This window comes from Bacteroides sp. 214, from assembly GCF_010501015.1.
Lineage (GTDB): Bacteria > Bacteroidota > Bacteroidia > Bacteroidales > Bacteroidaceae > Bacteroides.
Genome location: NZ_QVML01000006.1, coordinates 1 through 57,671, shown reverse-complemented (window position 1 = coordinate 57,671; position 57,671 = coordinate 1). Strand labels below are relative to the sequence as shown.

Here is a 57,671-nt window from a genome sequence, read left to right as displayed (position 1 = left end):
GACTATACAGGGTGTTTTAAATGATTTAAAGAGTATATATGTTGATGATGAAAAGTTCAAGCATTATTTTTCATTAAAACAATTTAACACTAACAATTCCACTGATAAAAAATCACTCCGATATACTCTATATAATCTGGAATCTCAAGAGAATGGAGGATGTCTATATGATTTTGATACAGACAAAGGCACCATTGAGCATATATTACCAGAAAGCTATCCTGCTATTTGGCAAACAAAATTTACTGAAGATGAATTTAGCAAAAATGTATATAAATTGGGCAACTTAACGATTTTAGAAAGTTCTAAAAATAACAAAGAGGCTGCCGACAAAGATTTTGAAACGAAAAAAATCATTTACAAGACAAGTAAATATGCCATTACAAAAGTTATTGATGATACAGAATGGAAACTACAAAATATCAATATTCGTCAAAACAAATTTTCCAAACTGGCTTGTGGAATATGGAAAATTCAATTTTAATTTTTATACTTTTGACCTTACCAACCCCCACCAACGCAAGACGTTGCAACCCGGTGCATTAAAATCGTGACTTATTCGTAACCCTATGGGTTTTCTGAATTTGCAAAATAAAGATATTCAGTCGGTTAATTAGCAGCTTCTGCTGCCTTCAGTCCGCACAAAAAGACCTTCGGAAGTTCCGAGGGTCTTTTTGTTTGTGTGCAAACGGGGTTTTAAACCCTAAGTACTTCTTCCATACACAAAAACAGAATAAAATAATTTACCTTTATGTACTGATATATAACATAGTTTACTACTTTTGTTGAAAATCAACACACTAATATTATGCCCTACTACTCGCCATTAAAAAAAATCAGGGATAAAGAGGAACGATTACGTGCAATAAATAAAATATTATTGCTGCGTTCCCAATTGGATAAGGAAATCCCATCAAAGACAGCTACCGACACATTGTTACTTGCAACCTGGAACATCCGGGAGTTTGGAGACAACCGGAGATTAGAAAGCTTATACTACATTGCTGAGATTGCCAGTCGTTTCGATTTAATTGCTATTCAAGAAGTTGCTGCCAACCTAAAAGGTCTGGAACACCTTGTTAGCCTGATGGGTTCGAATTGGGATTACATCGTAACAGATAGCACGGATGGAACAGCTGGAGGAGGAGAAAGAACAGCTTACCTCTATGATAAGAATAAAGTCTTTTTCCGCAAAATGGCAGGAGAAATTGTCTTGCCCGGCAACAAGCTTATCCTAGACGAACACCAGTTCGCTCGTTCGCCTTTCTGTGTTGCATTTCAGGCTGGTTGGTTCAAATTCCACCTGGTAACTGTGCATATTTACTATGGAAAATCAAGTGGGGTAGACCCACGTCGGGTAGCGGAAATAGAAAGCATTGCAAAGTTTCTTACCAATCGTTCTAAGAAGGAAGAAACAAGCTACGTCCTTCTAGGAGACTTTAATATCCCAAAATGCGGAGATGAAATGATGCAAGCTTTGGAGAAAAATGGTTTTTCTATACCGGATTGTATCAAGGAACATCCTTCCGATTTAGGCGCAACAAAACATTACGACCAAATCGCATTCAATCTGAAACTGGACCAAACAATGACAATTTTTTCCGAAAAAGATCAAAAAGCCGGTGCTTTCAATTTCACAAAGTCTGTCTATACCCCTGAAGATTTGAATACGTATAGATCGTATTTCGACAGAAAAAACACAGATGGAAAGACTGAAAAACAAATTGAGAGTTACTATCTCTCTAAGTGGCGCACTTTCCAGATGTCGGACCATTTACCTCTCTGGGTGGAGCTCAAGATTGATTTCAGCAATCAATACCTTGAGAGGATGCAAAACAATATTACTCTTTAATATTATGTCTGCCAACTCTAATCTTAAAATAGCTCTGACATTCTCCGGAGGAGGATATAGAGCAGCAACTTTCCATCTGGGTGTATTGTCTTATCTTTACTCTTTTAAGTTGGATGAAGGAAGTTTACTTGACCGCATTCATGCCATGTCTACTATTTCGGGAGGAACAATAACTGGTCTTCGGTATATGCTGGGCGTAAGTCGCAACGAACTGCCCGAAGAGATATTCAAAAAACTTTATCACTTTTTGACGGAGGTAGATCTGCCGACAACCGCCATGAATCATCTACATGAAAAAGATAAAGGTCAAACAGTATCTCTGATACGAACGATGGCCAACATCTACAACGATAAGCTGTTCGATGGTGCACGTTTCGGTGAAGTAATGGATGGGTTGAGTAAGAACCACATTCAACAATTCTCTGCTAATGCGACTGATTTTGTTAATGCTCTTCCTTTCCGCTTTCAGGCAACGGCAGGCAGACAGGAATCGAATACCGGATATGGTATAATCGGGAATTATTCCACCCCCATCTCTCGCACCATAGCAAAACACATTCGTCTTTCTGAAATACTGGCATGCTCTTCTTGTTTCCCGAGTGGATTTGAGCCTCTAATGTTTCCGACCGACTTCGATTTGGGAGATTCGCAGGAAGTAAAAGAATACATAGCAAAGAGAGAAGCTATCGGAATTATGGATGGTGGAATTGTAGACAATCAGGGAATAGAGCCAATCATATTGGCAGACGACAGAATGGTAAAAGCAGCATCTGGAGAAAAAGAAGCAGGTTTCGACCTGGTTATTATTTCTGATGTGGCCAGTCCGTATATGGACGCCTATAAAACTACCGATGTAGAACTACCGGCAAAACTGAATAAACTCACGTTAAAGAAACTATCCTCGTTTCTCTGGGCAGGCGGATTTGCAATGACTTTACTGACGGGGCTCTCGTTTTATTTTGCCCCCGGTTCTTTTATTTCTGGAGTTCTTTTCGCTGTCTGGGCTATTGTAGCAGCGTTGCTTGTATATTATTCCATCCTAAAAAACAAAGTTCTTGATTTAATAAAAGGGTCGATTATAAAAAACAGCTTTCAAGCAATCAGCAATCTTAAAGTGGGAGATATTGCCACATTGGTAGTTAATCGCGTTAATTCAGTATTAATGTTGACAACAACTGTATTCATGAAACACCTGCGCAGAATGAATTATCGCACAGCATACAATAAAGAATCGTGGAATAACCGAGTCATAATGAATGGCGTTTATGAACTTCGTCCGGGAGAATCATGGGTTTCCAAATTAAAAAAGAAAGAAATACCTGAATACTTGAAACCGAGCGAAGCTATCCAGCAAACATCAGAGAAGGCAGCATCTATGGGAACTACACTTTGGTTTAGTGAAGAAGATAAGAAAAACGGTGTGCACGACGCACTTGTAGCTACCGGACAATACACAATTTGTTTTAATCTTCTGGAGTATATTTATCTCATTAAGAAAAACCCCGTAAATCTGAATGAACAGCATCACTTTCTAATTTCTCTTGAAGAACGATTAAAAGCAGACTGGGAGGAGTTTCAAAAAAACCCGATGTGTAAAAAAACAACCAGTATATGAAAATGATAGAAACAGAACGTTTGATTCTCCGTCCAATAGTAGCAAACGACGCAGAAGCTATTTTTGAATATTCTCAAAGCAAGAACGTTGGAATCAATGCTGGGTGGAAGCCACATGAAAGTATTGAGGAAACACGCGAGATTATGAAGTGTGCTTTTCTTGACCAAGAGTATGTTTTTGGTATAGAGTTAAAGGAAACAGGTAAACTATTTGGTACGGTTGGCATCATTCCAGACCCTAAAAGGCAAAACAATAAAACAAGAATGATTGGATATGCTATCGGAGAAGAATATTGGGGAAACGGTTTTACCACTGAGGCTGTGCGCGCTCTGCTTCGTTTCGGCTTCGAGGAGTTAAAACTTGACCTTATCTCCGCCTACTGTTATCCCTACAACGAAGGGTCAAAGAGCGTATTAATAAAATGTGGATTTACTTATGAGGGCACGCTCCGCCTAGCAGAGGAGCGTTATGACGGAGTTGTTTTCGATAATGACTGTTACTTCATTATGCGCCAATAGAATGTTTACGGAGTTTGTTGTTATTCAAAGATCTTCAATACTCTTTGCTCATCTTCATCATTTTTTGCTCGGAGATAGCTGCGATAGCTATTGAAACCTGCTCTATGTATCAAATCCAACGGAGCATCGGCAGCAGAAGATGTTGTACGCAATCGTTCGAGCTCTCTTAACCTAAGTCCATTAATGTAGCTACAGAAGTTCATGCCATATTCTTTATTTATATAGGCAGAAAGATAGCTGCGGTTGGTAAGAAGGTCGGAACAAAGGTCCGTTACCTTTAAGTTGGGGTTTAGATATGGCTTTTTCTCTATAATATACGCCTGAAACTGCTTATGATTAATCTTTGCATGCCTGCTTGCCAAACTGTACCTCCACTCTTTATTATCTATGAGTACATAGTTTTTAGACAACAGGTTGTATAAAATTATACAATGTTGCAGTAGCGCCATCAAAGCACCTATTGTTGTAAGTGGCACCGTCAAAATCATATTCCGATTTACAACTGTAGCACCAAGCGGAAGCGGTATATTGATTAACGTTAACACAACAAAGAGGTACATCCATGATGCTGAATTCTTTTCGTTGTCGGCAGAATAGTTGATAACCTCCCTCCTGTAGTTGCGCACCCTAAGCAAATCTAATGTAGAATAGGTAATATTGTAGATACAGAAAATCAATGTGGAGGAAGAGAATAAAAATGAGCGGACAGGATATCCGGATAGGATAAAACCTCCGCTTCGTACAAGTTCGCACCTCTCTTCAAATGGAATCAGACTAGAGCAAACACCCGTAATCAACACGATAATGGAAGGAATGATAAAGTGTATTTTGCGAAATTTCTGCCGGTTATCTACTTGCGTTAATGTAAACACAAAATAGTACAATAATACCTGATTATACATTAACACCCCGAAGAAAAGATAATTAAACCAAACAAACAGATTTGCGTTAATCAGGTAAACAATAGCACCTGCCCAGCACAAAGAACCTACAAAAAATGAGACACTTATAATTGCAGAAGGCTTCTTTTGAGTAGAATCTTCCGTTTCTCTGTTATATATAAAACATAAAACAGAGCATATCAATGCCGAGAACATAGTCGAAGATAATGTCACGACCTTTACTATAAATTCCGTATCCATCATAATTCCTCGTTTCCTTTCGCTTTCAATGCACGCATATAGTGCTTTGTGTCCTTAAACCCAGCCTTGGTAACCAACAAAAAATGTGCTTTCCCTGCATTTATAGGCAATGCGGCAATCCTGTCAAATTCGCGTAACCTCAACTGATTAATATATCTATTGAAGTTCATTCCGTATGTTTGGTTTATAAATTTGGACACATACGTGCGATTCGTATTAAACTCACTTACCACACTCTCCATCTTAAATTGCGGATTAATATATGGTTTCTCTTGCTTTATGTAGAGTTCAAACTCTTTTTGATTCAAATTACGAGCTGGTCGCTGTTTTTGTTGTTCTATAGCTGATTGCTGTGAAGGAATTTTAACTTCAATCTCTGGCTTTAATACCTTTATCTCCTTCAATGGAATTAGTATGTGCGATAGGAATTGCTTGGTTACTATATAGTAGGTTAAAACGATCTGCTGTAGCACAATAAGTGCACACGCAATCATTGTTAATGGCGATTTATATACCTCCTCATAAGGATAGAGAGTGCCCAACAACGAACAAAAGATTGAAGAGACAGTAAGAAGTAGCAACAAATGAACACTGAGAATCGTTTTTTTACATAAACCCGGATGTTCATATACATAGGTAGTATACCTGCGTAACCGCACAATTGTAATCGCAATATATACCAGTCCAAAAAGCAAGCTTACTTCTGTTCTGGAAAAGAAGAATTGTGTATACAGTTCATAACCTTCGGGTACATAGTACTTACGCCCTTCTATAATCATAAGTTGGGTTTCGAAGGGTACAAAGAAAGACCAAACCAATAACGTAACACTTATCAATACTGGTAATAAATAATGCCAACGATTAAATTCCTTATCCGATTGAGTCTGAGTAAGAATATAGAAAAAATGATAAAACAACACCTCTGCCATCAAATAAGAAAAATAGCACAAAACGTTCATGTAAACAAATCCTTCGGGAAGATAGAAAAACATAAATGTAGAGAGCCAAGAGATAGTTGTTAGAAAGAAACACCAGAAGAATATCTGTTTAACTTTACATTCAGTACGCGAAGTTGTATGACGCAACGACAACAGCAATAATATAGACACAGTAGCCGCCGAATAGGCAGGAACCATCATATATATTAAACTAAAATATTGTCCAATAGTCATCATTGTGTTCAAAATTAACTATTATTTTCGAACACAGTATATTTTTTTACCTTTTTCCCTTCCTACTTTTACGATTTTTCAAAGTGTGTCTCTCATTTTTTTGCTACACCATACGCCCTATTGATAATAAATAAAGAAAAATAGCACAGGAAGTTATTCTAACGCCTATCAGATTTGAAGAAAAACGGACTTCACTTTGAGTATGAATGAACGTTGCTTCTATAAAGAGTGAACTTCAAAATTAACGAAAACAGACTCCATTACCAGACAATACAAAAATAAACGAGGAGAGGAAGATCGTTACATTCTTCCTCTCCTCGTTAAATTCTTTATTCCTTTACAAGCAAATTACTCTCCGCCGGCTCCTGCACTACCTCCGCCCTCTTTCACGTCGTCGTTACTGATAGAGCGTGCAGCTTTTTTCACTTGTGCCTTCAGTTCGCCAAGACGGTAACTAATATTGATTCCAAAGCGGCGTTGTACTTGCTTACTACTGCTCCATTGAGAATAATTCGTTCCGATTGTTTGGTGTTTGTACTTGTTGTACTTATCCAAGAAGTTTTGCGCAAAAAGACTGACGGTAAGGCGTTCTCCTTTGAGGAAAGACCTGTTTAAACTCAATGCATAAAAGGAGTAACTATAGCCCGAGCCTTGTAGCATAATTTGCTTAGTGCTTCCACCGGCATTAAGGCTTGCTCTAATTTTCAACGGGAATGTGTGCTGAACACTTCCATAGGAGTAGAACTGCCATCCGCTGTTCTTTATATCACTCCCGCCTACAGTTGCTCCGGGTGCTCTCATGTCGCTGTATCCACCACTTCCGTTAATAGAAAGACGTGTTTTAGGCGTAGCATTCCAGTTCAGATAAAAATTCATGTTGGTATTCCGACTTTTACCTATATTTTCGTAGGTGCTGTAGAGAACATTATTATCAATCAAGCTAGCTACTTGCTCAATACTATTGTTATTGAACGAGTGTCGTAATGAAAGATTAGCACTGAACTTGGCAGTAAAACTGCTAAAGGTTAGGTTAAACGCATGGCTTTTTTCTGTGTCCAAATCGGGATTACCTTGAAAGATACTCGTGGGATTACTTGTATCTCTATATGGATTCAAGAAGAAAATAGAAGGGCGCCAAATGCGCATATTATAACCAAAGCTTAGGTTCTGGGTCTGTCCAAGTTTATATGCCACTGTTGCCGAAGGTACCAAATTATTATAATCTACACCATAATTTTCGCCTGGGGTGTCAATGTATTTCACATTCTGGTTGGTATATTCATAACGCACTCCTGTTTTGAGAGAAAACTTCTGATAGCGCAATGTATAGCCAAGATAAGCAGCCAAGATATCGCTGAGATGTTTGTAATGACTACTACGATTATAATCCCATGTGTTGCTACCATCAAGATATACTTTGGTATCGCTAATGTTATTGCGGATAATGTATTTGGTTCCTGTCTCAATAGTATGAAGTTTTCCTATCGGCGTCACATAATCAGCTTGGAAGGTATGTTCAGTAGTACTCATATCTTGGTCGGACCGGCGGTCTTGCAAATCAAGTATTTCTTCCCAGTCATGGGTTTCATCTTTGTCTTCAAAGTTCAAATAGTTCGTATACGAATCATTTGTTCGTGGCTGTGTGTTAATTCGATACGAAAAAGTGAGCATACGCCCTTTCAGTTTAAACAATCTCTGATAGTCTATATTTCCACGGATGGAATACCAAGAGTTGTCTCCTCTGCTCTTTGCATTATATGAGTAAGTATTCTGAAAGTCTGTTCCGCTATAATTTTTCGAGTTACTATCTCCACCATAAAGTCCAAACGAAAGTGATATTAATCGCAGTGTATCCAATTCATAACTTGCTTCCAGATTACCGTGCTGAAAAGTCATATCGTTTTTGCCGGAGCCATTATTAAATAACCTGTCAGACTCACCGGCTGTTTCGCGTGTTGAATAAGAGTAGCTTTTAGGATTGTCGCTATAACTGATTCCGTAGTTTCCCGAAACCGTCAATTTGCCACTTTTCACAGTACCAAAGAGTCCACCACCGGCACCGGCATTCGTAGCACGAGCGCTCATCGTTAGAGTGTATCCTTCAATACCCGCCCCGCTAACAGTTATAATATTCAAGATACCCCCCACTCCTTCGGCATCGTATTTAGCACCGGGATTGGTAATAACTTCAATAGACTTAATGGAATTTGCCGGCATACTTTGGAATATTTCCTTCGGGTTATTACTCATCATGGTATTCTCCTTACCATTTACCTGTACCTTGAAGCTACTGCTACCATTTACTTGGATATTATCCTCACCATCAACCGTAACGAGTGGTACTTTGCGTAACATTTCAATGACGGAGTTGGTTTTAGAGTCGGGATCGTCTTCGATGTTGTATTCTATTTTATCAATATCGACCTTTACAAGGGGTTTTTGTGCAACAACCTCTACGCCAGCCAGTTCTTTGGCATCATCGTTAATATACATTGTGCCCAAATCTACGGTCTTTGTTTCAGGAGTTAGCTTAAATTCTTTAGCAATAGCAACCCTACCTACCGAAGTAATGGTCATAACAAAGTCGCCCGACTGATTAATTGTTTCTTCAAACTTCCCGTTCATATCTGTTACAGCCATTTTAACTGCTTTGCCGGGTGCTGTTTTTAGAGCAAACCTAATGGTGGCATAAGGTTCTCCTTCATTGGTTAGCGAATCAAGTAAAACCCCTTTTACAGTATAAGCTACAGGGGATGAAGTTTGCGCAAAAGTTAGGGTTGATACTATAAGAGTAAGTATCAACGCAATAGTTCTGATCATAATAGTAGTTCGTTGTCCACTCAAAGGTAGGTGTGATTAATAAATAAACGACAAAGCTATAACGAATTTAAACAGTTACTACCAAATCGTAGTTAAGAAATCGAAAGAAATTACATCTTTTTCCTTTCGTTATGTTTTAACTTGTTAAAGAGTTTTATCTAAATAAACCCGTTGGCGGAATTAATTCCTCTATAGGATGACCGGTCACGAGCCATAAGCTGACGAAGCATCTGCCATAGGCTGACGATGCACGAGCCATAGGCTGACAGGGCATGAGACTATGGCTGACGGGGCATGAGCCATAGGCTGACAGGGCGTGAGACTATGGCTCACAGGTGCATTTAACTAAGAGCTTTAAGCAATCTTCTTTTCTGACTGATTTTTACTTCATTTCTGACTGATTTTTATCTCATTTCTGACTGTGTTTTGCTTCACTTTTGACTGTGTTTTTACCACAAAATCAGTCAGAAAATTAGGCGTGAAAACCCTGTGAAGGATAAAAGAGGGGGTCTTCACACGCAACTTGCTTACTATCATTCGCTTACAGCGATATGTGAATGTGAAGACCTATTTGCTAAAACTACATTTGGAGTGTATATTAAGCTGTTGGGTTGGTAAAATATGCACTAATTAATTCCGCCAACGGGTCTAAATAAGTAGAAAAGAAGGATTAAAAGGATGTTCATAACAATAACTACCCCAAATCCACCAAATGCCCACTTGCGCAATTCGGCTCGCTTCCCCGAGAAAAAGAAAGCATAGCAAAGATTTACAAATATACTGCTTACAATGGCTTGCATGCTGCTTGCTGCAACTACCATAACAGGAATAGCAGCATCACCATGCAGCAAATTTAATATAAATGGAGTGATATCGCTCAGACCAGAAACGAAAGAAAGTGCGGTCAATCCACCAGTACCAGCATACTTAAAGGTGTAATGTGTTACAAGCGTGAAGACTACAAACAAACAAGCAAATATCAATGCTATCTTAAATTCAAGCGGGTTGCTACTATCATCTTCATCTACATCGCTTTTCTTCTTCTTGGAGCGTTTGGAGTATATAAACAGAGATACACCCGCCGCTACTACCGACATAAAGAGTAAGTATGGATAAACAATAGAGAAAACCTCTTTGCTGAATATCGATATAAGAATCATAAAACGCAAAAACATCATGCTTACCGCAATAAGCATAGCTGCTACGTATTCGGGGATTTCTTCCTTTACAACCGTTTTGCACTTGCGTGCCAATACAGAAATGGTAGCTGTGCTACTATACAGCCCACCTAAGATGCCCGAAACCAATACTCCCGATTGCTGAAACACATACCTCTTCAATAAATAGGATAAGTATGAGATGCCCGAAACAACTACCGTTGCCAGCCAAATGGAATAAGGAGTCAGTGATATTTCGGGAACTATATTCTCATTGGGAAGCATTGGGAGAATGATACCACTAATGGCTAAAAACTTAGCCAAAGTTACCATTTCATCGCTCTTCATGCGTTGAGCTATCTCAGTAAAGGTGTGTTTAAGTTCGGTAAGTAGTAAGATTGTTACTACAATCATCAAATAAAACCAAGAGGGTTGGGTTATGACGATAGGCGCTAAACAATAGGTAATAAGCGCAATAACAATCGTGGTGATACCGAACACATGAAACTGTGTAGACTTAACATAGTAGTTCAATGCCAAAAGACCACCCAAAACAAATCCGCCCGCCATAAAGAGATACATTGTATCCTTGTCTAGAATATAAAGGATATACCCTAATATACCTATAAACGTAAAGGTGCGGTCGGTACCAAAGAGTGTTTTCTCTCCTTCGCGCGCCAAACTGATGCGTCGTTGCGACAATCCGATAAGCAAGGAAAAGAGCGTCACTAAAATAAACGTAACTAACTCTTCAGGCAGGTGTTCATATAAACGTTCCACAGCAAGGGGTTATTTATTATTCCACGAAAGATAGGGGTTTGTCAACAAGCGCGAGTTATAATAGCGTATATCGCCTGTAACTTCTTGCCCTATAAAGGATGGTTTGACAAACTCTTCCGCTTCGGATGATAATTCAACTTCTGCCACCACAAGACCTTGGTTACTACCATAGAACTCATCTACTTCAAAGAGGTGTTCTCCGCTGCGTACCAAGTAGCGGGTTTTATGAATAAACCCGCCGACACATAATTTTAGTAATTCTTTGGCTTCCGCCAAGGGTATCTCTTTCTCCCACTCGTAGCGACTCATGCCCGAAGCACTGGTAGGACCTTTAATGGTAAGAAAAGCAGTGTCGTTCTCTATGCGTACACGCACTGTTCGCCCTCCATCGCTACAAATATATCCTTGCATCAGTTCTTTTTGCGCAAAGGCATATGGTTTGAATTCTCCTGTTACTAAAAATTTACGTTCAATTTCTTGTGCCATAGCTAGTTGAAAGAACAGCAACTCTATTTCATCAGGGAGAAGCCAATCATCATGAGTAATCCTAATATAATTAAGGATACTGCAATAATTTTCACTACTTTACCTGCTTGTTGCTCTTCTTTCTTTGAGTTTTTAATCTTCTTCTTATTGCTCATAGTGTTATCGTATTAAATGATTGGTTTTTACTAAAAAGAACGTTCATACGTTCGTTTTGTTCAAATTTACTAATTAATACAATACACACAAATTTTAAGAAGGATTTTTGTTAGCTACTACCTATTCCACATTCTCCGATCCTGCAAACTCCATCAGGTATGCTTTGATGAATCCATCCAGTTTACCATCCATAACACCATTTACATCAGATGTTTGAAAGTTTGTTCGGTGGTCTTTCACTCGTCTGTCATCAAATACATAGCTACGTATTTGTGAGCCCCACTCTATTTTTTTCTTTCCGGCTTCGATTTTGCGTTGTTCCGCTAATCGTTTTTGCAGTTCTATATCATAGAGTTGCGAACGGAGTAAACGAAGCGCATTTTCGCGATTATCAAGTTGCGAACGAGTCTCAGTATTTTCTATCAGGATTTCTTTTTCTTCACCACTGTCGGGATCTTTGTATTTATAGCGTAGGCGTACACCGGTTTCCACCTTGTTTACGTTCTGTCCACCTGCTCCACCCGAACGGAATAAGTCCCATGTAATGGCTGCTTGGTTTATTTGCACTTCGATTGTATCATCTACCAGCGGTGTTACAAACACAGAAGCAAAGGAAGTCATACGTTTTCCTTGTGCATTGAAAGGCGACACACGCACCAAGCGATGTACGCCATTTTCTCCTTTTAGATATCCGTAAGCAAAATCACCCTCTACTTGAATAGTACAGGTTTTAATTCCCGCTTCATCACCTTCTTGTAGGTTAGAGATGGTAGCTTTATATCCATGGTCTTCTATCCAGCGCAGATACATACGCATCAGCATAGATGACCAGTCTTGACTTTCCGTTCCGCCCGCACCCGAATTTATTTTAAGCACACAACCCAGTTGGTCTGCCTCCTCGCGAAGCATGTTGCGCAGTTCCAAATCCTCTACGGCTTCTGAGGCTTTACGGTAGAGTTCGTCGACCTCTTGTTCTGTAATAAGTTCGTCTTTGCAAAAGTCAAAAGCCAGTTCCAATTCATCCGAAAGGACCTTTACTTCATTGTAACCTTCAATCCATTTTTGCAGCCCTTTCACAAGCTTCATTTGCGCTTCGGCTCGCTTCTGGTCATCCCAGAACCCCGGCGCTTGCGTTCTTAATTGTTCTTCTTCGACTTGAATTTTCTTTCCGTCGATGTCAAAGATACCTCCCCAGCGCTGCTACGCGCTCTTTCACGTCTTTTAGTTGTTCAATAGTTATCATACAGTTTCTTCTTTATACATTTCGTCAATAATATCTTTGTAGTTCTCGGCAATTACAGGACGCTTAATTTTAAGTGTATTTGTCATCTCTCCGCGTTCCATGCTGAATGGTTCCGGCAACAGGCTAAAGCGTTTAATTTGCTCGTAGTTCGTAAATTGCTGCTGCAGGGTATCAATTCGTTGTCGGAAAAGTTCATGTATCTCCGGTTTCTTCAACAAATCTTTCATGTCGGTATAAGCAATATGTTTCTCTTTTGCATATTCTTCGACCAAGTTATACGAAGGAATAATCAGTGCCGATACAAATTTGCGTTGGTCGGCTATGATTACGAGCTGATCGATGTAGCGGTCTACCACGAGTCTTGTCTCCAACGCCTGCGGAGCAATATATTTTCCATTTGATGTTTTGAATAAATCCTTAATACGTTCGGTAAGAAAGAGTTCTCCATTCTTAAAGTATCCTGCGTCGCCGGTATGGAACCAACCATCCGCATCTATAGCTTTAGCTGTTTCTTCGGCTTTTTTATAATAGCCTTTGGTTATTGTCTTTCCACGAAGCAATACTTCATTATCTTCACCAATTTTCACTTCTACATCGGGCATTACCTTTCCTACAGAACCTATCTCTGTTTGTTCGCCCCACGAACAGGAAACAGTAGCAGAAGACTCTGTCAGTCCGTAACCCGTAATCATACCAATGCCAACGGAGCGTACAAATTCATAAATAGCATCGGGAACAGCAGCTCCCGCTGTAGGGAAGAAATTTCCGTTCTCCAAACCAATGGTTTTCTTCAGCAGTTGATAAATTGTCTTCTCGTAGAATTTATATTTAAGATGCAAAGCCATAGGCGGGGTTTTGCCCAAACGAAGATAATCTATGTTGTGTGCTTTACCTACCTTTATAGCATCAATCATTAACATTTTAGTAATACCTTTAGAGTCGTTTATCTTCTCTTGTACTCCGGCATATACTTTTTCCCAGAAACGGGGAACACTACACATCAATGTAGGGCGTATTTCTTTGATGCTTGTTTGTATATCAGTAGGACGAAGGTTAACACAAATCACCACACCTTTATGAATACATAAATGACACCAAGCCTTTTCGAATACATGAGTCATCGGAAGAAAATTCATGGAGACGTCTTGGTCTGTCATTGTTGTCAGACGAATGTCGTGTATGCGAAAAACCTCGAGATAGCAGCTATGGTGCAGCATCACGCCTTTGGGTTCTCCGGTAGTACCTGATGTATAAAGGATATTGGCTAGGTCGTCTGCTGTGGCACGCTTAACACGATCTGTTACTACATCGTTGTGCGGGAGTTCACTACCCATTACCAATAACTCGTCAAAGTAGATGGAGGTTGCGTCATTCGACTTCTTCTTTACATTCTTGTCAAAAATGATAAGCTTTTCCAACGTCTGACAGTTATGCAATAACGGGAAAGCAGCATCGTACTGATATTGCTCACCTACAAACAAGAAGCGTATGCCTGCATCGTTAATAATATATTGCGCTTGTAACTGCGAACAGGTAGGATACATAGGAACAGCTACTGCCCGGTTGGCAAATGCAGCGTATTCTACGTACAAACATTCGGGTTTGTTCTGCGAGAAAATAGCAACATTCTCTTCTTCCTGCAACCCCAACGACACCAAAGCGTTGGCTACAATTCGGTTTGTTTTAGCAAACTCATTCCAGGATATTGATTTCCATGATGCGGTTTCATAGTCTCTATACTTCAACGCAGTTCTGTCTCCGTATTTTTCAGCTTGTTTATCAACAACAACTGCTAAATGATGGTAACTCATTCTCTATGTATTAGGTGAATAATGTGGCAAAGATACGTTAAAATCCGCAAATCTTCATTTAAGCGGTTATTATTTGCTTTATTTAGACAGAAAGCGTAAGTTTGTCTGTAAAAATAACATTCTGTAAGGATAACCTCTAAGTTTGCAACACATGACCAACGAAGCCATACTCCTACTCAAAGAGCTGATAAGCATACCCTCTCATAGCCGCGAAGAAACAAAAGCCGCCGATGTGCTCCAACAATATATAGAGATACAAGGCATGGAAACAGGACGAAAAGGAAACAATGTGTGGTGTTTTTCACCAGGCTTTTCGTTGGAGAAACCTACTATCTTACTAAACTCACATATTGATACCGTTCGCCCCGTCGCCGGTTGGACAAAAGACCCCTATACTCCACAAGAAATAAATGGTAAGCTCTACGGATTGGGCAGTAACGACGCAGGTGCAAGTGTTGTTTCTTTGCTTCATGTGTTCTTACAGTTGTGCCGCACCAGCCAGAGCTACAATCTTATTTTCCTAGCATCTTGTGAAGAAGAAGTATCGGGAGCAGGTGGAATAGAATGTGTAATTCCCAATCTGCCACCCATTGCGTTTGCTATTGTTGGCGAGCCCACACAAATGCAACCTGCCATTGCCGAAAAGGGATTGATGGTAGTGGATGTTACCGCCAAAGGCTTAGCCGGTCATGCTGCCCGTAACGAAGGAGATAATGCTATTTATAAAGCCCTCAAAGATATAGAATGGTTTCGTGATTATCGTTTTGAAAGAGTGTCAGAGCTACTTGGTCCGGTTAAAATGACCGTTACGCAGATAAATGCCGGTACGCAACACAACGTAATACCAGATACATGCAGTTTCGTGGTAGATATACGTAGCAACGAATTATATACCAACCAAGACGTTTTTGAGACAATAACCACCCACATATCTTCCGCAGTCAAAGCACGTTCCTACAGGCTGAACCCTTCACACATACCGGTAAACCACCCAATTGTACACAGAGCTATTGCTTTGGGAGGCACGCCATTTGGTTCTCCTACACTATCCGACCAAGCATTAATGCCCTTTCCATCGCTAAAAATAGGGCCGGGCGACTCTGCTCGGTCACATACGGCGGATGAGTTTATATTCATTAAAGAGGTAGAAGAAGCAATAGACATTTACTATCGTTTATTGGATGGTTTTTAGTAACACTTCGTCAGCCATAGTCTCATGCTCTGTCAACCATAGTCTCACGACCCGTCAGTCATAGTTATTTACTTAGCCACGGTTCGGGATTCAACATTTCCCGTTCCTTGCGCAACTGAAAGTGAAGAACCGTTCTGCCCCCATCTGTTTTGTCTGAGAAAATAGTACCGATACGCTGGTTGGTCTTTACCTTATCGCCCTGCTTAACAGTGGTTGATGAGAGGTTGCAATATACCGAAATATAATTTCCGTGACGAACCAAGACATTGAATAATCCATTGCCCTGAAATTGAAATACAGCACTTACTACCCCGTCGAAGATGACACGTGCCTCCGCACCCGGTCGGGTTTGGATGTCAATACCTTTATTGTCGAGTTTTACATTCTTCAACCCTTGCACGTTGTACTGCCCGAAGCGACTAACAATAGTATACGGCCCGGTAACCGGCATCGGTAGTTTACCTCGGTTATTTACAAAGCTACCCGACAGTTCCTTGTCGGCTTTGCTCAGTGTAAAAGTCCCCATACTTCCGGGTTTGGACGTCTTTTTTGCTTCCGAACCCTTTTCACCTTTGGCTTCGGCAGCTTTACGGGATTTTTCTATCTCGGCTGCAATCAGTTTATCAATGCGGGCATTGAGTTGATTAGCTTCTTTACGTTTTTTGTTTATCTCGTTTTGCAGCGTTTTTTGTTTACGCTGAAGACCCGAAACAATGCTACGAGCTTGTTTTTCCTGCTGTTCAAGACGCTGGCGTTCCTCTTCCAGTTCTTTGAGCAACTGCAAACGTGCCTTTTTGGTTTCACCGAGTTCTTCTTTCTTCGCGGTAACCTCTATCTGTTTAACGATGATTTCTTCGCCTAACTTCCGCTGAAAAGCAGCATATTCCTTTACGTAGCGTGCCCGGCGATAAGTTTGTTCCAGTGTTTTTGCCGAGAAGATAAAGAGAAGTCTCTCCTCAATGCTTCGGTTTTTTTGCAAGTGCTGCAGGGAGCGAGCATAGCTGTTTCGCTTTTCAGTAAGCTCGGTTTCGAACTTTGCAAGCTGTTTACTCAAAGCATTTATTTCACGATTTATAGTAGTAAGGTCATCATTTGCCTGTTGCAAATAGCGTTTTCGTTCGTTAATTTGCCCAGTCAGTGTCGCAAGCGCGTTCATCTGTCCGGTTACGTTTTTCTTGGTCGAAGTTAGTAGCGACTCTGATTCTTGAATCTGTTTCAGCAAATCGGAACGCCGTAGCTCCAACTCCTTAACACCGGGAGTAGGTTGTTGCGCATTTAGCATAACCGCCCATGCCAAACAAGCTATAAAAAACATCCATTTGCTTACTTGCTGCTTCATAGATTTTCAATCATACGCATTAAGTCCATCAACCCTATTTTCTCATATTTCGCAGGGATAGATGTCGCTTTTAACTCCATTCCATCGACCGAAAGACGGGATAATGTCAGGGTTGTCTTACTGCTTTCTCCGCCACCTTCCAAAAAGATTGTCATTTCCATAGGAAACACTGTATCACCCACCGGGCCAAAATTATTGTATTGCCAACGCAATCTATGGGCAGCCGAAGAAGATGCAATTACACTCTCCGTTAGTCGGTTGGTTTCATTGGAAGCTGTAAAAGCATAAGTACGTTTTCGCGTTTTCTTGGAGAGCAACACTGCGTTTTCATCTACGGGCAATGCAACAAACGAAGCATAATCTTTCTTTGTAAGATGGTATTTACCGGGAAGGAAAATATCGTTAGTAAAGAGTGATTGTAACATGGGGTAATCCACATCGGTACCCAATAATTGTTTTATATCCTCAACCGGCACATCTACATAACGCTTGTTCATACGGTCTATAGCCAAAATACGTTCGGGAGTTATTTCAATGCGGGCAGCTTCGGTGCGTATAACAGGAATAAGCAAAGAGATTTGTATCCGTTCATCACGTTTTATTTTGAGCGTTCCGTTTACGCTGAATTCGCCTTTCTTAGTAGGCAGTGTGAGCTTCAAACGCGAAGAAAGTGCGGTGAAATCGGGGGTATTGGCTATTACTGCTGCCAAATGTTCTTCGCCCGACAAGCGCATCACACTCCTCTCCTCACTTACCATTTTCTTTGAGGAGCGACACCCATAAGCAAATAGCATTACAAGTATCAGACAGCTTATTTTCCAATAATCATTTCTTTTCATCCGGGATGTATCTTCTACGCCGTATTTTATCTTTCAACACCTGCGAGGCATTACCTTTATCTTGTGAGAGTTGCCAATAATAGAGCGCATTGCTCAAATCATCATTCATATAATAGATATCGCCTGCATGCTCCAACACCGTATCGTCTTCCGCTGCGCCACTCTTCAGAGCATCGTCAATATAGATTTTCGCTTCGGAATATCGCTTCTTCATAAAGAGTATCCATGCATAAGTATCGAGGTAGGTACCGTTCTTGGGTTCTGCTTTAATGGTTTTGAAACTCATCTCCAAAGCCTTGTCCAAATCTTTGGAGCGTGTAGAAAGATGATAAGCATAATTGTTCAATGTAGAGATATTTTCGGGATTACATATCAAAGCAGAATCATAAGCAAGATACATCTCATCTACCTTACCTAAGCTATGATAAAGATCGCCCATGATGCTGTAAAAGTCAGATTTCAATTCCAATGGTGTATCAGCAGGGGCATGTTCTAAAGCACTTTTATAGGTATCCAGCGCTTTGACGTATTCTTCCTTTTGATAATAAGCCATGCCTAAGTAATAATAAAACTCCATCACATCGGGATGCAGCTCCACACCCGGTGCGGCTATTTTAATTACCTTATCTGCATTGTTCTCCTTAATCGCTGTGTTGAGCAGGGCAAAACGCGAAGCAGTATGTTCGGGCTCTAACTGAAGAATGTGTTCCAATACCGGTACAGCTTCCTTCTGCATATCTTTAGAGAGTAGATACTGCACATAGAGTAGTGCTATATTTGTGCTTTCCGCATCTTGTTCCATTACACTATTAAATCGCGCAATAAGATACGTACTGTCTTTCTTCTCCGCTTCAACACGATGAATGAGGTACTGCAACATATTGAATTTAATGTCTGTGGAGATTTCCTTGTTCGCCAACACACGGTCTATCTGCGCCTCATAGAGTTCTTTTTGCCCGGTTTTATCGTAATAATTGGCAAACGACAACGTTGCCATAGCATTGTTAGGATCTTCGCTAAGTACTTTTTCTAAGATAGTATATGCTTCATCTGTACGATCGTTCTGCAAATAAGTATCAGCCAAAATCACACGATAGCGCAGGTTAAGCGGATATTCTTTCACCAATTCTTCTAATTCAGCATACGCCTTCTCCATATCTCTCTTCGATAGGTAGATGCGGTACTTCTCCATGGTGATGTATTCGCTTTTGCCCAGTTGTATCTCTAAGCGATTGAGGGTATGTAGACTGTTGTCGTATGCATTTTTCCTACCATAAAGTTCATAAAGATTTGCCAGTGCGTCCGTGCGGTAATTAGGATAACGGTCGGCAATCTGTTCGTACACTCTTATCGCATCATCTGACTTACGCTGTCCCTGATAGAAAGTGGCTAATGCTTCTTGATACCAGTAGTTGTCAGGATCATTGGCTACGGCTTTCTCCATAGCATCTTGCGCCTGTTTGGTTTGTCCCAAATGGAGATATAGCTTGCCTATTCCATGAAGTGCTGAAGAGGCTTTGGGGTTGATGTCAAGACAGTGTTTGTACAAATCGAAAGCAGCAGCATATTGCTCTTTTGCCATCAGGTTAGTAGCTTCTAAGAAGAAGTACTCATACTTACGCTGCTCTTCGGGAGAAAGTGTGGGAACTTCACTCTGCGCTTGTCTTGCTATTCGTGCAGAACCACACGCCGTAAGCATGAAGAATACACATAACCATGCTACATTTTCCAGCCACTGTTTGCTTGCTTTCATGCTATTTGTTATTTCTTGCCCGTATGACCAAATCCACCGGCACCGCGCTCAGTTTCGTCCAATACGGACACCTCTTCCCATTCGGCTTGTTCATGACGCGCAATAACCATTTGCGCTATCCGCTCGCCATCTTCAATTACAAACAGATCGGCAGAAAGGTTTACCAAGATTATACAAATCTCTCCGCGATAATCAGCGTCAATCGTTCCCGGAGTATTTAGTACGGTAATTCCTTTCTTTATGGCAAGTCCGCTACGCGGTCTTATTTGTGCTTCGTAACCTTGCGGCAAAGCTATAAATAGTCCAGTGGGAACCATGCAGCGTTGCAATGGTGCCAACGTGATAGGTTGGTCAATATTGGCGCGAACATCTACACCAGCCGACAATTCGGTGGCGTATGCCGGTAGCGCGTGCTTCGACTTATTGATTACTTGAATCTTCATACGTTCTTTATTTATAGTATATTATGATGCGAAAATAGCTATTTCCTATCTATTATTTCTACATTTGTGTCAATTTTATAGGAATATAACAATGGAAATGGATTGGAGAAAACTTATTTCGCCCAAGCGCTTTGGCATGGAACAGTATCACAGCATGTACGAAGAAAACCGTTCGGAGTTTCAACGCGATTACGATCGCCTCATTTTCTCACCGGCTTTTAGAAGGTTACAGAACAAAACACAAGTATTCCCTTTACCAGGTAGTGTATTCGTACACAATCGGTTAACACATAGTTTGGAGGTTTCTTGCGTAGGCCGCTCCTTAGGCAATGACTGCGCAAAGGCTATTCTTGCCAAGCGTCCTGATTTGCAAGACTCTTATCTCACCGAAATCAGTGCCATTGTTGCTGCCGCCTGCTTAGCACACGATTTGGGAAACCCTCCTTTCGGACATGCCGGAGAAACGGCTATTTCTACTTATTTCTCGCAAGGAAACGGCAAAATATTAGAACAAGAGTTTACTCCCGAACAGTGGCAAGACATCATTCATTTCGAGGGAAATGCTAACGCTTTCCGTTTACTGAGTCATCAGTTTAATGGAAGACGTAAAGGAGGCTTTGCTATGACCTACTCCACCCTTGCCTCTATTGTAAAATACCCGTATGCTTCGACTGCGGCAAACGGAAAATCCAAGTTTGGTTTCTTTGGTTCCGAAGAGGAGAGTTATCGAAAAATAGCCGATGAATTGGGCATTATTAAGCTGCAGGAACAGCCGCTAAAGTATGTGCGCCACCCGCTGGTTTACCTCGTTGAGGCTGCCGATGACATTTGTTACCAGGTTATGGATGTTGAAGATGCATTTAAGCTAAAGATACTTACCTCCGATGAGACAAAGGAACTACTTTTTGCATTCTTAAGCGAAACACAACAAGCGAAAGCCAATCGGATATTTGAACATGTAGAAGACCACAACGAACAGATTGCTTACTTGCGATCCACCGTTATCGGTTTATTGATAAAGGAGTGTACAGAAGTTTTCGTCAGCAACGAAGATGCCATTCTTCAAGGCACATTTGAGGGAACACTGATTAAGAACATATCTCCACAGATAGCCAAGGCATACCGCGAATGCTCCGAGCTGGCGGTTAAGAAGATATATCGCTCACGTGATGTGTTGGACATTGAACTGGCTGGCTTCCGTATTATCAGCACCTTGCTTGATTTAATGATTGAAGCAGTTCAGGAACCCGACAAAGCCTACTCACGATTATTAATAAACCGTGTATCCGACCAGTATGATATCAAAGCACCCGAACTCTTCGACCGGGTTCAGGCGGTGTTGGACTATGTATCTGGCATGACAGATGTTTATGCGCTGGATTTATATCGTAAGATTAAAGGAAACAGCTTACCAGCGGTTTAGTCGTTTGGGAGTGTTTTATCTTATTTAACCAAACAGATAAGATACAGGATTTAAATATTTAGTTTATTTGTATTCAATACGAATAAACACATATACTGATTATGAAATATAAAACAACAACACTACTAATCCTCCTTACAATATTCCTCTTCATTTCATGTAATAAGCAAGAAATAGGCATTGTTGAAATTCCATTGAATTATCATGAAGGGAATGGCGAATTCTACCGTGAGGCAGTAACCATCAAATGGAATTCTGAAACACCTCAACAAGACGATCCATGGACTGGTACGCAAAAGACTATAAAAGGCATCCCGACCGATTGGACGGAAACAAAGCAAGGGAGCATCATACTGAACATGTATCAACATGTATATCAGAACTATCTATCAGGAGATATTACCCCAGAATGGTATGCGGAATTGCAGAAATCATGGAACTGGACACCCGACCTGACCCAACTTTCTGACAAACCACTGAATGTCACCGTTCAAGTTGCCCGAGGAATAGACGCTACAGGCAAAGAAATGGTGATAATAGATACCAATGCTAATGATGACTTTAGCGATGACACACCTTTTGCGCCCGAGAGATTGGCAAACAAATCATATGCAAATTATAAAGATTACATTGTTTACGCAACTTACGAGCGTCTAAAGAATGGAGATATAGTAAGAGAACAATGCCCACTACTTATCTTCAACATGAGACAATTGGTTTATTGTGTGCCACAACATGCTACGGCAACGGTAAATAAAGAAACAGTGCATGTGAACCTTGGCTTTAGAGATGTATATTTCAAAAAAGCAGCCTTGTATGTTCCCAAAAAGGGTGCAAAGAAGGAATTCGACAAGGTACTATATGAAGACCAAATACAAAAAAATGAATATGTGGAAGTAGGTCGTAAGTTATATAAATACCTTGGTATAGATAGAAACAGAGATTTGTTATTGCTTGAAAATGTAACTATTCCACGCGAAGATGTACAATCTACGCAGATAGGGTTTAAAGCTTATCCATTTGAGGGGAAACCCCTCATGAGAGAGAACGTCCTTTCACTGGAAAGCTTAAAAGGGAAATACGTGTATCTCTATTTCTGGTCGACTTCCTGTCGCTATTGTATGGAAGAGGTAAATCCGCTGACAGACCTTCACTTTGAATTGAGCGGAAAGAAAGTAGAGTTCATTGGCATTTGCTGTGATAGCACAGAAGAAGATTTGATGCAAGCTTATCTTCAATATGTGCTCGACTATCCACTCATTCTATCTACAGAGGAAAACAATATCGGGAAATTATACAATATAGCAGCTTACCCCACCACTTTTTTACTAGACCCCAACGGTACAATTATTGCCAAAGGTTTGCGAATAGACGCACTTAGAGCAAAACTTGTAGAGTTGGGGCTGTATGAGTTTAGATACTAATATTACTTAAGATTTATTCTGCGCCTTTGTAATATCAGCTACCAACATATTCAGGTATACCTCCAAGTTGGTATAGCCATCACTGTTTAATATGTTGCCATCTGCGCGATTGTTTGGATTAAGGTTCATTTTAACTTCATACACATCAGGAATACCATCACCATCAGTATCTCTTAGGCTTTCTGCGGTTACGCCTCCATCACTAAGTTCCGGCCATGGGCTATTTGCCCCTTTAGGCATTACATCGCGCGGTGTATCAATAAGCCCGGCACCCTTAGTAATGCTACCTCTGTATGTCGCTTTACCAGTCTTTGTTTCTTCTACTATACGGGTGTCAATAATATCGCGGCTTTTGGAACAACCTGCATATTTTAACACCAAATTATAGGCATCTTGTGCAGTATGGGTAGTAACGACACCATAGTCTATTGGTGCAGCAAGTTTCATATTCTTCTTTACTTCCTCGGTAAATGTTCCGTCGTTTCCTTTTACGTCAATCTGTTCGTACATTCCTTTTGTCCAGTTATCGGCAGTAACGTCTGGATGTCCTTCCATGATATTGCCATCTACATAGAACGTCCCCCAGATGTGTTCCATTGGCTTCCAGGCATTAGGTCGTCCATTTCTACCAGTTACATATTGTGTTGTACGGATGTTTATGGAAGCTATGCGGTAACCGACATTTGTATTCGTTGGGGTAGCAGGTCCCGGTTTATAGTAATTATTAACGATGTTCACATGCATTCCTTCGCCTCCATAGCAACCATTACCTGCCCAATTGTAAATTACATTATTGCGCATATCCGTATGTTCGTTGCGTTGTGTCTGCACACTTGGTCCCAATCGAGGAGTGCGACTATCATGGTGTGCCATCAGGTTATGATGAAATGAGGAGTGGTCTCCACCCACAATACCACCGTAACCATGTGCACCTTTGCCATGTCCGGCATCACGAAGACTTTCCGAGATAAGGCACCATTGCACAGTATTATTCCAGCCACCATACACTGAGCAGCACTCATCCACCGACCAACTCACGGAACAATGGTCTATAATTAGATCGCGGCATCTACTTGCCCCCAGTCCATCAGGTTCTCTACCTCCACCTTCATTACCCACACGAAAGCGTAAATAACGAACAATTACATTATTGGCAGAAATAGTAACGGCACGGTTTGCCAAACAAATACCCTGCCCGGGAGCCGTTTGCCCTGCAATGGTAAGGTCACCGTTAGTAATGCGAAGATCTTCCTGCAACATAATAGTACCTGCCACATCAAACACAATGGTACGGGGACCATGTTGGTTTATGGCATGCCGGAAGGTTCCTTCTTGCCTTCCATCTTCGAGTGTGGTAACATGATACACTTTTCCACTGCGCCCACCGCTGGCATAACGACCAAATCCTTCGGCACCAGGGAAGGCTATAACTCTCTCAACTGCTTCTTGTGCGGTTGTTTGACCAATGGTAAACAACGAAAGAAGCGATACTAAACAAAATAATTTCATGACATTGAAGTGTTTCAAATTGTAATTTATGGGATTACCACAAATTTGGCGAAAAGCAAATTAAACAAGGAGGATTTTTTGTCTAAAAAGGAGCACTAAAAAACAAAGAGGATACACCGCAATGGTATATCCTCTTCTGTTTATATATTAACTAAATGCTATTTCCAAGGAGCACCTGTTTTCCAACGTTGGTCACCAATATTCTTTGTATAAATCGGGTGATTCTTAACACGATCAGTGTTGTTATAGTAGAAACCATCAACATTGTGTCTGTTCAGGTCTTTCCAACCTTCAGCAGCTTTCGGTTTTGGATCTTGGAACAGTTCCTCTGCCGTCAACTGGTAACCTACAGCATCTGATTCGTTTTCATTCATGTTATCACCAAACTTAATTCGAGTTTCCTCATAACCAAGTTTATTGAACGCACCACTCAGATAACCTGCACCATCACTACTATTACTGAATGCGTAATGACTAAATAATCCATCAGTCAATGCAACACCCCATTCAGGAACAGTAGTAGCATAGTTATCTTGGAAATCATAGTTGACATTCTTCGTTGTCATTCTCATACCCTTCATGTAGAATTTACGGGCATCACTGTCGTCTTTACGAACCGAAACAAATAAGTTCTTTCTTACAGCAACGTTACTCTTACCAGGAGCATAACGAATCTCCAAGAAAAGTCCATGACCAGAGTTCGAAGAACGTGGACTAAAGTTAACAAATGTATTGTTCTCTACCACAATATTCCAAAGTGTACCACTTGGCCAAGCCAAATTTCCATTCTCTGAAACAAGCGCATGACGCGAACTGTTGATAATTGTATTGTTCGAGAATGTTAAGTTCGAATAGAAATTTGACATTCTTTGATTACCCGGACCTGCAAACCAAGCATATCCACGACCGTTTGTATCATAACCACCATTATCATGGAATACACATCCGTCAACAGTCAACTTCTGGATAGTCTGACGATTTGGTCCTTGGAAGCGGATAAATCCACGCACACAACCCGAGAATGTACAGTTAGTAATACTCAATTCGCTCATCCAGAACGCCAAACCTTGCGAGTTCATGTTCATGAAATAGTTTGCACTAATTCCAAGTTTATTATTTCCGTCTTGCACCGCATTAATATCCATAAAATTATTCCAGTACTGTGGTCCTATAACAAGTTCATTGAAGTAGATACCCTGAATGGTTAATATCATACCATTTTCAGCCGAACTTTGTGCATTACGCGAAAGATTAAAGTTATTATTACTTGCACCTGTCTTCGCTTCAGATGTGTATCCTACACCAAGATAAAGTCGAGCACGTCCTTTACCTGCTGCAATGTCTGCAGGGTTGGTTTCGAGCGTGAAACCTTTGGTCAACGTCACACTACTTGCTGTATAGTAAGTTTTACCTCCTTCAAGATAGAATACTTGACCTTCTGCAATTGTATTATCACCCATATACTTGGTAAGTACAGTATCAATACGGGCAGCTTCCAAACCTGGTACAAACCTTTGAGCCAAAATACTATCATTTGGATCGTAAATAGCCTCGATAAGTATTGGTTCTGCTGGATCACCTAGCATACGCAACATGATTTTGTTGTACTGACGGTCGAAATAACGTTCCAGATTGTTGTTCTGTCCTGTAATAATGTAAGCACCGTTAGAAACCAGTCCTTCAAAATCCACATATCCATTTTCAAAATCCTGAGCAGTCATCTTGTGAATAAGGCTTTCAAGATCTGGATTATCGGCAGTAGGAATAATCTGTATTTCATCGAATACCCAATTGCCATCAACTACTTCAGCTCCTGCTTCCATAAATTCCGGATAAGTTGTCTCATAACCACTTTCTGCAACAGTATTAAAGAAAACACGTAATGATTCTTTTGTTACATCTTCTACCCAAAATACACCCGGTACATTGTATCTGCTTCCGGTAGTAATCGTCATATAGTCTTTTTGATGCGAACCATCACCATATCCATACCATTTTGAGTTATATTCTTCTCCTTTAGGAGAGAGTGCCCGAATAGCATAAGCATAACCAGTAGCATATTGCAAATCTTCGTGCAAATACTCTAATTGATCAGCTGGAAGAGTTACATCAAGTACTCTATTATTATCCCAATCGGTTCCTTGTACTTTGGCTATGAGTTGATAACCGCTTGCGCCTTCAACACCATACCAATAGAGTATAACATCATTAACAAAATTACTACTATTAGGGTCGGTCGAGTTAGCTGCTACTTGACACGCATACTCATCTCCACTAATATTTGTATTTTCCTCTCTGCGAAACATTGGCATAAACAAACGCTCGCTGCTATATTCTTCGTTTTCAACCTTGTCATCTTCACAACTCGTAAACAGTGACAAGCTTGCAAACAAAGCCATCATAAATATATGTATTTTTCTCATCTTATTTCTGTTTATTAAAATTAATAACCATAGTAGTTTGTATATGCTCCCTTACTACGAGAAATAGCATCGCTCGGAATTGGTAAGATATAACGTACCGGAGGCAAAGCGCTAAGGTCGGTCGAAGCACTATAGTTAGGCATTGTCGATGGAATAATTTGTCCTTGATCGTCTGCATAGATATATCCACGCAAAGAACAGCGACACTCTGCTTTAGGATAACCATCAGATTGCCAATCCATCCATGTCGCAAACTTCCAAGCATTACTACCGGTAATAGGCGGTAGGCGACTTGGGTCTAGTTGCAAATACTCCACAGTAAAGTTTTTCCATTTACAATCCACACCATATTCTGGGTCTGTAAAGAATTCCAACACATCCATCACTTTGTTCGGATAAGAGCCATCACCCGGATTGCTAACTTCTCTGTAATAAATTTGTCTTGGATAGGTATCAAACAGTTCATCTACGTCAGACGAATAATCATCACTAGCAATTCCATAATAGTTCCAGAATGTTTTATAAATCACTTGGTTATAAAGATTCCAACGTACCAAGTCTTTCCAGCGAATATTTTCTCCACCAAACTCCCACTTACGTTCATCAAAAATAAGTTGGAAGAATTCGTCTTTTGTACCCACATTAACATAGGCATCAACCATATCAGCTTTGTTTGTCGCATTACGGAAAGCACGCTCACGTACCTCTTTTAGAGCATTTTTAGCATCATCTGTAGGACCATTCAATTCGTTTTCTGCTTCAGCAAACATCAACAACACATCTGCATAACGCATGTAAGGAAAATTAATCCCTGTGTTCTCACCACTTTGATAGCCCAATGTAGCATTCTCATCCCAGAATTTAGACCATTTGTTACAGAAGTTGTTGTAGGTGTTTTGAATAGAGGGTGTTCCATTGTAGCTATAACTCCAGAAACCAACTGTTTCACGACGAGCATCTTGCTCATCAAATGTAAAACGATAGAATGAATTCAAACGAGTTCCACCACCAGATTTACCCCATTTATTTACGCCTTCAGTTCCACCGGCACTTGAGTCAGACCCTGAAGGTCCATGAGCATAGCCAACATTACCTGATACATTTTGTGTAAAAGGAATTTCAAAGATTGGGTCATCACCACTAGCAACTTTATAGTTACATTCATCAATAAATACTTCAAAATAACCCTTGTTCAACGCATGAGTTCCCGATTTAATAACCTTTTCGCTATACTCGCGAGCAATTTTATAATAGTCGAGATAATCTGAAGCACGCTGCATAGTACCTACATCTGTTTTTGAAGCACCGGGATGCAGTGAATAACCACCACGGAAAAGTGCTATGCGAGCGATTAACGACCAACAAAATTCTCTAGAACAACGTTCCACACCTTCGGTTAAATTAGCTGAGAACTGCATCATTGGAGCTGTTGCAATTAAATCGTCAATAAGCGTAGTAAGAATCACATCACGCTTAGCCATTGGCATCACCATGTCTTCAGCATCATAAGAGCGAATAAGCGAGAAAGGTACATCGCCAAACATAATTACCATATCAAGGTAATTCATAGCGCGGATACATTTTGCTTCGCCCACCATTTGCAGCATGCTAGAATCTCTTGCTGCAAATAGTTCACTTTTTTCGGCAGCACCTACAAAGTTATTAGCACTTTCGATAGTAGCATACATCGAGTTCCACATAGACAACAAACTACCAGCATCAGCCTCACAATCAAACAATTTATATTCGTTACGACTTGGACTTTGAACTTCAGCTGTACTTGTTGTAAATTCCACGTCACTATTTAATAGAAATGTGGTAAAAAAGCCGTTGCCATATGTGTTTTTTGAAGCAAGCTTTGCATAAACACTGTTAAGCAATCGGTCTGCCTGTACGATGCTACTAACAACATAGTCATCGGAGAACTTGGATGGAGAGTCTACATCCAAGTAGTCAGAACACGAGGTTAACCCAAGTAGGGCTAATCCTATGATTAAAATATTTTTTTTCATTTTCATAATCAATAAAAATTAGAATGTCACATTAAGACCAAATAGATAACCGTGGCTACGTGGATAACGGTTGTAGTCCACACTTGGAGTCAAACCAGTTTGAATATCAACTTCCGGGTCAAAGCCACTATAATTTGTCCAACAGAAAAGATTAGAACCTGTTGCATACACACGTAAGCGTTCAATACCCCAAGCCTTAGTTAACTTCTTAGGCAATGTGTAACCAATGGTAATGTCTTGCAAACGAAGGAAAGAACCATCTTCAATAAAATATGAATGGGTAACTTTCTTGGTTACATCATTCGGATTCCAAAGTGTTTTACCAGCATTGATTGATTCGTATACGTCCAAATATTCTCTATGTTGGCTATTAGACAACAATGGCTCATTCAAATTATAGATATAGGTACTACCATCGGCAGCAGTATTGTAGATATCACCGTGATATACCCAACGATTAGCATAGCTGAACTTCTTAAGTACATTTTTCGGAGCCTTTTGGTCAGAATCAACAGCCGAAGAAAGTGTATAAGCAGTAGCATTAATCAAATCAAAATTCAACATATAAGTGAAGTTCGCATTAAAATCGAAATTCTTCCATTGTCCACTAATACCAAAACCACCTTGTAACATAGGGTTGGTATTACCAATAATTGTACGGTCATAATCATCAATTACACCATCAGGTTTACCCTCAGGACCACTTAAGTCTTTGAATTTTGGACGACCAGGCGCAGTTCCATAAATAGTACTATTGATAGTTCCTTCTTTGGCAACATAGTTAAAGCCTTCGCGCTCAAACTCATCAAATCCATACAAGCCATCATATACATATCCGTATATCAATCCCATTTCATAACCTTCTCTTAAGCAGAAGTCATTATCAGTAGATTTCCAACGGCTTGAAGTTGTCCAAAGTTCTTTATCCTCACCATTAATCTTATCAACAACACGTTTGTTATAACCCATGGTTAGATTAGCACTCAACAAGAAGTCTTTTTTCTGGATAATATCACCATTAATTGTTAAGTCAAAACCTTTGTTAGATACTTTTCCAATATTTTGTATCTGAGATGAGAACCCTGTAGTTGTAGGAATCAAATTGTTGTAGAGCAAGTCTTTAGTTGTATTCCAATACACTTCAGGTGTAATTGTAAGGCGCCCTTTGAAGAAGCCTAAATCTAACGCTAAGTTGCGAGTAGAGGTCGTTTCCCATTTAATATCTGAGTTTGGATAAGTTACCGGATTATAGTACATAGTACCATCTTTTGTTGTTTCACCCCAACTTGGACCACCATTAGAGTTTACTCCGTATTGATACCTGTACATATCGTTTCCAATACTGTTGTTACCCGACATACCCAAAGCAAGACGAATTTTCATCATAGAAATCCAATCTATTCCATTCATGAAATCTTCTTCTGAAATTGTCCAAGCTCCAGAAACAGAAGTAAAATGTCCCCATTGATTCTTTCCAGGAAGGAATTTCGTAGAACCGTCAGCACGATATGTTACACCCAACAAATATTTATGGTTGTAGTTATAGTTCAACTGTCCAAAGAAAGATAGCATACGAATTGGAGTAGAGATTGTTGAAGAGTCATAATGAGGCGTACCCAATCCCATGTTAGCAAAAGCCGTGCGTGCGCTTGTTCCTTGTGGGAAATAACGTGCTTGATTAACTTTGCTTGTTCTATCCTCATTGCTTACCTCATGACCAAGAAGAGCAGAGAAGTTATGCTTTTCTTTTATGTCAAACTCATAGCTAACAACATTTGTCCACATATACTTATCAACACGTGTATCGGTAATTTGAGCTACACCCATATCATTATTAGAAATCCCTGTAGATGTGAGGTAATCCCAATAACGATTGTCGTCAGAGAAGCTCCAAGATTGACCAATATCCGTTTTAAACATAAGTCCTTCAATTGGTGTCCAAGTAAGTGATGCTTGATTAGTAAATGTATAAGCGTGTTTCAGACGATAGTTTTGATTAATATCGTCCATTGGGCTTGCCAACAACCAATATTTTTCAGTGTTATAAATAAGAGTTTTGTCATCGCGATATGTATATTCGCGCAAACCATTAGTAGGACGATAACGAAGAACACCTATCAAACCTACTGTACCAATACCATCAGCACCTGCTCCCAAGTCGCGACGATAGGTCAAACGAGGGTTGATGTTCAAAGACAGTTTCGGAGAAAGCTTGATATTTATTTTTGTATTCATATTGGTACGACGTACACCCGATTGTGCAACGATACCTTTTTCGTCATGATGAGTCAATGATGTACTAAAACGCAATGTTTCGTTACCACCTTTTACAGTCACGTTGTACATTTGCGAAAGTGGAGTTCCACCCATTACTTCATCTTGCCAATCATGCGTTTTTCCATGTTTGTAGATATCAATGTCATTCGGGTTACCAAAGTCGTTACGAAATTGATGAACCTTAGAGTTACTTCCGATAGTGTAATCCATTTGATAACGCACAAATTCATAAGTATCGAGCAAATCGACCTTTCCTGCAAGTTTTCTTGCTTGTAGATAAGTATTGAGCTCTACTTGAATCTTACCAGCTTGAGCAGATTTAGTAGTAACAATAACTACCCCATTACCTCCTTTAGCTCCATAAACAGCAGCCAAAGAAGCATCTTTCAATACGTCAATAGACTGAATGTCAGTTGGAGGAATGTCATCAATACCGTCAGCGATAAAACCGTCAACCACAAAAAGCGGTTTACTATTATCACCAGTTAAGTTAGTACCTCCCCCACGAATACGAATGTTTACTTCAGCACCCGGAGCACCATCGACAGTAGTAACCTGCACCCCTGCAATTTTACCTTGCAAAGCTTCGGCAGCCGATGCCACAGGAACCTGTGCTAATTTCGCACCCGAAATAGAACCAACAGAGCCAGTCAAGTCTTTACGTGCCTTGCTGCCACCATAACCAACAATCACAACCTCATCAAGAGCTTGTGCATCGTCTTTCAGTACGATTTTAAGGTTTTGTGCACTGGTAGCTTCTACCTCCTGGGCAACCATACCAATGTAAGAAATAATCAAGGTGGTTTTTTGCCCAGCTATTTTGAGCGTAAAATCACCGTCAAGGTTGGTTATTGTCCCATTGTCTCTCTTGTTTTTCTCAACGACAGAAGCCCCGATTACAGGGTCTCCGTAAGAGTCAACTACGTTACCTTTGACAGTAACGCCTTGTGCCGACATTCCAACAGGAATCATCAATAAGAATGCCAACACCCACAAAAAAAGTTTGTTTTTCATGTAATTGTTTTTAGTTGATAGTACATTTCGTTTAACATAGCGCATTACCGCAGTTAATTTATGCTGCAAAAATCGTAATTAATGCTTATTGTATAGAGTACAATTTATCCTTATTGGGGTATTTTTTGTTCTGCTGACCATCGTACATTTTGCACAAAAAAACATTTTTTTACGAGTCACACCACACAAAATATACGCCACAACGTCTGTACTAAGGATATTCTAAAAGATGTTACTAAACAAGCGAGTAGCATTTTAACATTTCAAACAGGGGGTAATTTATGGTCGTATTTACCCAAATCCATTGATTGATATCCCTTGGATTTTGCTTATCATAAGTAGTTTTAGCAAGTTTTTATGGCATAAAAATAGGGACATATCCATAATGGACACGCCCCTATTCTATATCAAAAAAAATGCAATTTCTTATTATTTATCGATGTTTGCGTACGTGGCATTTTGCTCGATAAACTCGCGTCTTGGGCCAACATCTTCTCCCATAAGCATGGAGAAAATATAGTCTGCTTCGGCAGCATTCTCGATAGTGATTTGTTTAAGAATACGATTTTCGGGATCCATAGTTGTTTCCCAAAGCTGCGTAGCATTCATCTCTCCCAAACCTTTGTAACGCTGCGTATGAACCGCATTCTCCGAACCGCCTCCATAAGTATCAATAAACTTCTGACGCTGCGCGTCTGTCCAACAATACTCTTCTATTTTTCCTTTCTTACATAAGTAAAGAGGAGGTGTAGCAATATAGAGATATCCGTTACGGATAATTTCGGGCATGTAGCGGAAGAAGAAGGTCATAATAAGCGTATCAATGTGCGAACCGTCAACGTCGGCATCGGTCATGATAATTGTCTTCTTGTAGCGCAACTTGGATATATTGGCCGCCTTGTTATCTTCTTCGGTACCAATAGTTACACCAAGAGCCGTGTAGATATTACGTATTTCATCGCTTTCGAGCGCTTTGTGATACATCGCTTTCTCTACATTAAGAATTTTACCGCGCAACGGAAGAATAGCTTGGAAAGCACGGTTACGTCCCTGCTTCGCAGTTCCACCCGCCGAGTCTCCTTCGACAAGGAAGAGTTCGCATTTATCCGGGTCCCGATCCGAGCAGTCGGCAAGCTTACCGGGCAGTCCGCCACCCGACATAGGCGACTTGCGTTGCACCATTTCTCGCGCTTTACGAGCTGCATGACGTGCAGTTGCAGCAAGAATCACCTTGTCAACAATCAGCTTAGCTTCCTTGGGATGCTCTTCCAAATAATTGGTTAGCGCTTCGCCCACGGCTTGGTCTACCGCACCCATCACTTCGTTGTTACCCAACTTAGTCTTGGTCTGCCCTTCAAACTGTGGTTCTTGTACTTTGATGGAGATAACAGCCGTTAGCCCTTCGCGGAAGTCATCACCGGCAATATCCACTTTTACTTTTTCAAGCATTTTGGAATCTTCGGCATATTTCTTCAATGTACGGGTTAGCGCCCTGCGGAAACCTGCAAGGTGGGTACCTCCTTCTATGGTATTAATATTGTTTACGTACGAGTGTATGTTTTCTGAATACGAAGTATTGTACATAATAGCTACCTCTACCGGCGTGCCGTTTTTCTCCGTATTGATATGGATAACATCCTGTATTAAATGTTCGCGCGAAGAATCTACGAACTGCACAAATTCTTTCAACCCATCTTTCGAGAAAAAGGTTTCGAACTTGGTGTTACCCGCTTCATCGGCGCGAAGGTCTGTAAGGGTAATTGTAATCCCCGCATTCAAGTAGGCAAGTTCGCGCATACGCGACGCTAGGATTTCGTATTTATATTCCAATACCGAAAAGATAGTGGGGTCTGGGTGGAATGTCTGACGGGTTCCATTAGCTTCTGTTTCGGCTACTATTTCTACTCCGGTAAGTGGTTTTCCGCACGAGTATTGTTGTTCGTACAGTTTTCCATCAAGAGCCACCTGTGTGATCATAAGGGTAGAGAGTGCGTTCACACACGAAACACCCACACCGTGCAACCCGCCCGAGACCTTGTAGGAGTCTTTGTCGAACTTACCACCGGCATGCAACACAGTCATTACTACTTCGAGTGCCGACTTCTGCTCCTTCTCATGAAAGCCTACCGGGATACCACGTCCATTATCCTGAACGGTTATTGAGTTGTCTTCGTTAATTGTTACGTCGATTTTATCGCAATATCCGGCCAACGCTTCATCGATGGAGTTATCCACGACTTCGTAAACCAGATGGTGTAAACCTTTTACTCCTGTATCGCCGATGTACATGGCGGGACGTTTTCTTACAGCTTCTAAGCCTTCGAGCACCTGAATGTTGTCGGCAGAATAATTACCATTGTGATTGGTAGCTTGTTCTTCAATCATAACTTGTTTTTCAATTAAAATAACTAAGCAAAGATACTAAAAATCTCTTACTCTTTAACATCATCAACTGATTAAAAATGTAAGTATTTAGAGTTTTTATACTTTTTGCTTATGGAGGGTGTGCTATATGCCAAAAAAGCCGAACCATTAGGTTCGGCTTTAGATGTATATCTAAAATAAAATCGGCTTACGCTAGCTTATTGATATAAATAGCAAGCTTCGATTTCAGATTGTTAGCTTTATTTTTATGTATCACATTGGTCTTAGCCAACTTGTCTACTTTCTTAACAACAAGTGGATACAAAGCTAATGCTTCTGCTTTATCAGTAGTAGCACGAAGCTTTTTAACAGCATTTCTCATGGTTCTACCATAATATCTGTTATGAAGCTTTCTTTTTTCTGCTTGTCTGATTCTCTTTAATGATGATTTGTGATTTGCCATCTTTAAGTTTTTCTTTTTAATTATTAGTAGCCCATAGGGGAATCGAACCCCTCTTTCCAGAATGAAAATCTGGCGTCCTAACCGATAGACGAATGGGCCAACATGAAGCATTTCTGCTCTTTTGTTGTGCTAATCTCTCGATTGCGGATGCAAATGTAGAGACTATTTTTGAAATACCAAAACTTTCTTGAAAAATATTTTTCTTTTTCCTGTTCCCATTCTTTTTAAGTAGCTTTGTATTGGAATCAAATAAACCCTTTTTATGCTGCAGAAGACGCAGGGAATTGTATTGCACGTATTAAAACACAAAGACACTTCGAATATAGTAGATGTCTATACGGAGCTGAACGGACGGTGTTCTTTTATCGTTCCGCTATCGCGTTCCAAAAAATCTGCTGTGAAACCTGTTTTGTTCCAACCACTCTCTATCATTGAGTTCGAAACAAATATACGCCCAAACATTTCTTTATATAGAATAAAAGAGGCACGCGCGGCCGTTCCTTTTACCTCTATTCCATACCACCCTTATAAGTCGGCGATTGCTCTTTTTCTGGCAGAATTTCTTTATCGTGTGCTCCGCGAGGAAGACAAAAATCTTCCGCTCTACAGTTATCTTACCCATTCTATTGCCTGGCTGGATGCTTGCGAAAGAGAGTTTGCCAACTTCCATCTGGTATTTCTTATGCGTTTATCGCGCTTCTTGGGGCTTTACCCTAACCTTGACGACTACTCTCGCGGCGATTATTTTGATTTGTTGAACGCTAGTTTCACTTCTGTCAAGCCACAACACCACGCGCATTACATAAAAGGTGACGAAGCATACGCCATTACGCAGCTTATGCGTATGAATTACGACACAATGCACCTCTTCGGCATGAGTCGGACGGAACGGGGACGCTGTCTGGTTATTATGAACGATTACTACCGCTTGCACATTCCGGGATTCACAGAGTTGAAATCCCTCGCGATATTGCAGGAATTATTCATTTGAGTTTATTGTCCGGTAAAACTATAACAAAGAAGAAATTCTCACCACGTTGAGAACAAATACTCGCCATGTTGAGAACGAATACTCGCCATGTTGAGAATTTATTCTCAACATGATAAAACCTTTTGAGAAAAACAGTTACTGTAAATTGTGACTCAACTATTCTTTTTATTGCGAATTATTGCTGTCCGTAAAATATGTATTCTGCCCATGATTTCACTTTTTGGTGTGATAACTACAAAGAAAAGTTTACCGGACAGCAATGATTTGAGTTCTTTTGTTGTCATAAGCCTATGGCTGAGCGACTGTGTGCCTATGGTTGAACGGTCATGAGCCATAAGCTGAAGGAGCATGAGCCTATGGCTGAAGGAGCATGAAGTATAGGCTGACGGGAGATGAAACTATGGCTGACAAACGCATTAAAACAAAAGCTTTAAGCAATCTCTTTTTCTGACTGTTTTTTGCTTCACTTCTGACTGTTTTTCGAACTGTTTCCCAGTGTTTTCTTACCATAAAAACAGTCAGAAAGTTGCTTGTGAAGACCCTGTGAAGGATAAAAGAGGGGGCCTTCACACGTAACTAACTCACCATCATAAACTTACAGCGATATGTGAATGTGAAGGCCTATTTCCTAAAACTGCATTTGGAGTGTATATTACGGTTCTTTACCTATGATATTCTTACCCCAACAATTCTTTTACTTTAGCCGAGATGGCTCTGCCTTCGGCAAGTCCGGCTAGTTTTTTGGAGGCTACACCCATCACTTTGCCCATATCCTTAGCGCTTGTTGCACCGGTTTCGACAATGATAGTTTTAACGGCAGCTTCCAGTTCTTCGGCACTCATTTGCTGTGGCAGGTAGGCTTCCATAACTTTTACTTGTGCCAGTTCGGCATCGGCAAGGTCCTGACGGCTTTGTCCGATATAGATATCAGCCGCATCTTTACCTTGTTTTACTAGTTTCTGAATAATCTTCAGAGCTGCTTCATCGCTCAACTCGTCATTGGCTCCCGGAGCTGTTTTGGCTTCGATGAAGAACTTCTTAATATTTCTCAAAGTCTCAAGAGCTACTTTATCTTTGGCTCTCATAGCGTTTTTAATGTCTTCACTGACTCTGTCGTACAAATTCATCATTTTATATCTTAAAACGTTATTATTCCACTTGTATCGGCTGCTTCTTCGGCTGCCTCCTCGGCATCGTGTATTGCCTTAACTTTAATTTTATTCAGCGTGGTTTTGTCGCGCAGATAGGTTGGCGAGTTCTCGACCAGCCCAATAATATCGTCATTATCCATATCTTCGGGAGTAAAAAGATAGATATGGCGGCGCTTGTAACGTGTCGTTACACCGATACCACTGGCGCTTTGCCCGTATGCCTGGCGAATACGTTCCTTGTTTTTCTCCTTTTCCTCTTCCAACTGAAGCTGCCGCTCCTCTTCTTCTTTGTTGCGTTGACGATTGATAGAGTCCATACCCGGTACATCTTCCATTCCGAAACCGGTGGCAAGTACTGTTATCTTCACCCTTTCACCCAATTCATCGTCTTTGGCAACTCCCCAAATCACTTCTACCCCATCGCGGAACTTACTCATGAACTCGTGTATCTCATTCATTTCTTCCATCATCAGCTCCGAATTCTCGGCAAATGAAACGTTGAGCATTACCTTCTTGGCGTTAAATATATCGTTATTGTTGAGTAGCGGAGAGTGCAACGAGTCTTCGATGGCTTTGGTTACACGATTTTCGCCTTCGCCATAACCGGTGCTCATGATGGCTACACCACCATCTTTAAGGATGGTTTTTACATCGGCAAAGTCCAAATTCACCTTACCGCGCATAGTAATAATCTCGGCTATGCTCTTGGCGGCAATCGACAATGTATCGTCTGCCTTACCGAAAGCATTCATAAAAGTAAGGTCAGCATATATCTCGCGCAGGCGTTCGTTATTAATAACCAGCAGCGCATCTACATGTTGCCCGATACGTTCTACGCCATCCAGTGCCTGAATAATCTTTTTCTCGCCTTCGAAGATAAACGGAATGGTAACAATACCTACCGTTAGTATATCCATTTCTTTGGCTATGCGGGCTATGACAGGAGCAGCTCCTGTACCGGTTCCTCCACCCATACCAGCGGTTATGAACACCATTTTGGTTCCGTCATCCAACAATTCCTTAATGTCTTCAGCACTCTCTTCGGCTGCTTCGCGAGCGCGTTCAGGGCGATTGCCCGCTCCTAAACCTTCGGTAATGGTTTTGCCCAATTGCAACTTCATGGTAACGGGCGAGTCCTTCAACGCTTGGTTATCTGTATTGCATACCACAAAAGTTACGTCATGTATGCCCTCCCTGAACATGTGGTTCACAGCATTACCACCGCCACCACCTACACCGATTACTTTAATAATCTTAGGCGAATCCATCGGGAAATCGAACTTTACTATATCGTCTGTCATGGCTTTATCTTTCTTTTAATTATTACTGCATGTCATCATCATTGAAAATCGAATCGGATAGCTTCTCGGATAACCCGCCAAGCCCTTTCTTCATATCCGTAAACCAATTGCTTTTTTTCTTCTTGGTTTCCTTTTCCTCTTTCTTTCTTCGTTTTCTATCTTCCTCTTCTTTCCGTTTGGCAGCTTCTATTTCGGCCTTTTTTGCATTTAGGTCTTCATCTCCATCGAAGATGTGTGCAGGGATAGCTTGCGGCTGAGGTTCGGCTACTACCGGTTTCGGGGCACAACAATTCTCTTTGCCTGCGGCTACTAAACCCAACAAAGTGTTGTGCGCACAATCCTTCAGAACAACACCACTGGGTGCATTCACTTCTACGTTGATGCCTTTAGCTATTCTAACTTTTCTTCCTTTGGACTTGCGACGAATAAGCTCGTCGATATTTTTCAGATTGGCTCCGCCACCGGTCAGGATGATTCCTGCTTGTAGGTTTTCTTCAAATCCGGAGAGGAAAATCTGGTTCAGCATATTGTCAACCAACTCTTCGGTACGGGCTTCTATAATTTCGTTCAGCAAGCTAAGAGATATTTCTCTACCATCTTCCAAACTAATTTTGGTTTCTTCTTCCTCTTCTTTCTCTTTTTCTTTTTCCTCAGGAATAGCGTTGCCATATTTCAGTTTAAGCATCTCAGCTTCCTGGTCGTCTATCTTCAAAGACGTAATATCTCGTGTGATGCTACTACTACCCAGAGGAATTACGGTAAGATAACGTAGAATATCTCCTTTATAGATTGAAGTGGTAATGGTATCTGCTCCAAAATCAATCAAAGCACAGCCGGCATTCTTCTCTTTGTCGGTTAGTGTAATGTCTGCCGTAACCAGCGGTGCAATCAATGTATCGGCAATAGGAAGCTTTGCGCTGGTAAAACTATGTTCCAAATTGTTTTTAAGCAAAGAACGCGCCACCAAGTTCAAGAACGAACCTTCAATGTGGTTACCTGCTACTCCAACCGGATCTGCCTGATAGTTGCTCCCTATCTTGTATTCCTGTGGCGCGGCATCGAAGATCTCCATATCAACGTAGGGCAAGGCAAAGTTCTCATCGCGAATGGCATCAACCAATTCTTGCGAGATAATAGTAGTCTCTTCCATGCTTCGGCTGATGCGATTCATAACACCATGCATAGATTGCCCACCAATACCTACATATACCTTTGCAATCATTCCATCTACAGAGTCTTCCAACTCTTTAATAACAGAAGTCAGCGCATGTGCGGCTTTGTTTACATTGAATACAACTCCCCTTCGAATAAACGAGGCAGATTCTTTCTTTGCGTACGCCAATACACTGATACTACCGTCGTCATTTTTCCTTCCGGCTATCCCGGTTAGTTTTGACGACCCCAGCTCAATTGCTGCAATAAAGTTTTTAGTTGACACCATGCTCTTCTTATTTCTCTATTTATCTTTTTTTGTACAAATTATCTGGTTGCTGAACTCAAGGTTTATACGTTCGTACTTGTTCCAGCCCACTTTGTTCAGTCCTTTTTTGTAGAACTCACGCAAACGACGCAATTTTTCTTCATAGCCACTTAGCTTACCCAAGTAAATGATGTGACTTCCTACACGCGGCACAAGTTCTACGTCCTTATCTGTTAGTACATTTACCTGTTCTATCTGCGCATTCCAGAACTCATTCTTTTGCAAAAATAGTGCAAACTCGTATAATTCTTTCATCGCGAAGGCTTTTTCTACATTTCCTGTAACAATCGGCAAGTGAGCCGTACATCGAGAATCGGGCATGACTGCCCCTTTATTATCAATGTAATAGCTTTCTCCGTTTCTGTTCATGATGCGTATTACAGGCACACGTTGCGTAACAGCAATGTGTATCTTCCCACTTGGTGTTTTGTAACATTCCACATCGTCAATCAGCGGATGATCGGCAAGAACTGCCTCTAAAGATTCCAGTTTTATATCATCCAGCAAACTACCCACAGGACTTATGTTATGCTTCTTGAGTATAGCAAGTGCTTCTTTTGGGGTCACAAAGCCTGCATTGACTGAGTCCCTTACAATCAATTCCACACCTTCGCAAACCTGCCCTACAGGCTTCATGTTGAATGCTGTAACTGCTATGCCAATATACACTATCAGTAGCAGCATGGTTAGTAGTAACAGAATTCGTTTTATCATCTTTCTTCAAGCATTTGGGTTATGGCAGGTACGTAATCTTCAATATCTCCTGCGCCCAATGTTATTAATACTTCCAATGATTTTTCTTTCAGTACCGCCAGCAACTCTTCCTTGTTTATGACACTTTTTATTGTGCCGGATTGCAAATGATCATAAATAAGCTGACTGGTTACACCCGCTATAGGCAATTCTCTTGCCGGATAGATATCCAACAAAATAACCTCGTCAGCCAAAGATAGACTATCGGCAAACTCTTTATAGAAATCGTTTGTACGGCTATACAAGTGTGGCTGAAACACTACGGTTATTTTTTTGTCGTTATACAACTCCCGCAACGAAGAGATACTTTGCTTTATCTCCGAAGGATGATGCGCATAATCGCTCAAGAACACCAAACTATCCGTTTTTATCTTGGAATCAAAGCGACGATCAACACCTTTGAAGCTTTCCATTCCTTGCTTCACTTCTTCGGGGGTTGCGCCATTTAATAAGGATAGTGCCATAGCTGCTACACCATTCTCTATATTGATGCTAATAGGTACTCCCATTTTTATATCAACAATACGCATCTCGGGGGTAACCAAATCGAATACAATTTCTCCACCGCCTATGCGTATATTCTCCGCATGATAGTCTCCCTTCTCGCGTGAATAGGTATATATTTTGACTCCATCCTTTACGTTGGGTTGTAGGTTAATTCCTTCGCGCATAAGTAAACATCCACCCTGTTTTATGAGTGAGGTATATTTTTCAAAACTCTCAACGTAAGCCTCTGCTGTTCCATATATGTCTAAATGATCGGGGTCGGTAGACGTTATTGCTGTCATATAGGGCGACAACCAATGGAATGAGCGGTCAAATTCATCAGCCTCAATCACGATATAGGGGCTTTTATGTGATAACAAGAGGTTAGTATGATAGTTTTTAGATATTCCGCCTAAGAAAGCCGTACATCCCACATGCGATTGATACAGCAAATGTGCCAGCATAGCAGAAGTAGTTGTTTTACCATGTGTTCCTGCCACACACAAAGCTTTACCCGAACGCGTAATAGTACCCAATACCTGTGCCCGCTTTTGAATTTCGAAACCATTGTTACGGAAATACTGCAACTCGCTATGTGTGTCGGGTACAGCAGGCGTAAGTATTACCAATGTGTTTTGCTTATCCATGCAGTAAGCAGGTATCATTGAGACACTGTCTTCATAATGTATCTCTGCACCTTCTTTATTCAATTCTTTTGTTAATTCGGTTTCTGTACGGTCATATCCTGCCACCTTTTTCCCTTTTGAAAGGAAATAGCGCACTAACGCACTCATACCAATACCACCTGCTCCTACAAAATAGACGGAATTAATATTTTCCACATCCATGGAATCCTTTATATCCATACCTGCTAACTTAAATATTTCTTTGGCTATGACACTCGCCGAATTGGGTAGTGCAAGCTTTTTAATATTGTTACTTAACTCCTGTAGCTTCTGCTCATCGGCAATAGTATGGAGTGCTGTTTGAATTAACTTCTCGTTTGCTTCTACATCTTTTATATAGATAGCTGCCTGTTTATCCACAAGTGCCATCGCATTTTTGGTTTGGTGGTCTTCTGCCACATTAGGCGAAGGTACCAATACAACAGGTTTACCCAATAAACAAAACTCTGAGATAGAACCGGCACCTGCTCGCGAAATAATTAAATCGGCAGCTTGGTAAGCACTTACCATATCTTTAATAAAGTCATTTATATATAGATTGGGAATCTCTCCATATGCTTTTACCGCCTCCAAAGCTTGTTCAAAGTAAATCTTTCCCGTTTGCCAAATAAACTGTACGTCTGCATTTTTAATACTATCCAGATGTGCCATGATGCACTGATTAATGCTACGTGCACCTAAGCTTCCTCCTAATATCAATATTGTTTTTTTGTCAGGGTCAAGATTGAAATGTTTCAATGCTTCTTTTTTGGAAATTTGTTTGTTCTGCAGATCTTGTCGTATCGGATTACCTGTCATTAATATTTTGTCTGCTTCAAAGAAACGATCCATGTTGTCATACGCTACACAAATACGTTTTGCTCTTTTGGCTAGTAACTTGTTTGTTACCCCCGCATACGAATTTTGTTCTTGTATCAATGTAGGAATACCCATCTTACCAGCAGTATTAAGGGTTGGACCGCTAGCATAACCGCCTACACCTATCGCCACATCCGGCTTGAATTCTTTGATAATCTTTTTGGCTTTCTGTTGACTTTTGAATAATTTTATAAGTACCGAAACGTTTTTGAATAAGTTCTTTCTATCAAAGCCTGCCACCGGTAAACCTACAATTTCGTATCCGGCATCGGGTACGCGCTGCATCTCCATTCTATTCTCTGCACCTACAAATAGTATTTCCGCCTCGGGCTGAAGTTCTTTAATAGCATTTGCTATGGAGATAGCCGGGAATATATGTCCTCCGGTACCTCCTCCACTGATAATTACTTTTATTTTCTTATTCATAGTTAGTAGTTTTCAAAGGTAGTATCGTCATTCAATGATTCGGAAATAGGATATAGTGCTTCCTCTTCTGCATTCTCGGCAATTACACCTAATGGATTTTCGTCCTCTTGCTCCAGTCTGGCGACATAGCGACTTACACTTAATATCATACCCATATAGGCACAGTTGATGAAAATACTTGTTCCGCCTCGGCTGATAAGTGGCAATGGCTGCCCTGTAACGGGGAATAACCCCACAGCAACCAGCATATTCAGCAAGGCTTGCGACACGAGCAACAGGCCTATTCCCAGAATGAGGAAAATAGGGAACGGGTGCTTACACTTTCGCGCTAGCTTGCCAACTCGTATTAACAACCAAATGTAAAGTGCTACAACAATGATTGCCCCTACCAGCCCCAGCTCTTCAATAACAATCGCAAAGATAAAGTCTGAAAAGGCCTGACTCAGGAAATCTCGTTGCACTGAGTTTCCGGGACCTTTTCCTAATATATTGCTGGTTGCTACGGCAATACGCGCATGCGCTACCTGTCCGTCTTTGTTGGTGTCGTATTTAGCTGCAGGTACCTCTACCGGAAAAAAGAATTTATCCACGCGAGCTTGCCATGTCTCAAAACGATGTAGAAACTTAATGTCGGTATCTTTGGGAATGGCCATTAGCGCTCCCACCCCTAATATTCCGGCAATAAACAATGGAGCTAGAAACTTAACCATTGTTTTATTGCTGATGCGACCTATGAACATCATCAATATTACAACTCCAAAGAGCAACCCGGCAGTAGAAAGATTTTCGGGCATAATAAGAAGAATTATAGGAAGAGAAACCCACAATATGTATTTAAACGCACTAGGATTTGCCCCCTCTTCGGTTTGACCTTTCGATAGAATCAAAGCAACTGCCATAACAACTGCCATTTTCCCCAACTCCGAAGGTTGGAACTGAAAGCCAAAAAGCGTCATCCAACGGGCAGCTCCATTAGTCATGACTCCCATGAGCGACACAGCAATCAACAAGATTCCTGATAAAGGAAGCAATACTATAGGAGCCAACTTGAACCATTTATAAGGAATGTTGTGCACAAGAATCATAATTCCCAAACCCATTAATAGCAATGTGGAATGATGCTTAATAGGACCCCAGTGATCGCCAGTTTTGTAGGTCAGCGTGCTAGCGGCACTAAAGACCTCAATAATAGAGATTACACACAGCAACCCGAATATAATCCAGATTACCTTGTCTCCTTTAAATATGCTCTTAATTAAATCCATCTCTCTATGCTATTTACAATTCTCTCACATATTGTTTAAACTGCGTTCCTCTGTCTTCGTAATTTTTGAAGAGGTCAAAACTGGCACAACACGGACTTAATAAAACAGTCTCTCCTTTTTTTGCCATTTTATACGCTGCTTCAACTGCATCTTTCATGCTTTTAGCATCTACAGTTGGTAGTCCAAAACTATCAAAGAACAGGTGTAACTTACTGTTATCTACTCCTAAGAATACTAATCCACTACATTTTTCGCGTACGAGTTCGGCTATCTCTGTGTAATCATTGCCTTTATCTGTTCCACCTAATATAAGTACAGTCTTGGTTACCATGCTTTGCAACGCATACCAACACGAATTCACGTTGGTAGCTTTAGAGTCATTGATAAATTCAATACCCCGCACACGAGCTACCTTCTCCAAACGGTGTTCCACACCTTTAAAATCGGATAGTGCTTTGCGAATATATTCTTTAGATATTCCGGCTAAGTTCGCTGATATTCCGGCAGCCAATGAATTGTACAGGTTGTGTGTGCCGGTAAGAGCAAGTTCTTCCTGTTCCATATTAAAAGCAATAGGCTGCTCTATAATTAGCTCGTGGTCTTCTACATAAGCGATAGAGCTTTGCTCTTTGATAGCCGAGAACGGATATAGATGTGCCTGGATTCCATGTTTGTCCAATTCCTTTTTAATAATAGGGTCATCATTCCAAAACACAAATGCATCCTCAGGAGTTTGATTCTGTATTATACGGAATTTCGCATTGACATAGTTCTGCATATTATGGTCGTAGCGATCCAAGTGGTCGGGGGTAATATTCATCAATACGGCAATATTAGCACGGAAATTATACATATTATCCAACTGGAAACTACTAAGCTCAATCACATAATAATCGTAATTATCCTCGGCTACTTGCAACGCGAGGCTACGACCTATATTTCCGGCTAGCCCCACGTTAAGTCCGGCACTCTTAAAGATATGATAAATAAGGCTGGTAGTTGTTGTTTTACCGTTACTACCCGTGATACAAACCATTTTTGCATGGGTATAGCGCCCCGCAAACTCTATTTCTGAGATAATTGGTGTGCCTTGCGCCTTTAACTTTTGAATTAATGGGGCTGTATCGGGTATACCTGGACTTTTTATTATTTCATCCGCATTCAGAATTAACTCTTCGGTATGTTGTTTTTCTTCCCACGCAATGTTATATTTATCCAGAAGCACCTTGTATTTATCCTTAATAGCAGATAAATCCGACACAAATGTATCGAACCCTTGGGTCTTGGCAAGCACTGCTGCCCCCGAACCACTCTCACCTGCACCTAAAATAACAATTCTTTTCATCACTCCTCTTTATCTAATCTTCAACGTTATTATTGCAATAGCAGCCAACAAAATCGTTACAATCCAAAAGCGAACAGTAATTTTTGATTCATGAAAAACACTCGCCGGCTTAGTAATCAAATATGTACAATTTGTATCCAACTGCGAAACAGTGGTACGAAAATGGTCGTGTATTGGTGTGCGCTTAAAGATACGCTGCTTCACACCTTTCTTCTTGCCTTTTTTAAAGTAACTCACTTGAAGAATAACCGAAAGTGATTCAATGAAGAAAACACCACACAAAATAGGAACCAACAATTCCTTATGTATAATAATAGCGAACACCGCGATAATACCACCAATAGTTAAGCTACCTGTATCTCCCATAAACACTTGTGCCGGATAAGCATTGTACCACAAAAAACCAATCAGAGCACCAATAAAAGCGCAAATAAACACCACGAGTTCTTCGCTTCCGGGTATATACATAATGTTCAGGTAGCTGGCAAAGTTGATATGCCCAGACACATACGCCAATATACCTAATGCCACTCCTATAATAGCTGAATTCCCTGCTGCCATTCCATCCATTCCATCATTTAAGTTGGCTCCGTTAGATACGGCCGTTACCACAATAATAGTTACAATTACAAACAAGACCCAACCTGCTGTTTGGGCATGCTCGCCCATAAAGCCTACAAAATCGGCATAGTCGAGGTTGTTATTTTTAAAGAAAGGAATAGTTGTTTTTGTTGATTTAATATTGTGCTGTCCATGTACCACCTGCACAATCTCTCCTCCTTGTTTAATTTCTATATTTTCGCGAATCACGACATCTGGGCTCAGATATAGTGTCAAACCAACTATCAGTCCTAGACCAACCTGCCCAATAATTTTGAATTTACCTTGCAGTCCTTCTTTATCTTTCTTGAAGATTTTAATGTAATCATCTAAGAAACCTAACACACCAAGCCAAATGGTGGTAATGAGCATCAAAATCATGTAGGTATTTTCCAGTTTACCAATGAGTAAACAAGGCAGTAGAATAGAAACGATGATGATTACCCCTCCCATACTAGGCACTCCTTTTTTTCCTACGTTGAATGGGTCTATACTAGCATCACGCTGCGTTTCGGATATTTGCTTTCGCTTTAGCAAATTGATAAACTTATCTCCAAAGATTGTTGATATAAGTAATGACAATATCACTGCCATCAACGCCCGCGAAGAAATATAGTTAAAGATTCCCGCTCCCGGAAAGTCTAACTCTTGCAGCCATTGGAAAAGATAATATAACATAATCCTTCTATGTATTGGTTCGCTATTGTTGGTTAAATATCTCTCGCACTATTTCTTTATCATCGAAATGATACTTTACCCCTTTTATATCTTGATAGGTTTCGTGACCTTTACCGGCTATCAGAATAACATCACCTGTTTGAGCAAGCATACAAGCCGTTCGTATGGCTTCTTTGCGATCGGCTATACTGATAGTCTTCTTTTTATCTTCGCTATCAAGTCCGGCAATCATATCGTTTATAATATCCTGTGGCTCTTCAAAACGAGGATTATCTGAGGTAATGATTACCTTATCACTCAATCGTGCCGCTTCCTTTGCCATGATGGGGCGTTTTCCTTTATCCCGATTGCCTCCTGCGCCTGCCACAGTTATTATCTTTCCTTTTCCATCTATCACATCGTGGATAGCATTCAGGACATTGACCAACGCATCGGGAGTATGTGCATAATCCACAATGGCAATATAGCCTGTCGGTGATTTAATCGAATCAAATCTGCCCGATACCGGGCGCAATGTGCTTAACATCAATAGAATTTCCTCTTCTTTTTTGCCTAAGAGGATAGCAGCTCCATACACTGCCAAGAGGTTATAGGCATTAAATCGTCCGATAAACTGCACAAACAACTCTTTATTATTAACATCCAACAACATTCCGTCAAAATGAGATTCCAACACTCGCCCTTTGAAGTCGCTAAGACTGCGCAAAGAGTAGGTATATACTTTAGAGCGGGTATTTTGCGTCATCACCAATCCGTTTCTATCATCTAAGTTAGTTAGTGAGAACGCATTCTTCGGCATATTATCAAAGAAGAGTTTCTTCGCTTTCAAATAATTCTCTACTGTTTTATGATAATCGATATGGTCGCGAGTAAGGTTAGTAAATATACCTCCGGCAAACCTGAGTCCGCTAATACGTTTCTGATGAATGGCATGAGAACTAACCTCCATAAAAGCATGCTTACAACCAGCATCTGCCATTTGTCCTAGTAGTTGATTTAAGGTAACAGGATCAGGAGTAGTATGCTCGGTAGGTACAGGAACACCATCTATATAGTTGCATACAGTAGAAATCAGTCCTGTTTTATAACCAAACGCCCGAAACATATTATATAATAAGGTGGCAATGGTTGTTTTTCCATTTGTACCGGTAACACCCACTAATTCCAACTTAGAGGTAGGATCGTCATAGAATGTGGTCGCAACTTTTCCTACAGCATCTTCGCTATCAGCTACCTGAATGTAAACAATGTCTTTATTCAATGTTTCGGGCATATATTCACACAGAATAGCAACTGCTCCTTTCTCTATGGCAGCAGATATGTAGCTATGTCCATCTGCTTGCGTACCTTTCATAGCCATGAATAAATGTCCTTGCTGCGTGAGACGCGAGTCAATACTTATTCCCTCAATGGCAACATCCATGCTTCCTATTATTTGAGCAGGCATTATCTTTTTAAGTAGTCCCTCCAGTTTCATACTTATTCCTATTAATTAAGTTGCAGGGTTATGGTTTGCCCTTTTTGAATTTTCGCACCGTGTGCAATAGATTGTCTTCTAACCTTACCTACGCCTGCAATATGTACTTTCATTCCTTTACTCTCCAACAAATAAACAGCATCTCTGGCCCCCATACCTACAACACTTGGTACAACGCCCTCAGAGAGTGTTTTGTTTTCGTTTAATACCACTTCCTTTTCGTTGGGTTCTGCACTACCCCATATTTGCTTGCTTCCTCGCGCACGGAAAGAAACGTCTGTATTAACATCAAGTCCATCGAGGACTTTCCGGGCTGCAAGCATTTCACCGGCTTTTACATCTGGAATTACAACTGTTGCAGAATCAATCGCATTTTTTATATTTAAGACAAGATCCTTGGCATAAACTCTTTCGGCTATTTTCCCGAATACACCCCCTGCCATTAATCCACCCGATGCCAGTCCTCCTGCCTTTTGTATTGCTACCAAACAAGTATATTTAGGTTTATCAGCAGGAAAGTAACCACAGAAGCTAACCAAATAGTTTGTTACCCCACTGGTATATCCGGCTGCTCCTTGCGATACTTGTGCTGTTCCGGTCTTACCGGCAACTTTAAATTGTTTGGAACCTGCAGGTTTAGCCAATCCGTCACTAACAACCTTCTCAAGTATCTCTTTTATTGTTGTCAACGTCTTTTCTGAACAAATAGACGGATTAATAACCTCTACCGGATACTCTTCCACCATTGTTCCATTACGCGATATTCCTTTTACAAATCTTGGCTTTACCATCTTACCATTATTGGCTATGGCATTATAAAAAGTAGCCGTATAAATAGGTGGAATTTGTGTTTCATAACCAATACTCATCCAAGGAAGTGCTGTTCTAGACCATCTTCCATCTTTCGGATGGCGAATATTAGGTTTTCCTGCTCCCGGTATTTGAAGCTCTAACGGTACATTCATACTCATTCTATACAGACCCTCAACAAACTTACCCGGGTCTTTACCATAATGCTTTTCTATCAATGTAGATATACCGATATTAGACGAAACCATTAATATCTGCGGAACAGTAAGATACTGATAACCTCCTCTCCGCCAGTTGTGGTCGCGCATAGGGCGATTATGCATCATTTTAATACCATTTCCTGTATCAACCCCATCTTCGGTAGTAATGTATCCGTCTTCCAGAGCTACCATCATAGAGGCTGTCTTGAAGGTAGAACCCGGCTCCATCATATTACTCAATGCGCCATTACGAATCTCGCGATATTGCCCCACGCCTACCCGGGTCATGTTTACAATACCTTTTACATCGCCTGTTTCTGTCTCCATCAAAACAACGACTCCTTCAGTGGCATTTATCTCTCTCAACATATCTACCAACGCCTTTTCGCAGATATCTTGCATACCTACATCAATGGTAGTTACTACATCATAACCATCTGTAGGGGGTATTTCTACAATGTTCAACCACTTGTTTTTCACTTTCTGCCGACGCGTAATACCATCCTTTCCTTTTAAGATAGAATCAAAAGCCAATTCGATACCACTACGAGCACCTTTGGCAGTATCAGCATATACATCTCCCAACGTACGGTTTGCCAGGGAGCCAAATGGTTTTTTGCGCTGGTTGTACACTTGTTCATGGAAACCACCCCTGTATTTATTCATACTAAACACCGGAAGATTTTTGGCTTCTTTATACTGAATATACGAAATACGTTCGGGGTAGATGAGGTAATTGCGACTACCTTTTTTGCGCCCTGTCAACAAATGATTCTTAAACTCCCGCGCACTTTTACCAGGGAATATCTTGTTCAAGCCCTCACAAATTTCATCTAAATGCTTCATAAGCAGAGCATCCTTCTCTTCACCACCTGCCTTAAAGTCCATATAGATACGATATTCGGGTAGCGAGCTTGCCATTAATGAGCCATCTGAAGAAATAATATTCCCACGGTTGGGTTTTACAATTACATTTTCTTTCACGAATCTTTCGGCTACGTCTTGCCAATATTGTCGCTCGGCAAACATAATAATAGCTGCTTTAACAATGATTGCTACTCCGACAAGTCCCATAATGAGAATGACGAAAAAGTAACGGGTCATTATTTTCTTTTTGCTTGCCATAGTTATTTAAGTAAGTAGGGAGGATTAGTAGATGTCTCTAATTTACTCTCTTTTTGCGAAATATATTCTTCAATACGCGACTGGCGGCTTCTCTCCACCAGTTCCGAGTTTCGCGTTAGCGCGTCGTATTTGATGTCTTGCAGTTCCTTTTTGAGAATATCAATCTCTATGAGTTGTTGCTGCGCGGCATATCTGTTATGGATGTAGAAAATAATCATGATCATAACTATAATCAACAATTTGGTTTGCCTGCGAAAGAAGTCTGTTTCCAGCACATCTCCCAACATAATACTTTTAAAGGAAGGTCCTTTCTTTTTGGTTTGGTTATTGTTACTTGTTGCCATATCGCTACTTCTCTTCTTTTTTCATTGCTATACGAAGTTTCGCGCTTCGTGATCGTGGATTTCGTTCCAGCTCTTCTTGTGTAGGAATGATAGCTTTATTATTGACCAGCTTATAAGGTGTCAATACATTCCCGAAGAAATCCTGCACTTGTTTCCCTTCAATATTCCCCGTCTTCATCAGATTCTTCACCATGCGATCTTCGAGCGAATGATAAGTTATCACCACCAATCTGCCCCCCGGTTTGAGAACTTCGGTAGCCGCTAATAACATTTCTTGCAAAGCTTCCATTTCATGGTTTACTTCAATACGTAAGGCTTGGAAAACTTTGGCTAATTCTTTCTTCTCGCGTTCGCGACTAAAATAGGGTTTAATGATAGTCAGAAAGTGCTCGATTGTTTTAATCTTCTTCACTGCACGCTCCTTTACGATAGCAGATGCCAGTTTGCGACTGTTTTTAAGTTCGCCATAAAGATACAGCACATTTGCCAGTTTCTCTTCGTCATAGTTATTAACGACATCGGCAGCTGTCATTCCCGCCCGTTTATTCATGCGCATATCCAGTTCACCATCGAAACGAAAAGAAAATCCTCGTTCACTATCATCAAAATGATGCGAAGAAACGCCAAGGTCGGCTAGTATACCATCTACCTCTTCAATGTTATGATAGCGCAAGAAATTCTTGAGATAACGAAAATTGCTGCGTACAAAGATGAAATGTGAATCATCAACGATATTATTTTCCGCGTCAGCATCTTGATCAAAGCCTATCAACCTACCTCCTTTTCCCAGATGACGGAGTATCTCTTTAGAGTGTCCACCACCCCCAAAAGTTACATCCACATACGTGCCATTCGGCAATATATTCATGCCGGCTACACTCTCATTGAGCAGTACGGGTATATGATAAATCGTTTCTTCACTTTTCATTGCTGACCGGGGTTACAGTGACGTTTTTCATTATCTCCTCAAGGGCTGTTCCGAAATCGACAGGTGGCATAAAGGGTTGTTCTGTCTTCTCTTTTGCCCATATCTCTATTCTGTTATTCATACCAATGAATCGAACGTTGTTCTGTATTTCCGCCATTTGGAGGTAGCGTTTGGGAATGAGGATACGCCCATTGCTATCGGGTGTAATAATTTCCACATCGCTCACAAACTGCCTAAATATCTGTTGGTGAGTAGGATCCCATTTGCTAAGCCGTGATGAGAGTTCATTCAAGTCCTCGTTCCATACGCTTTCAGGATAGAGAGTTAAGCAATTCTGGAAAACATCTTTGCGCAAAACAAGCGTTTCTTCGGAAGCAGCCTGTAGCTGTTTGCGAAACTGAGAAGGGATAAAAACACGTCCCTTTTCATCGGTTTTTGCTTCAATATTTCCAAGAAATCTAATCATTCCCCACCTTATGTATTATTAATTATTTGTAAAGGTATGTATTTCTCCACAATTCCCCACAAAAATCCACAACATATTGGAAAAGATTTTTCAACAGGGTGTTAATAACTAGTTACTTACCATTCAAAGCACGCAACATTCTTGCCATTCTTACGGAAACGTGAAAGCCAAAAAGAGTTTTTACAACAAAACTTTGCAATAAATTGAAAACTTGCCTTATTTTTGCAGTTTGATAGTTAATTGAGAAGGATGATAAACGACTCGCAATTATTACTTGATATAGACAAGATCCTTCAGTCCAAAGCGCCTCGGCACTATAAGTATATACCAGGATTCGTGAAGTCGTATCTCAAAAAGATACTTCACCAAGACGAGTTAAATGTTTTTATTGCCAGCGTTCCCGATAAGGTGGGGGTAGATTTCTTGGAAGAATGTATGGACTTCCTTGATACAAAAGTAGAAGTGAAAGGTCTGGAGAATCTACCTAAAGAAGGGTTATATACGTTTGTTTCCAACCACCCACTGGGTGGTCAGGATGGTGTATCCTTAGGCTATGTGATTGGCAAATACTTTGACGGGAAAGTAAAATACCTCGTAAATGACATGCTGATGAACGTAAAAGGCTTGGCACCGCTTTTTATTCCTATCAACAAAGTAGGCAAACAAGGTAAAGATTTCCCCCTCATGGTGGAAGCCGGGTTTGCATCCGACAATCAGCTTATTATGTTTCCTGCAGGACTTTGTTCGCGTCGCCAAAAAGGTGTTATAAAGGACCTTACGTGGTCTAAAACATTTATCGTAAAGAGCATACAGACACAGCGAGACGTTGTTCCCATCTATTTTGGAGGACGTAATTCTGACTTCTTCTACAACCTTGCCAATCTCTGCAAAACACTAGGGTTGAAAGTAAATATCGCCATGCTTTACTTAGTGGATGAGATGTTCAAAAACAGACATAAAACATTTACCATTACTTTTGGCGAACCTATCCCTTGGCAAACATTCGACAAAACAAAGAAACCCGGCGAGTGGGCTCAATACGTGAAAGAAGAAGTATACAAGCTACAGCCAAACAACGAATAATAAAGAACCACTATATGAAAGAAATTATTGCGCCCGTTGACAAGGAGCTTATCAAAGCCGAACTGACTGATGATAAGCGCTTACGCATGACCAATAAAAGTAATAACCAGATTTACATTATCACCTATCATGATTCGCCACACACAATGCGCGAAGTAGGACGGTTAAGAGAGGTTGCGTTTAGAGCAGCGGGAGGCGGAACAGGAGAGTCGATTGATATTGACGAATACGACACTATGCCCAATCCGTACAAACAGCTCATTGTATGGAACCCCGAAGCCGAAGAGATTTTAGGAGGCTACCGCTACATCCGTGGTACAGATGTAGAGTTCGATGAGAAAGGGCATCCTATATTGGCTACGGCACATATGTTTGATTTCTCGGAAACATTTATCAAAAATTATCTGCCGGTAACTATTGAATTGGGACGATCATTTGTAACGTTAGAGTATCAGTCTTCACGTGCAGGCAGCAAAGGACTTTTTGCCTTGGATAACCTGTGGGATGGATTGGGAGCACTTACTGTTATAATGCCCGAGGTAAAATATTTCTTCGGTAAAGTAACCATGTATCCTAGTTATCATCCTAAAGGCAGGGATATGATTCTTTACTTTTTGCAAAAGCACTTTCCGGACAGAGATTGCTTGTTGCAACCTATTCGTCCGCTTGTATTGGAAACAGACGCGAAAAATTTAGCAGAACTTTTCTGCAAAGATGCGTTCAAAGAAGATTATAAGATTCTGAACACCGAAATACGTAAACTGGGATACAATATTCCACCATTGGTTAATGCATATATGAGCCTTAGTCCCACCATGCGCATGTTTGGTACAGCTATCAACTATGGATTTGGCGATGTAGAAGAAACCGGTATCCTAATAGCGGTTGACGAGATATTAGAAGAAAAACGGATGCGCCATATTGAATCCTTCATAAAAGAAGGCGATTGCACATACAAGGTAACATCAGGCGCCAACAAAGTATTCTACGAAACAAAATAAGAATTAAAAGAACAGGGGATGATCAAATCATCCCCTGTTCTTTTAATTCCTCTGCCACACTCTCCAGTTCTGCATACCACACTGCTCCGTACTTACGTACGAGCGGTTCTTTCAGGAATTTGTAGACAGGTGTTCCTACCTCTTTGCCCAGCTCCCATGCCGCATGACACACACTCCATTTATGATAATTCACTGCTTGAAATGTACCATAGTCGGCAATTCGTATGGGATACAGATGGCATGATATAGGTTTCATAAAGCTTACTTTTCCTTCGCGATATGCTTTCTCGATAGCACAGAAACAGTAGCCCCGGTCATCGTAGCAGGTAAACACACAGTCTTTACCATTTACAATAGACGTTACCACATCACCTTCTTCGTCGGTATAGTAAGTCCCTTGTTGCTTAATGACCTCCTGAGCCGATGGCAATAAATCATCCCACACCACAGGAAGTACCTCCTCGAGTTGTGCCAATTCCGCCTCCTCAAGAGGCGCACCGGCATCACCTTCTATACAACATTCGCCTTTGCAAGCAGCGAGATCACAAATAAATTTCTCGCGAAACACATCGAGCGAAACTACAATATCATCAATCTGTATCAAAGGAGGAAGTTATTACTTTATTAATACGTTACCGTTCATTTCTTTAGGCACTTCCAATCCCATAATTTTCAGGATGGTAGGTGCTACGTCTGCCAAACGTCCATTGGCTACAGTGGCATTCTTATTTTCGGTTACATAAATACATGGTACCGGATTTAGAGAGTGCGCAGTGTTGGGTGAGCCATCTTCATTCAGTGCGTGGTCGGCATTACCGTGGTCGGCAATGATAATGGCTTCATATCCATTTGCTTTGGCAGCTTCAATAGTATCTTTTACGCAAGCGTCTACAGCTACAACCGCCTTTTCAATCGCTTCATATATACCCGTGTGCCCAACCATATCACCATTGGCAAAGTTTACCACGATGAAGTCGTACTTCTCGGTATTAATAGCCTCAACCAACTTATCTTTTACTTCGTAAGCACTCATTTCGGGCTTCAAGTCATAAGTGGCTACCTTTGGCGAAGGCACCAAAATACGATCTTCACCGGTGAAAGGTGTTTCGCGACCTCCATTAAAGAAGAACGTCACATGAGCATATTTTTCTGTTTCGGCAATATGAAGCTGCGTTTTACCTTGATTAGACAGGTATTCGCCCAGCGTATTTTCAACATTATCCTTATCGAAAAGGATGTGTACCCCCTTGAATGACGCATCGTAAGGAGTCATACAGTAATATTGCAGATTAGGAATAGTATGCATACCTGCTTCGGGCATATCTTGTTGTGTGAGTACAACTGTAAGCTCTTTCGCGCGGTCGTTGCGGTAGTTAAAGAAGATAACCACATCACCCTCTTTAATAGTACCATCTACATTGGCATTGACAATAGGTTTCACAAATTCATCGGTTACACCATTATCATACGATGCTTGCATAGCTTGTACCATATCGGTAGCTTTTTCGCCAACACCATTAACCAATAGGTCGTAAGCCTCTTTTACGCGCTCCCAACGCTTATCTCTATCCATAGCATAGTAGCGACCGATGATAGAAGCAATTTTTCCTGCACTCTTCGCACAATAATCTTCTAACTCTTTAATAAAGCCAAGACCGCTTTTTGGGTCAGTGTCGCGACCATCCATGAAACAATGCACAAAAGTATTGTTGATGCCATATTCTTTTGAGATATCGCACAATTTATATAGATGCTCTAAGGAGCTATGCACACCACCATCGGAGGTAAGCCCCATAAAATGCACATTCTTGTTGTTATCCTTAGCGTAAGAGAATGCTTTGATTACTTCGGGATTCTCCAAAATAGTGTTATCCCGACAAGCAAGATTAATTTTCACCAAATCCTGATACACCACACGACCTGCACCAATATTAAGGTGACCTACTTCGGAGTTACCCATTTGTCCGTCGGGCAAACCCACATTTTCTCCACTTGCCTGTAGTTGCGAGTGTGGATAATTGCTAACCAATGAATCCCAATAAGGGGTTGGGGTATTAAATATAACGTCTGCTTTCCCATGGTTCCCAATGCCCCAGCCATCAAGAATCATCAATAAGGCTTTTTTGCTCATACTAATTTTGTTTTGTTAGAATATTCGGTAAATTGCGGACTATTTTCGTTATTGCCGCTTAATTGCCTGCAAAGGTACGAAAAAGATTCATCGCATTATTTCTGTTTGTATAACTTTATAAAGCAACATTACTATGAAACGCTTTTCTGCTCTTATTGTTTTTCTGTTTATGGCATTTATGTTAAGTGCACAAATCAACTCAATAGCTTAATATACCCTCCAAATGTGCTTTTTAGAAATAGGCCTTCACATTCACATATCGCTGTAAGCAAATGATGGTGAGTGAGTTACGTGTGAAGACCCCCTTGTTTATCCTTCACAGGGTCTTCACATGTCATTTTTTTGACTGCTTTTGTACCAAGAAAACACTGAGAAACAGGTCGAAAACCAGTCAGAAGTGAAGCAAAAACCAGTCAGAAAAAAGACAATTGCTTAAAAGTGTGTATTGTCAGCCATAGTTTCATTGATTGCCAGCCTATGGCTCATGACCCGTCAGACTATGGTTCATGACCCGTCAGCCATAGGCAGATGGTTCGTCAGCTTATGGCTCGTGACCGGTCAAACTATGGCAGTTAATTCCGCTGTGGTTTTGTTTCCCAACCAAAAGCACAACTAATTTAAGTGTCTTTACTACAAATATGTCTTATACGGGATTAGGTTTACACGTTTTTTCTGCATAATATTTAATTATTTATGCAAAAATCAGTACATCGTTCCTACAGTGAACCTTTTAAGTTAGAAGTTTTACGTGACCACTACTCCAGTGGTATGTCTTTACGTTTTACCGTCCACAAATGGGGTTTGAGTTGTAGCAAGCTCTTACTTTCCTGGATGGATCGCTACCCCGTTGATTCTGAAT

43 protein-coding genes, 1 tRNA gene and 3 pseudogenes (1 of these 47 running past the window's edge) are annotated in these 57,671 nt (G+C 40.7%); 11 read left to right on the top strand and 36 right to left on the bottom strand.

The window, feature by feature from the left end:
- The 4 genes from D0T50_RS06160 to D0T50_RS06145 all read left to right on the top strand — a co-directional run.
- Window positions 1-484 carry the end of a DUF262 domain-containing protein gene (locus D0T50_RS06160; protein ID WP_163222638.1) on the top strand. 1,226 nt of this gene lie to the left of the window's left edge, so the window shows 484 of its 1,710 coding nt (coding positions 1,227-1,710); its start codon lies beyond the left edge, outside the window; its stop codon occupies window positions 482-484.
- Between the two features lie 324 nt (window positions 485-808).
- Window positions 809-1,852 carry an endonuclease/exonuclease/phosphatase family protein gene (locus D0T50_RS06155; protein ID WP_163222637.1) on the top strand — a complete coding sequence of 348 codons (1,044 nt, stop codon included), beginning with the start codon at window positions 809-811 and terminating at the stop codon, window positions 1,850-1,852.
- Window positions 1,853-1,856: 4 nt separating this feature from the next.
- Window positions 1,857-3,467, top strand: a complete 1,611-nt coding sequence (locus D0T50_RS06150) for a patatin-like phospholipase family protein (protein WP_163222636.1) — start codon at window positions 1,857-1,859, stop codon at window positions 3,465-3,467.
- Window positions 3,464-3,985 carry a GNAT family N-acetyltransferase gene (locus D0T50_RS06145; RefSeq protein ID WP_203558197.1) on the top strand — a complete coding sequence of 174 codons (522 nt, stop codon included), beginning with the start codon at window positions 3,464-3,466 and terminating at the stop codon, window positions 3,983-3,985. The genes D0T50_RS06150 and D0T50_RS06145 overlap by 4 nt, the downstream gene beginning before the upstream one ends.
- A gap of 20 nt (window positions 3,986-4,005) precedes the next feature.
- Here D0T50_RS06145 and D0T50_RS06140 read toward each other — a convergent pair whose 3' ends face one another.
- From D0T50_RS06140 to D0T50_RS06110, 8 genes are all read right to left on the bottom strand, one after another.
- On the bottom strand, window positions 4,006-5,130 hold the full coding sequence (locus D0T50_RS06140; protein ID WP_163222635.1) for a hypothetical protein: 1,125 nt from the start codon (window positions 5,128-5,130) through the stop codon (window positions 4,006-4,008).
- Window positions 5,127-6,302: a helix-turn-helix transcriptional regulator gene (locus tag D0T50_RS06135; RefSeq protein WP_163222634.1), complete on the bottom strand. Its 1,176-nt coding sequence runs from the start codon at window positions 6,300-6,302 to the stop codon at window positions 5,127-5,129. Before D0T50_RS06135 ends, D0T50_RS06140 begins: the two co-directional genes overlap by 4 nt.
- Before the next feature lie 345 nt (window positions 6,303-6,647).
- Window positions 6,648-9,119 carry a TonB-dependent receptor domain-containing protein gene (locus tag D0T50_RS06130; RefSeq protein WP_163222633.1) on the bottom strand — a complete coding sequence of 824 codons (2,472 nt, stop codon included), beginning with the start codon at window positions 9,117-9,119 and terminating at the stop codon, window positions 6,648-6,650.
- Between the two features lie 626 nt (window positions 9,120-9,745).
- Window positions 9,746-11,056: a DUF4010 domain-containing protein gene (locus D0T50_RS06125; protein ID WP_163222632.1), complete on the bottom strand. Its 1,311-nt coding sequence runs from the start codon at window positions 11,054-11,056 to the stop codon at window positions 9,746-9,748.
- Between the two features lie 9 nt (window positions 11,057-11,065).
- Window positions 11,066-11,542 carry a CYTH domain-containing protein gene (locus D0T50_RS06120; protein ID WP_163222631.1) on the bottom strand — a complete coding sequence of 159 codons (477 nt, stop codon included), beginning with the start codon at window positions 11,540-11,542 and terminating at the stop codon, window positions 11,066-11,068.
- A 23-nt stretch (window positions 11,543-11,565) separates the two neighbouring features.
- Window positions 11,566-11,697 (bottom strand): hypothetical protein, encoded by a 132-nt coding sequence (locus D0T50_RS13870; protein WP_255490070.1) that lies wholly within the window; start codon window positions 11,695-11,697, stop codon window positions 11,566-11,568.
- Between the two features lie 121 nt (window positions 11,698-11,818).
- Window positions 11,819-12,941, bottom strand: a protein-coding gene (gene prfB / locus D0T50_RS06115; RefSeq protein WP_163222630.1) for a peptide chain release factor 2 whose coding sequence is annotated in 2 segments (ribosomal slippage) — window positions 11,819-12,877 and window positions 12,879-12,941 — 1,122 coding nt in all. Because the reading frame shifts where the segments join, the coding sequence is not laid out codon by codon here.
- Window positions 12,938-14,752 carry a long-chain fatty acid--CoA ligase gene (locus tag D0T50_RS06110; protein WP_163222629.1) on the bottom strand — a complete coding sequence of 605 codons (1,815 nt, stop codon included), beginning with the start codon at window positions 14,750-14,752 and terminating at the stop codon, window positions 12,938-12,940. Before D0T50_RS06110 ends, prfB begins: the two co-directional genes overlap by 4 nt.
- A 151-nt stretch (window positions 14,753-14,903) precedes the next feature.
- On the opposite strand from D0T50_RS06110, the gene D0T50_RS06105 reads away from it, so the two are divergent.
- The gene (locus D0T50_RS06105; RefSeq protein ID WP_163222800.1) at window positions 14,904-15,944 is read left to right on the top strand and encodes a M20 family metallo-hydrolase; all 1,041 of its coding nucleotides are present in this window, start codon (window positions 14,904-14,906) and stop codon (window positions 15,942-15,944) included.
- A gap of 64 nt (window positions 15,945-16,008) precedes the next feature.
- On the opposite strand, the gene D0T50_RS06100 is transcribed toward D0T50_RS06105, so the two are convergent.
- The 3 genes and pseudogenes from D0T50_RS06100 to D0T50_RS13970 form a co-directional block, all read right to left on the bottom strand.
- The gene (locus D0T50_RS06100; protein WP_163222628.1) at window positions 16,009-17,283 is read right to left on the bottom strand and encodes a murein hydrolase activator EnvC; all 1,275 of its coding nucleotides are present in this window, start codon (window positions 17,281-17,283) and stop codon (window positions 16,009-16,011) included.
- Window positions 17,280-18,122, bottom strand: coding sequence for a DUF4292 domain-containing protein (locus tag D0T50_RS06095; RefSeq protein ID WP_163222627.1), 843 nt, complete (start codon window positions 18,120-18,122; stop codon window positions 17,280-17,282). The genes D0T50_RS06100 and D0T50_RS06095 overlap by 4 nt, the downstream gene beginning before the upstream one ends.
- Window positions 18,109-18,708 (bottom strand): annotated as a pseudogene (locus D0T50_RS13970) (tetratricopeptide repeat protein); the annotation flags it as partial. The gene D0T50_RS06095 and the pseudogene D0T50_RS13970, both read right to left, overlap by 14 nt.
- On the opposite strand from D0T50_RS13970, the gene D0T50_RS13965 reads away from it, so the two are divergent.
- On the top strand, window positions 18,698-18,820 hold the full coding sequence (locus D0T50_RS13965; protein WP_370520892.1) for an MYXO-CTERM sorting domain-containing protein: 123 nt from the start codon (window positions 18,698-18,700) through the stop codon (window positions 18,818-18,820). The pseudogene D0T50_RS13970 and the gene D0T50_RS13965 sit on opposite strands and share 11 nt — an antisense overlap.
- A 305-nt stretch (window positions 18,821-19,125) precedes the next feature.
- Here D0T50_RS13965 and D0T50_RS13960 read toward each other — a convergent pair.
- Together D0T50_RS13960 and dut are read right to left on the bottom strand one after the other, a co-directional pair.
- Window positions 19,126-19,704, bottom strand: a pseudogene (locus tag D0T50_RS13960) (tetratricopeptide repeat protein); the annotation flags it as partial.
- 179 nt (window positions 19,705-19,883) lie between these two features.
- Window positions 19,884-20,318 carry a dUTP diphosphatase gene (gene dut, locus D0T50_RS06085; protein ID WP_163222625.1) on the bottom strand — a complete coding sequence of 145 codons (435 nt, stop codon included), beginning with the start codon at window positions 20,316-20,318 and terminating at the stop codon, window positions 19,884-19,886.
- A gap of 97 nt (window positions 20,319-20,415) precedes the next feature.
- Here dut and D0T50_RS06080 point away from each other — a divergent pair, with 97 nt between their 5' ends.
- Together D0T50_RS06080 and D0T50_RS06075 are read left to right on the top strand one after the other, a co-directional pair.
- A complete protein-coding gene (locus D0T50_RS06080; protein WP_163222624.1) occupies window positions 20,416-21,741 on the top strand; it encodes a deoxyguanosinetriphosphate triphosphohydrolase in 1,326 nt (441 codons plus the stop codon).
- A 101-nt stretch (window positions 21,742-21,842) separates the two neighbouring features.
- The gene (locus tag D0T50_RS06075) at window positions 21,843-23,165 is read left to right on the top strand and encodes a peroxiredoxin (protein WP_163222623.1); all 1,323 of its coding nucleotides are present in this window, start codon (window positions 21,843-21,845) and stop codon (window positions 23,163-23,165) included.
- Between the two features lie 6 nt (window positions 23,166-23,171).
- Here D0T50_RS06075 and D0T50_RS06070 read toward each other — a convergent pair whose 3' ends face one another.
- The 7 genes from D0T50_RS06070 to D0T50_RS06040 all read right to left on the bottom strand — a co-directional run bounded on the left by D0T50_RS06070 (window position 23,172) and on the right by D0T50_RS06040 (window position 35,326).
- Window positions 23,172-24,674 carry a polysaccharide lyase family 1 protein gene (locus tag D0T50_RS06070; RefSeq protein WP_163222622.1) on the bottom strand — a complete coding sequence of 501 codons (1,503 nt, stop codon included), beginning with the start codon at window positions 24,672-24,674 and terminating at the stop codon, window positions 23,172-23,174.
- A 158-nt stretch (window positions 24,675-24,832) separates the two neighbouring features.
- Complete coding sequence (locus tag D0T50_RS06065) at window positions 24,833-27,097, bottom strand: right-handed parallel beta-helix repeat-containing protein (RefSeq protein WP_163222621.1); 2,265 nt, start codon at window positions 27,095-27,097, stop codon at window positions 24,833-24,835.
- Between the two features lie 20 nt (window positions 27,098-27,117).
- The gene (locus D0T50_RS06060; RefSeq protein ID WP_163222620.1) at window positions 27,118-29,109 is read right to left on the bottom strand and encodes a RagB/SusD family nutrient uptake outer membrane protein; all 1,992 of its coding nucleotides are present in this window, start codon (window positions 29,107-29,109) and stop codon (window positions 27,118-27,120) included.
- An 18-nt stretch (window positions 29,110-29,127) separates the two neighbouring features.
- Entirely contained in the window at window positions 29,128-32,400 is a 3,273-nt protein-coding gene (locus D0T50_RS06055; RefSeq protein WP_163222619.1) for a TonB-dependent receptor, read from the bottom strand.
- Window positions 32,401-32,829: 429 nt separating this feature from the next.
- Entirely contained in the window at window positions 32,830-34,785 is a 1,956-nt protein-coding gene (gene gyrB, locus D0T50_RS06050; protein ID WP_163222618.1) for a DNA topoisomerase (ATP-hydrolyzing) subunit B, read from the bottom strand.
- Between the two features lie 187 nt (window positions 34,786-34,972).
- Window positions 34,973-35,227 (bottom strand): 30S ribosomal protein S20, encoded by a 255-nt coding sequence (gene rpsT / locus D0T50_RS06045; RefSeq protein WP_163222617.1) that lies wholly within the window; start codon window positions 35,225-35,227, stop codon window positions 34,973-34,975.
- Window positions 35,228-35,254: 27 nt separating this feature from the next.
- Window positions 35,255-35,326: transfer RNA gene (locus D0T50_RS06040), tRNA-Glu, on the bottom strand.
- Window positions 35,327-35,489: 163 nt separating this feature from the next.
- Here D0T50_RS06040 and recO point away from each other — a divergent pair.
- Window positions 35,490-36,218, top strand: a complete 729-nt coding sequence (gene recO, locus D0T50_RS06035) for a DNA repair protein RecO (RefSeq protein WP_163222616.1) — start codon at window positions 35,490-35,492, stop codon at window positions 36,216-36,218.
- A 677-nt stretch (window positions 36,219-36,895) separates the two neighbouring features.
- Here recO and D0T50_RS06030 read toward each other — a convergent pair.
- The 14 genes and pseudogenes from D0T50_RS06030 to mraZ all read right to left on the bottom strand — a co-directional run bounded on the left by D0T50_RS06030 (window position 36,896) and on the right by mraZ (window position 52,597).
- Window positions 36,896-37,345: a GatB/YqeY domain-containing protein gene (locus tag D0T50_RS06030; protein WP_163222799.1), complete on the bottom strand. Its 450-nt coding sequence runs from the start codon at window positions 37,343-37,345 to the stop codon at window positions 36,896-36,898.
- Window positions 37,346-37,356: 11 nt separating this feature from the next.
- On the bottom strand, window positions 37,357-38,670 hold the full coding sequence (gene ftsZ / locus D0T50_RS06025) for a cell division protein FtsZ (protein WP_163222615.1): 1,314 nt from the start codon (window positions 38,668-38,670) through the stop codon (window positions 37,357-37,359).
- A 22-nt stretch (window positions 38,671-38,692) separates the two neighbouring features.
- Window positions 38,693-40,108, bottom strand: coding sequence for a cell division protein FtsA (gene ftsA, locus D0T50_RS06020; RefSeq protein ID WP_163222798.1), 1,416 nt, complete (start codon window positions 40,106-40,108; stop codon window positions 38,693-38,695).
- 18 nt (window positions 40,109-40,126) lie between these two features.
- Window positions 40,127-40,864 (bottom strand): cell division protein FtsQ/DivIB, encoded by a 738-nt coding sequence (locus tag D0T50_RS06015; RefSeq protein ID WP_163222614.1) that lies wholly within the window; start codon window positions 40,862-40,864, stop codon window positions 40,127-40,129.
- Window positions 40,861-42,237, bottom strand: coding sequence for a UDP-N-acetylmuramate--L-alanine ligase (gene murC, locus D0T50_RS13760; protein ID WP_239058225.1), 1,377 nt, complete (start codon window positions 42,235-42,237; stop codon window positions 40,861-40,863). The genes D0T50_RS06015 and murC overlap by 4 nt, the downstream gene beginning before the upstream one ends.
- A 45-nt stretch (window positions 42,238-42,282) precedes the next feature.
- Window positions 42,283-43,359, bottom strand: a pseudogene (murG, locus tag D0T50_RS13755) (undecaprenyldiphospho-muramoylpentapeptide beta-N-acetylglucosaminyltransferase); the annotation flags it as partial.
- A gap of 2 nt (window positions 43,360-43,361) precedes the next feature.
- Window positions 43,362-44,624: an FtsW/RodA/SpoVE family cell cycle protein gene (locus tag D0T50_RS06005; RefSeq protein WP_163222612.1), complete on the bottom strand. Its 1,263-nt coding sequence runs from the start codon at window positions 44,622-44,624 to the stop codon at window positions 43,362-43,364.
- Window positions 44,625-44,637: 13 nt separating this feature from the next.
- Window positions 44,638-45,969 carry a UDP-N-acetylmuramoyl-L-alanine--D-glutamate ligase gene (murD, locus tag D0T50_RS06000; RefSeq protein WP_163222611.1) on the bottom strand — a complete coding sequence of 444 codons (1,332 nt, stop codon included), beginning with the start codon at window positions 45,967-45,969 and terminating at the stop codon, window positions 44,638-44,640.
- 9 nt (window positions 45,970-45,978) lie between these two features.
- A complete protein-coding gene (gene mraY / locus D0T50_RS05995; RefSeq protein WP_163222610.1) occupies window positions 45,979-47,247 on the bottom strand; it encodes a phospho-N-acetylmuramoyl-pentapeptide-transferase in 1,269 nt (422 codons plus the stop codon).
- Between the two features lie 22 nt (window positions 47,248-47,269).
- The gene (locus D0T50_RS05990) at window positions 47,270-48,724 is read right to left on the bottom strand and encodes a UDP-N-acetylmuramoyl-L-alanyl-D-glutamate--2,6-diaminopimelate ligase (RefSeq protein WP_163222609.1); all 1,455 of its coding nucleotides are present in this window, start codon (window positions 48,722-48,724) and stop codon (window positions 47,270-47,272) included.
- An 11-nt stretch (window positions 48,725-48,735) separates the two neighbouring features.
- Window positions 48,736-50,838: a penicillin-binding protein gene (locus D0T50_RS05985; RefSeq protein WP_163222797.1), complete on the bottom strand. Its 2,103-nt coding sequence runs from the start codon at window positions 50,836-50,838 to the stop codon at window positions 48,736-48,738.
- 23 nt (window positions 50,839-50,861) lie between these two features.
- Window positions 50,862-51,203 carry an FtsL-like putative cell division protein gene (locus D0T50_RS05980; RefSeq protein WP_163222608.1) on the bottom strand — a complete coding sequence of 114 codons (342 nt, stop codon included), beginning with the start codon at window positions 51,201-51,203 and terminating at the stop codon, window positions 50,862-50,864.
- Window positions 51,204-51,207: 4 nt separating this feature from the next.
- Window positions 51,208-52,131, bottom strand: coding sequence for a 16S rRNA (cytosine(1402)-N(4))-methyltransferase RsmH (gene rsmH / locus D0T50_RS05975; protein ID WP_163222607.1), 924 nt, complete (start codon window positions 52,129-52,131; stop codon window positions 51,208-51,210).
- Window positions 52,121-52,597, bottom strand: a complete 477-nt coding sequence (gene mraZ, locus D0T50_RS05970) for a division/cell wall cluster transcriptional repressor MraZ (protein ID WP_163222606.1) — start codon at window positions 52,595-52,597, stop codon at window positions 52,121-52,123. Before mraZ ends, rsmH begins: the two co-directional genes overlap by 11 nt.
- Before the next feature lie 249 nt (window positions 52,598-52,846).
- Here mraZ and D0T50_RS05965 point away from each other — a divergent pair, with 249 nt between their 5' ends.
- Both D0T50_RS05965 and D0T50_RS05960 read left to right on the top strand, forming a co-directional pair.
- Window positions 52,847-53,680, top strand: a complete 834-nt coding sequence (locus D0T50_RS05965; protein ID WP_163222605.1) for a 1-acyl-sn-glycerol-3-phosphate acyltransferase — start codon at window positions 52,847-52,849, stop codon at window positions 53,678-53,680.
- A gap of 14 nt (window positions 53,681-53,694) precedes the next feature.
- Entirely contained in the window at window positions 53,695-54,681 is a 987-nt protein-coding gene (locus tag D0T50_RS05960) for a GNAT family N-acetyltransferase (protein ID WP_163222604.1), read from the top strand.
- Window positions 54,682-54,703: 22 nt separating this feature from the next.
- On the opposite strand, the gene D0T50_RS05955 is transcribed toward D0T50_RS05960, so the two are convergent.
- On the bottom strand, window positions 54,704-55,285 hold the full coding sequence (locus tag D0T50_RS05955; protein WP_163222603.1) for a DUF3109 family protein: 582 nt from the start codon (window positions 55,283-55,285) through the stop codon (window positions 54,704-54,706).
- 12 nt (window positions 55,286-55,297) lie between these two features.
- Entirely contained in the window at window positions 55,298-56,812 is a 1,515-nt protein-coding gene (gpmI, locus tag D0T50_RS05950) for a 2,3-bisphosphoglycerate-independent phosphoglycerate mutase (protein WP_163222602.1), read from the bottom strand.
- Window positions 56,813-57,671 lie beyond the last annotated feature (859 nt).

Bases quoted from the DNA above. Each gene is read 5' to 3' on its own strand.
- D0T50_RS06075 (WP_163222623.1), top strand. From the start codon at position 21,843: ATGAAATATAAAACAACAACACTACTAATCCTCCTTACAATATTCCTC.
- mraY (WP_163222610.1), bottom strand. From the start codon at position 47,247: ATGTTATATTATCTTTTCCAATGGCTGCAAGAGTTAGACTTTCCGGGA.
- D0T50_RS06135 (WP_163222634.1), bottom strand. From the start codon at position 6,302: ATGATGACTATTGGACAATATTTTAGTTTAATATATATGATGGTTCCT.
- D0T50_RS06095 (WP_163222627.1), bottom strand. From the start codon at position 18,122: ATGAAAAGAAATGATTATTGGAAAATAAGCTGTCTGATACTTGTAATG.
- D0T50_RS06150 (WP_163222636.1), top strand. From the start codon at position 1,857: ATGTCTGCCAACTCTAATCTTAAAATAGCTCTGACATTCTCCGGAGGA.
- D0T50_RS06015 (WP_163222614.1), bottom strand. From the start codon at position 40,864: ATGATAAAACGAATTCTGTTACTACTAACCATGCTGCTACTGATAGTG.
- D0T50_RS13870 (WP_255490070.1), bottom strand. From the start codon at position 11,697: ATGAGCAATAAGAAGAAGATTAAAAACTCAAAGAAAGAAGAGCAACAA.
- D0T50_RS06140 (WP_163222635.1), bottom strand. From the start codon at position 5,130: ATGATGGATACGGAATTTATAGTAAAGGTCGTGACATTATCTTCGACT.
- recO (WP_163222616.1), top strand. From the start codon at position 35,490: ATGCTGCAGAAGACGCAGGGAATTGTATTGCACGTATTAAAACACAAA.
- D0T50_RS06080 (WP_163222624.1), top strand. From the start codon at position 20,416: ATGGATTGGAGAAAACTTATTTCGCCCAAGCGCTTTGGCATGGAACAG.
- murD (WP_163222611.1), bottom strand. From the start codon at position 45,969: ATGAAAAGAATTGTTATTTTAGGTGCAGGTGAGAGTGGTTCGGGGGCA.
- D0T50_RS05990 (WP_163222609.1), bottom strand. From the start codon at position 48,724: ATGAAACTGGAGGGACTACTTAAAAAGATAATGCCTGCTCAAATAATA.
- ftsZ (WP_163222615.1), bottom strand. From the start codon at position 38,670: ATGACAGACGATATAGTAAAGTTCGATTTCCCGATGGATTCGCCTAAG.
- D0T50_RS06100 (WP_163222628.1), bottom strand. From the start codon at position 17,283: ATGAAGCAGCAAGTAAGCAAATGGATGTTTTTTATAGCTTGTTTGGCA.
- mraZ (WP_163222606.1), bottom strand. From the start codon at position 52,597: ATGATTAGATTTCTTGGAAATATTGAAGCAAAAACCGATGAAAAGGGA.
- D0T50_RS05965 (WP_163222605.1), top strand. From the start codon at position 52,847: ATGATAAACGACTCGCAATTATTACTTGATATAGACAAGATCCTTCAG.
- D0T50_RS06070 (WP_163222622.1), bottom strand. From the start codon at position 24,674: ATGAAATTATTTTGTTTAGTATCGCTTCTTTCGTTGTTTACCATTGGT.
- D0T50_RS06065 (WP_163222621.1), bottom strand. From the start codon at position 27,097: ATGAGAAAAATACATATATTTATGATGGCTTTGTTTGCAAGCTTGTCA.
- murC (WP_239058225.1), bottom strand. From the start codon at position 42,237: ATGGATGTGGAAAATATTAATTCCGTCTATTTTGTAGGAGCAGGTGGT.
- D0T50_RS06120 (WP_163222631.1), bottom strand. From the start codon at position 11,542: ATGGCACAAGAAATTGAACGTAAATTTTTAGTAACAGGAGAATTCAAA.
- D0T50_RS06060 (WP_163222620.1), bottom strand. From the start codon at position 29,109: ATGAAAAAAAATATTTTAATCATAGGATTAGCCCTACTTGGGTTAACC.
- D0T50_RS06105 (WP_163222800.1), top strand. From the start codon at position 14,904: ATGACCAACGAAGCCATACTCCTACTCAAAGAGCTGATAAGCATACCC.
- D0T50_RS06130 (WP_163222633.1), bottom strand. From the start codon at position 9,119: ATGATCAGAACTATTGCGTTGATACTTACTCTTATAGTATCAACCCTA.
- dut (WP_163222625.1), bottom strand. From the start codon at position 20,318: ATGAAGATTCAAGTAATCAATAAGTCGAAGCACGCGCTACCGGCATAC.
- D0T50_RS06145 (WP_203558197.1), top strand. From the start codon at position 3,464: ATGAAAATGATAGAAACAGAACGTTTGATTCTCCGTCCAATAGTAGCA.
- D0T50_RS06155 (WP_163222637.1), top strand. From the start codon at position 809: ATGCCCTACTACTCGCCATTAAAAAAAATCAGGGATAAAGAGGAACGA.
- gpmI (WP_163222602.1), bottom strand. From the start codon at position 56,812: ATGAGCAAAAAAGCCTTATTGATGATTCTTGATGGCTGGGGCATTGGG.
- rsmH (WP_163222607.1), bottom strand. From the start codon at position 52,131: ATGAAAAGTGAAGAAACGATTTATCATATACCCGTACTGCTCAATGAG.
- D0T50_RS06055 (WP_163222619.1), bottom strand. From the start codon at position 32,400: ATGAAAAACAAACTTTTTTTGTGGGTGTTGGCATTCTTATTGATGATT.
- D0T50_RS06110 (WP_163222629.1), bottom strand. From the start codon at position 14,752: ATGAGTTACCATCATTTAGCAGTTGTTGTTGATAAACAAGCTGAAAAA.
- D0T50_RS05980 (WP_163222608.1), bottom strand. From the start codon at position 51,203: ATGGCAACAAGTAACAATAACCAAACCAAAAAGAAAGGACCTTCCTTT.
- D0T50_RS06030 (WP_163222799.1), bottom strand. From the start codon at position 37,345: ATGAATTTGTACGACAGAGTCAGTGAAGACATTAAAAACGCTATGAGA.
- gyrB (WP_163222618.1), bottom strand. From the start codon at position 34,785: ATGATTGAAGAACAAGCTACCAATCACAATGGTAATTATTCTGCCGAC.
- D0T50_RS06005 (WP_163222612.1), bottom strand. From the start codon at position 44,624: ATGGATTTAATTAAGAGCATATTTAAAGGAGACAAGGTAATCTGGATT.
- D0T50_RS05960 (WP_163222604.1), top strand. From the start codon at position 53,695: ATGAAAGAAATTATTGCGCCCGTTGACAAGGAGCTTATCAAAGCCGAA.
- rpsT (WP_163222617.1), bottom strand. From the start codon at position 35,227: ATGGCAAATCACAAATCATCATTAAAGAGAATCAGACAAGCAGAAAAA.
- D0T50_RS05985 (WP_163222797.1), bottom strand. From the start codon at position 50,838: ATGACCCGTTACTTTTTCGTCATTCTCATTATGGGACTTGTCGGAGTA.